This is a genomic window from Hydrogenophaga sp., from assembly GCF_030656115.1.
In the GTDB taxonomy this organism is placed as follows: Bacteria; Pseudomonadota; Gammaproteobacteria; order Burkholderiales; family Burkholderiaceae_C; genus Hydrogenophaga.
Genome location: NZ_JAUSOO010000037.1, coordinates 112,119 through 166,981 on the forward strand (window position 1 = coordinate 112,119; position 54,863 = coordinate 166,981).

Annotated in this window: 57 protein-coding genes (2 of these 57 cut by a window edge); 26 read left to right on the forward strand and 31 right to left on the reverse strand. The window is 64.4% G+C overall.

The window, feature by feature from the left end:
* The 3 genes in view from Q7J58_RS04940 to Q7J58_RS04950 are tightly spaced (at most 8 nt apart) and all read right to left on the reverse strand, a layout consistent with a single transcriptional unit that may run on beyond the window.
* Positions 1-953, reverse strand: partial view of an FtsX-like permease family protein gene (locus Q7J58_RS04940; protein WP_304824255.1) — the beginning only. 1,564 nt of this gene lie to the left of the window's left edge; 953 of the gene's 2,517 nt are visible here — the first part of the coding sequence; its start codon is at positions 951-953; its stop codon lies beyond the left edge, outside the window.
* On the reverse strand, positions 937-1,662 hold the full coding sequence (locus Q7J58_RS04945; RefSeq protein WP_304824258.1) for an ABC transporter ATP-binding protein: 726 nt from the start codon (positions 1,660-1,662) through the stop codon (positions 937-939). The genes Q7J58_RS04940 and Q7J58_RS04945 overlap by 17 nt, the downstream gene beginning before the upstream one ends.
* A gap of 8 nt (positions 1,663-1,670) precedes the next feature.
* Complete coding sequence (locus Q7J58_RS04950; protein WP_304824261.1) at positions 1,671-1,901, reverse strand: hypothetical protein; 231 nt, start codon at positions 1,899-1,901, stop codon at positions 1,671-1,673.
* A gap of 415 nt (positions 1,902-2,316) precedes the next feature.
* Here Q7J58_RS04950 and Q7J58_RS04955 point away from each other — a divergent pair, with 415 nt between their 5' ends.
* Positions 2,317-4,368: a cation:proton antiporter gene (locus Q7J58_RS04955; RefSeq protein WP_304824264.1), complete on the forward strand. Its 2,052-nt coding sequence runs from the start codon at positions 2,317-2,319 to the stop codon at positions 4,366-4,368.
* A 326-nt stretch (positions 4,369-4,694) separates the two neighbouring features.
* On the opposite strand, the gene Q7J58_RS04960 is transcribed toward Q7J58_RS04955, so the two are convergent.
* On the reverse strand, positions 4,695-5,009 hold the full coding sequence (locus tag Q7J58_RS04960) for a DNA-binding transcriptional regulator (protein WP_304824267.1): 315 nt from the start codon (positions 5,007-5,009) through the stop codon (positions 4,695-4,697).
* A gap of 176 nt (positions 5,010-5,185) precedes the next feature.
* Positions 5,186-5,809 carry a glutathione S-transferase gene (locus Q7J58_RS04965; protein WP_304824270.1) on the reverse strand — a complete coding sequence of 208 codons (624 nt, stop codon included), beginning with the start codon at positions 5,807-5,809 and terminating at the stop codon, positions 5,186-5,188.
* A 203-nt stretch (positions 5,810-6,012) separates the two neighbouring features.
* Here Q7J58_RS04965 and Q7J58_RS04970 point away from each other — a divergent pair, with 203 nt between their 5' ends.
* Positions 6,013-6,777 (forward strand): sulfite exporter TauE/SafE family protein, encoded by a 765-nt coding sequence (locus Q7J58_RS04970; protein ID WP_304824273.1) that lies wholly within the window; start codon positions 6,013-6,015, stop codon positions 6,775-6,777.
* A gap of 207 nt (positions 6,778-6,984) precedes the next feature.
* Positions 6,985-9,462, forward strand: coding sequence for an ATPase, T2SS/T4P/T4SS family (locus Q7J58_RS04975; protein ID WP_304824276.1), 2,478 nt, complete (start codon positions 6,985-6,987; stop codon positions 9,460-9,462).
* 165 nt (positions 9,463-9,627) lie between these two features.
* On the opposite strand, the gene Q7J58_RS04980 is transcribed toward Q7J58_RS04975, so the two are convergent.
* Genes Q7J58_RS04980 through Q7J58_RS04990 form a run of 3 tightly spaced genes read right to left on the reverse strand, consistent with a single transcriptional unit; the run spans position 9,628 to position 13,444 of the window.
* The gene (locus tag Q7J58_RS04980) at positions 9,628-12,690 is read right to left on the reverse strand and encodes a GGDEF and EAL domain-containing protein (protein WP_304824279.1); all 3,063 of its coding nucleotides are present in this window, start codon (positions 12,688-12,690) and stop codon (positions 9,628-9,630) included.
* Between the two features lie 46 nt (positions 12,691-12,736).
* Positions 12,737-12,979 carry a hypothetical protein gene (locus Q7J58_RS04985; RefSeq protein WP_304824282.1) on the reverse strand — a complete coding sequence of 81 codons (243 nt, stop codon included), beginning with the start codon at positions 12,977-12,979 and terminating at the stop codon, positions 12,737-12,739.
* A gap of 48 nt (positions 12,980-13,027) precedes the next feature.
* Positions 13,028-13,444 carry a TerB family tellurite resistance protein gene (locus Q7J58_RS04990; protein WP_304824285.1) on the reverse strand — a complete coding sequence of 139 codons (417 nt, stop codon included), beginning with the start codon at positions 13,442-13,444 and terminating at the stop codon, positions 13,028-13,030.
* 153 nt (positions 13,445-13,597) lie between these two features.
* Between Q7J58_RS04990 and Q7J58_RS04995 the strand changes: the two genes are divergently transcribed.
* The 3 genes from Q7J58_RS04995 (at position 13,598) to Q7J58_RS05005 (ending at position 15,766) form a co-directional block, all read left to right on the forward strand.
* Positions 13,598-14,488, forward strand: coding sequence for a LysR family transcriptional regulator (locus tag Q7J58_RS04995; protein ID WP_304824288.1), 891 nt, complete (start codon positions 13,598-13,600; stop codon positions 14,486-14,488).
* An 85-nt stretch (positions 14,489-14,573) separates the two neighbouring features.
* The gene (locus Q7J58_RS05000; RefSeq protein ID WP_304824291.1) at positions 14,574-15,440 is read left to right on the forward strand and encodes a heme-dependent oxidative N-demethylase subunit alpha family protein; all 867 of its coding nucleotides are present in this window, start codon (positions 14,574-14,576) and stop codon (positions 15,438-15,440) included.
* Positions 15,441-15,451: 11 nt separating this feature from the next.
* Entirely contained in the window at positions 15,452-15,766 is a 315-nt protein-coding gene (locus Q7J58_RS05005; RefSeq protein ID WP_304824293.1) for a hypothetical protein, read from the forward strand.
* Positions 15,767-15,963: 197 nt separating this feature from the next.
* Here the strand turns inward: Q7J58_RS05005 and Q7J58_RS05010 are convergent, their stop codons facing one another.
* Positions 15,964-17,370, reverse strand: coding sequence for an esterase-like activity of phytase family protein (locus Q7J58_RS05010; RefSeq protein WP_304824296.1), 1,407 nt, complete (start codon positions 17,368-17,370; stop codon positions 15,964-15,966).
* A gap of 412 nt (positions 17,371-17,782) precedes the next feature.
* Between Q7J58_RS05010 and Q7J58_RS05015 the strand changes: the two genes are divergently transcribed.
* The 4 genes from Q7J58_RS05015 to Q7J58_RS05030 all read left to right on the forward strand — a co-directional run bounded on the left by Q7J58_RS05015 (position 17,783) and on the right by Q7J58_RS05030 (position 21,382).
* The gene (locus Q7J58_RS05015) at positions 17,783-18,202 is read left to right on the forward strand and encodes a CopG family transcriptional regulator (protein ID WP_304824298.1); all 420 of its coding nucleotides are present in this window, start codon (positions 17,783-17,785) and stop codon (positions 18,200-18,202) included.
* Between the two features lie 104 nt (positions 18,203-18,306).
* Entirely contained in the window at positions 18,307-19,470 is a 1,164-nt protein-coding gene (locus Q7J58_RS05020; RefSeq protein WP_304824301.1) for a PHB depolymerase family esterase, read from the forward strand.
* Between the two features lie 102 nt (positions 19,471-19,572).
* Positions 19,573-20,046, forward strand: a complete 474-nt coding sequence (locus tag Q7J58_RS05025) for an acyl-CoA thioesterase (protein ID WP_304824304.1) — start codon at positions 19,573-19,575, stop codon at positions 20,044-20,046.
* A 118-nt stretch (positions 20,047-20,164) separates the two neighbouring features.
* Positions 20,165-21,382 carry a multidrug effflux MFS transporter gene (locus Q7J58_RS05030; protein ID WP_304824306.1) on the forward strand — a complete coding sequence of 406 codons (1,218 nt, stop codon included), beginning with the start codon at positions 20,165-20,167 and terminating at the stop codon, positions 21,380-21,382.
* Between the two features lie 85 nt (positions 21,383-21,467).
* Here the strand turns inward: Q7J58_RS05030 and Q7J58_RS05035 are convergent, their stop codons facing one another.
* The 5 genes from Q7J58_RS05035 to Q7J58_RS05055 all read right to left on the reverse strand — a co-directional run bounded on the left by Q7J58_RS05035 (position 21,468) and on the right by Q7J58_RS05055 (position 24,926).
* Positions 21,468-22,388 (reverse strand): HipA domain-containing protein, encoded by a 921-nt coding sequence (locus Q7J58_RS05035; protein ID WP_304824308.1) that lies wholly within the window; start codon positions 22,386-22,388, stop codon positions 21,468-21,470.
* Positions 22,389-22,463: 75 nt separating this feature from the next.
* Positions 22,464-22,775 carry a helix-turn-helix transcriptional regulator gene (locus Q7J58_RS05040; protein WP_304824310.1) on the reverse strand — a complete coding sequence of 104 codons (312 nt, stop codon included), beginning with the start codon at positions 22,773-22,775 and terminating at the stop codon, positions 22,464-22,466.
* A gap of 310 nt (positions 22,776-23,085) precedes the next feature.
* Positions 23,086-23,436 (reverse strand): hypothetical protein, encoded by a 351-nt coding sequence (locus Q7J58_RS05045; protein WP_304824313.1) that lies wholly within the window; start codon positions 23,434-23,436, stop codon positions 23,086-23,088.
* Positions 23,400-23,852, reverse strand: a complete 453-nt coding sequence (locus Q7J58_RS05050; protein WP_304824316.1) for a DNA methyltransferase — start codon at positions 23,850-23,852, stop codon at positions 23,400-23,402. The genes Q7J58_RS05045 and Q7J58_RS05050 overlap by 37 nt, the downstream gene beginning before the upstream one ends.
* A gap of 9 nt (positions 23,853-23,861) precedes the next feature.
* Positions 23,862-24,926 carry a metallophosphoesterase gene (locus tag Q7J58_RS05055; RefSeq protein ID WP_304824319.1) on the reverse strand — a complete coding sequence of 355 codons (1,065 nt, stop codon included), beginning with the start codon at positions 24,924-24,926 and terminating at the stop codon, positions 23,862-23,864.
* Between the two features lie 190 nt (positions 24,927-25,116).
* Between Q7J58_RS05055 and Q7J58_RS05060 the strand changes: the two genes are divergently transcribed.
* Positions 25,117-25,323, forward strand: coding sequence for a hypothetical protein (locus Q7J58_RS05060; protein WP_304824322.1), 207 nt, complete (start codon positions 25,117-25,119; stop codon positions 25,321-25,323).
* A 48-nt stretch (positions 25,324-25,371) separates the two neighbouring features.
* Here the strand turns inward: Q7J58_RS05060 and Q7J58_RS05065 are convergent, their stop codons facing one another.
* Positions 25,372-25,809, reverse strand: a complete 438-nt coding sequence (locus Q7J58_RS05065; RefSeq protein WP_304824325.1) for a thioesterase family protein — start codon at positions 25,807-25,809, stop codon at positions 25,372-25,374.
* A 118-nt stretch (positions 25,810-25,927) separates the two neighbouring features.
* Here Q7J58_RS05065 and Q7J58_RS05070 point away from each other — a divergent pair, with 118 nt between their 5' ends.
* Positions 25,928-26,752, forward strand: coding sequence for a plasmid replication/partition related protein (locus tag Q7J58_RS05070; RefSeq protein ID WP_304824326.1), 825 nt, complete (start codon positions 25,928-25,930; stop codon positions 26,750-26,752).
* A 37-nt stretch (positions 26,753-26,789) separates the two neighbouring features.
* On the opposite strand, the gene Q7J58_RS05075 is transcribed toward Q7J58_RS05070, so the two are convergent.
* A complete protein-coding gene (locus Q7J58_RS05075) occupies positions 26,790-28,367 on the reverse strand; it encodes an alanine/glycine:cation symporter family protein (RefSeq protein WP_304824329.1) in 1,578 nt (525 codons plus the stop codon).
* Positions 28,368-28,501: 134 nt separating this feature from the next.
* On the reverse strand, positions 28,502-29,860 hold the full coding sequence (locus Q7J58_RS05080) for a D-amino acid dehydrogenase (protein WP_304824332.1): 1,359 nt from the start codon (positions 29,858-29,860) through the stop codon (positions 28,502-28,504).
* 197 nt (positions 29,861-30,057) lie between these two features.
* Between Q7J58_RS05080 and Q7J58_RS05085 the strand changes: the two genes are divergently transcribed.
* Entirely contained in the window at positions 30,058-30,975 is a 918-nt protein-coding gene (locus tag Q7J58_RS05085; protein ID WP_304824335.1) for a LysR family transcriptional regulator ArgP, read from the forward strand.
* A 195-nt stretch (positions 30,976-31,170) separates the two neighbouring features.
* Positions 31,171-31,818, forward strand: coding sequence for a TetR/AcrR family transcriptional regulator (locus Q7J58_RS05090; protein WP_304824338.1), 648 nt, complete (start codon positions 31,171-31,173; stop codon positions 31,816-31,818).
* A gap of 35 nt (positions 31,819-31,853) precedes the next feature.
* On the opposite strand, the gene Q7J58_RS05095 is transcribed toward Q7J58_RS05090, so the two are convergent.
* The 3 genes from Q7J58_RS05095 to Q7J58_RS05105 form a co-directional block, all read right to left on the reverse strand.
* Positions 31,854-32,276: a universal stress protein gene (locus Q7J58_RS05095; RefSeq protein ID WP_304824341.1), complete on the reverse strand. Its 423-nt coding sequence runs from the start codon at positions 32,274-32,276 to the stop codon at positions 31,854-31,856.
* A 207-nt stretch (positions 32,277-32,483) separates the two neighbouring features.
* A complete protein-coding gene (locus tag Q7J58_RS05100; RefSeq protein ID WP_304824343.1) occupies positions 32,484-32,819 on the reverse strand; it encodes a hypothetical protein in 336 nt (111 codons plus the stop codon).
* Positions 32,816-33,376: a cob(I)yrinic acid a,c-diamide adenosyltransferase gene (locus tag Q7J58_RS05105; protein ID WP_304824346.1), complete on the reverse strand. Its 561-nt coding sequence runs from the start codon at positions 33,374-33,376 to the stop codon at positions 32,816-32,818. The genes Q7J58_RS05100 and Q7J58_RS05105 overlap by 4 nt, the downstream gene beginning before the upstream one ends.
* Positions 33,377-33,565: 189 nt before the next feature.
* Here Q7J58_RS05105 and Q7J58_RS05110 point away from each other — a divergent pair, with 189 nt between their 5' ends.
* Positions 33,566-35,002, forward strand: a complete 1,437-nt coding sequence (locus tag Q7J58_RS05110) for an FAD-linked oxidase C-terminal domain-containing protein (protein WP_304824349.1) — start codon at positions 33,566-33,568, stop codon at positions 35,000-35,002.
* Positions 35,003-35,014: 12 nt separating this feature from the next.
* Positions 35,015-36,868, forward strand: coding sequence for an ATP-binding protein (locus tag Q7J58_RS05115; RefSeq protein WP_304824352.1), 1,854 nt, complete (start codon positions 35,015-35,017; stop codon positions 36,866-36,868).
* 16 nt (positions 36,869-36,884) lie between these two features.
* Here Q7J58_RS05115 and Q7J58_RS05120 read toward each other — a convergent pair whose 3' ends face one another.
* Positions 36,885-37,559 carry a response regulator transcription factor gene (locus Q7J58_RS05120; protein WP_304824354.1) on the reverse strand — a complete coding sequence of 225 codons (675 nt, stop codon included), beginning with the start codon at positions 37,557-37,559 and terminating at the stop codon, positions 36,885-36,887.
* A gap of 161 nt (positions 37,560-37,720) precedes the next feature.
* Here Q7J58_RS05120 and Q7J58_RS05125 point away from each other — a divergent pair, with 161 nt between their 5' ends.
* Positions 37,721-38,707, forward strand: a complete 987-nt coding sequence (locus Q7J58_RS05125; protein ID WP_304824357.1) for a hypothetical protein — start codon at positions 37,721-37,723, stop codon at positions 38,705-38,707.
* A 7-nt stretch (positions 38,708-38,714) separates the two neighbouring features.
* Positions 38,715-39,836, forward strand: coding sequence for a hypothetical protein (locus Q7J58_RS05130; RefSeq protein ID WP_304824360.1), 1,122 nt, complete (start codon positions 38,715-38,717; stop codon positions 39,834-39,836).
* Positions 39,837-39,889: 53 nt separating this feature from the next.
* Here the strand turns inward: Q7J58_RS05130 and Q7J58_RS05135 are convergent, their stop codons facing one another.
* The 6 genes from Q7J58_RS05135 to mnmG all read right to left on the reverse strand — a co-directional run bounded on the left by Q7J58_RS05135 (position 39,890) and on the right by mnmG (position 45,512).
* Positions 39,890-40,819, reverse strand: coding sequence for a ParB/RepB/Spo0J family partition protein (locus Q7J58_RS05135; RefSeq protein WP_304824363.1), 930 nt, complete (start codon positions 40,817-40,819; stop codon positions 39,890-39,892).
* A gap of 11 nt (positions 40,820-40,830) precedes the next feature.
* Positions 40,831-41,370 carry an alpha/beta hydrolase gene (locus tag Q7J58_RS05140; RefSeq protein WP_304824366.1) on the reverse strand — a complete coding sequence of 180 codons (540 nt, stop codon included), beginning with the start codon at positions 41,368-41,370 and terminating at the stop codon, positions 40,831-40,833.
* Positions 41,367-42,167 (reverse strand): AAA family ATPase, encoded by an 801-nt coding sequence (locus Q7J58_RS05145; protein WP_304824369.1) that lies wholly within the window; start codon positions 42,165-42,167, stop codon positions 41,367-41,369. Before Q7J58_RS05145 ends, Q7J58_RS05140 begins: the two co-directional genes overlap by 4 nt.
* A 21-nt stretch (positions 42,168-42,188) precedes the next feature.
* On the reverse strand, positions 42,189-42,803 hold the full coding sequence (locus Q7J58_RS05150) for a LysE family transporter (RefSeq protein ID WP_304824372.1): 615 nt from the start codon (positions 42,801-42,803) through the stop codon (positions 42,189-42,191).
* A 79-nt stretch (positions 42,804-42,882) separates the two neighbouring features.
* A complete protein-coding gene (gene rsmG / locus Q7J58_RS05155; RefSeq protein ID WP_304824374.1) occupies positions 42,883-43,542 on the reverse strand; it encodes a 16S rRNA (guanine(527)-N(7))-methyltransferase RsmG in 660 nt (219 codons plus the stop codon).
* Entirely contained in the window at positions 43,539-45,512 is a 1,974-nt protein-coding gene (gene mnmG / locus Q7J58_RS05160; protein WP_304824377.1) for a tRNA uridine-5-carboxymethylaminomethyl(34) synthesis enzyme MnmG, read from the reverse strand. Before mnmG ends, rsmG begins: the two co-directional genes overlap by 4 nt.
* Before the next feature lie 274 nt (positions 45,513-45,786).
* Here mnmG and Q7J58_RS05165 point away from each other — a divergent pair, with 274 nt between their 5' ends.
* The gene (locus Q7J58_RS05165; RefSeq protein ID WP_304824379.1) at positions 45,787-46,377 is read left to right on the forward strand and encodes an NAD(P)H-dependent oxidoreductase; all 591 of its coding nucleotides are present in this window, start codon (positions 45,787-45,789) and stop codon (positions 46,375-46,377) included.
* Between the two features lie 6 nt (positions 46,378-46,383).
* Positions 46,384-46,638, forward strand: coding sequence for a YkgJ family cysteine cluster protein (locus Q7J58_RS05170; protein WP_304824382.1), 255 nt, complete (start codon positions 46,384-46,386; stop codon positions 46,636-46,638).
* Positions 46,639-46,715: 77 nt separating this feature from the next.
* Here Q7J58_RS05170 and Q7J58_RS05175 read toward each other — a convergent pair whose 3' ends face one another.
* The 3 genes from Q7J58_RS05175 to Q7J58_RS05185 are packed head-to-tail and all read right to left on the reverse strand — an operon-like array spanning position 46,716 to position 48,479.
* Positions 46,716-47,282 carry a YceI family protein gene (locus tag Q7J58_RS05175; protein ID WP_304824384.1) on the reverse strand — a complete coding sequence of 189 codons (567 nt, stop codon included), beginning with the start codon at positions 47,280-47,282 and terminating at the stop codon, positions 46,716-46,718.
* A 51-nt stretch (positions 47,283-47,333) separates the two neighbouring features.
* Positions 47,334-47,897 (reverse strand): YceI family protein, encoded by a 564-nt coding sequence (locus Q7J58_RS05180; RefSeq protein WP_304824387.1) that lies wholly within the window; start codon positions 47,895-47,897, stop codon positions 47,334-47,336.
* A 24-nt stretch (positions 47,898-47,921) separates the two neighbouring features.
* Positions 47,922-48,479, reverse strand: a complete 558-nt coding sequence (locus tag Q7J58_RS05185; RefSeq protein WP_304824390.1) for a cytochrome b — start codon at positions 48,477-48,479, stop codon at positions 47,922-47,924.
* A 127-nt stretch (positions 48,480-48,606) separates the two neighbouring features.
* On the opposite strand from Q7J58_RS05185, the gene Q7J58_RS05190 reads away from it, so the two are divergent.
* The 6 genes from Q7J58_RS05190 (at position 48,607) to Q7J58_RS05215 (ending at position 54,012) form a co-directional block, all read left to right on the forward strand.
* Positions 48,607-49,260: a Crp/Fnr family transcriptional regulator gene (locus Q7J58_RS05190; RefSeq protein ID WP_304824393.1), complete on the forward strand. Its 654-nt coding sequence runs from the start codon at positions 48,607-48,609 to the stop codon at positions 49,258-49,260.
* Positions 49,261-49,386: 126 nt separating this feature from the next.
* Complete coding sequence (locus tag Q7J58_RS05195; protein ID WP_304824396.1) at positions 49,387-49,578, forward strand: DUF2892 domain-containing protein; 192 nt, start codon at positions 49,387-49,389, stop codon at positions 49,576-49,578.
* 143 nt (positions 49,579-49,721) lie between these two features.
* Positions 49,722-50,495: a class II aldolase/adducin family protein gene (locus tag Q7J58_RS05200; RefSeq protein ID WP_304824399.1), complete on the forward strand. Its 774-nt coding sequence runs from the start codon at positions 49,722-49,724 to the stop codon at positions 50,493-50,495.
* Between the two features lie 633 nt (positions 50,496-51,128).
* Positions 51,129-53,162 (forward strand): ATP-binding protein, encoded by a 2,034-nt coding sequence (locus Q7J58_RS05205; protein ID WP_304824402.1) that lies wholly within the window; start codon positions 51,129-51,131, stop codon positions 53,160-53,162.
* A 12-nt stretch (positions 53,163-53,174) separates the two neighbouring features.
* On the forward strand, positions 53,175-53,546 hold the full coding sequence (locus tag Q7J58_RS05210; RefSeq protein WP_304824405.1) for a response regulator: 372 nt from the start codon (positions 53,175-53,177) through the stop codon (positions 53,544-53,546).
* 10 nt (positions 53,547-53,556) lie between these two features.
* Positions 53,557-54,012 (forward strand): chemotaxis protein CheX, encoded by a 456-nt coding sequence (locus Q7J58_RS05215; RefSeq protein ID WP_304824408.1) that lies wholly within the window; start codon positions 53,557-53,559, stop codon positions 54,010-54,012.
* 141 nt (positions 54,013-54,153) lie between these two features.
* On the opposite strand, the gene recQ is transcribed toward Q7J58_RS05215, so the two are convergent.
* Positions 54,154-54,863, reverse strand: the 3' end of a protein-coding gene (recQ, locus tag Q7J58_RS05220; protein WP_304824411.1) for a DNA helicase RecQ. 1,189 nt of this gene lie beyond the right edge of the window; the window shows 710 of its 1,899 coding nt (coding positions 1,190-1,899); the start codon falls outside the window, past its right edge; its stop codon occupies positions 54,154-54,156.

A 54,863-nucleotide genomic window follows, 5' to 3' on the forward strand; every position in this document is an offset into this window, starting at 1 on the left:
CTGGCCAGCAGCGCCAGCATCAAAATTTGCAGCAGCACCATGGCAGCCAAGCGCCCGTCGCGCAGGCCCAGCGCACGCAGCGTGGCCAGGCTGGTGAGCTTGCCTTGCAGGTAGGCCTGTACGCTGTTGAACACGCCCAGCCCACCAATGAACAGGGCCGAAAAACCGATCAGCATCAGCCCCGAAGCGATCTGGCCCAGCACCTCGGCCACGCGGTCGCTGCGTTCGTCAAAGCTGCGCACCTCGGCATCCAGCGTGGGAAAGGCGGCCATGAAGCCATCGCGCCAGGCGGTGGCGGCCTGGGTGCTGGGCGCGTCCACGCGAACGCGGTAGCGGTAGTCCACCCGGCTCAGCGGCTGCACCAGGCCGGTGGCCAGCAGCGCACCCTCGGCCACCAGCACCGGGGCAGCGCCCCAGTCGGCGCGCAGGCTGCGGTCGGGCTGGCGCACCGTGATGGCGCGCACCACCAAGTCCAAGTCGCCAATGGCGATGCGGCTGCCGGGTTGCAGGCCGAGCCGTGTGGCCAAAGCGCCGTCAATGGCCGCGCCCCATTGGCCGTCGCGTTGGGCCAGCGCGTCGGCCAGTGGCGCGGCCGGGTTCAGCTCCACCCGGCCCACCAGCGGGTAAGCCGCGTCGGCGCTCTGCAGCTCAATCAGCTGGGCGCGGCCGTCTTCGGTGCGCAGCATGGTGCGCAGCTCGACCACGCGCGACACGGTGGCGCGCGCCTGCATCCAGGCCAGCGTGTCAGCCGGCAGGGGCTGGGGCGACTCCACTTCCACATCGCCGCCGAAGAGGGCGCGGGCGTCGGTGCGCATCGCGTCGGCCACCTGGCGGTACAGGCCACCGCCCGCCGCCACCAGCGACACGCCCAGCACCAGGCAGGCCACAAAAATCCACAGGCGCCGTCCACTGGCGCGCAGGTCGCGCCAGGCCAGGTCAAGCAGAAACCGCACGGGGGTGCTCCGACTGGCGTTCGTTGGGCGTTTCTTGCAAGCGGCCTTCGTGCAGGCGCAGCACGCGGTCGCAGCGGGCGGCAAACGCCAGGTCGTGCGTCACCAGCACCAGGGTGGTGCCCAGTTCCCGGTTCAGGCCAAACAACAGCTCGCGCACCGCCTCGGCCGTGTGGTCGTCCAGGTTGCCGGTGGGCTCGACGGCCAGCAGCAGGCGCGGGCGGTGCACCAGCGCGCGGGCAATCGCCACGCGCTGCTGTTCTCCGCCCGAGAGCTGCGATGGCTTGTGGTGCATGCGCTCGGCCAGACCCACGCGGCGCAGCATGTCCGCCGCCACGTCGCGCGCGCCGCTGGCCCCGGCCATTTGCAGCGGCAGCGCGGCGTTGTCCAGCGCGCTCAGGCTGGGCAGCAGGTGAAAGCTCTGGAACACGATGCCGATGCGTTCGCGCCGCAGGTCGGCCAGGCCGTCGCTGTCGAGGCTGGCCAGGTCGGTGCCCGCGATGCGGATGCGACCGGCGGCCGGGCGCTCCAGGCCACTCAGCAGCAACAGCAGCGAGGTCTTGCCCGAGCCCGAAGGGCCGGCGATGGCCACGCGGGTGCCGGCGGCAATGCGCAGGTTCACATCGCGCAGCACCTGCACCTGCCGGGTGCCGATGGAATAGTGCATGGACAGGTCATCGACCTCGATCAGGTGTTGGGTGGTGTGTGGCATGGGCGGTGTCAATAAGCTCGTGGGCAGAGCTTGCCCCAGGTTCTCAAGTTCCCGCCAGCGGCGCACCGCATGCCCTTCAACCCGCCTGGAACGGCCAGAACGGCGCTGGCGGTGAACGGCTGCGTCAGCGTCTCGCGCGCGGGCAGCCAGCGGCGGACAAACAGTGGCATGAAGCCGCAGCCCAGCAGCGCGATCAGGCGACCCACGGACAGCGCGTGGGTGGATTCGGGCAACAGCATGGGCGCGGATCATGGGCCGCGCGGCGGTGGTGACCAACAATTTTTAGGTGATTTGCTTATGCGGGGGGACGGGATGGAAGGGCTGGTGGGGGACCCTCTACGTGGCTCCGTGCCGATCAGACCAAGGGCCGCTGAGCAGCAATTGCTGCCGGTGGGTGCTGCCGGGCTTATGCACGCTGACTGTCGTGAATCGGCAATTTGACAAGGGGACCAGCGCTGGCGTGAGCTGCGGCTGTAGGGGGCACTGCTGTCATGAGGCTGCGCCAACGTCGCGGGCGACTTCGCTGTTGGGACCCGGGAGAACCCAGCGCATGTGTAGAGGGGCGCTCCGTCATGAATGCCTGCAGACGCGTTCCTTGTTTGGAGCCATCATGCTCGTCACCGAGGTTGCGATGCTTTCGTGGTGCAATGCAGCATGTTTGATGTTCTGCGAGTTTCAGATCCTGTTGCCGTTTTTGCGGTCGTTGCATTTCTGATCCTATTGGCGCCTATCGTCATGGGTCGCTGGCAGCTGCCTGGAACCATTGGGCTGCTGTTGGCAGGCGCCGTCCTCGGGCCGAATGCATTGGGTGTACTGGCCAGAGATCAATCCTTCATCCTTTTCGGCACTGTGGGACTGCTCTACATCATGTTCACCGCAGCCCTCGAGATCGACATGGTGGTTCTTAAGCGGTCCAAGCTTCACAGCATGGTATTTGGACTGCTGACCTTTGCCATACCCCAGAGCCTGGGCACGTTGGTGGGGCACTTCTTACTCGGGTTCTCATGGCCGGCGGCCATATTGCTGGGATCGCTATTCGCTTCCCACACCTTGCTGGCCTACCCCATCGCCAGCCGACTGGGGATTGCGCACGATACCGCCGTGACTACGGCCGTTGGAGGCACCATCATCACCGACACGCTGGCCCTGCTGGTGTTGGCCGTGATTGCCGGCTCTGTTCGGGGTGAGGTCGACGAGTTCTTCTGGTATCGGCTGGCTGCCAGTCTTGGGCTCTATGTGCTGGCCATCCTGTACGGCCTGCCCAAGCTTGCGCGGTGGTTTTTCCGCAACGTGGGACGCGACGGTGTGACGGAGTTCGTCTTCGTGCTCGCAGTGGTTTTTGGCTGCGCCAGCCTGGCCCATACAGCGGGTTCTGAACCCATTGTTGGGGCTTTTTTGGCGGGCCTGGCGTTAAACCGGCTCATCCCGCACAACAGCCCGCTGATGAACAGAATCCAGTTTACCGGGGAGGCCATTTTTGTGCCTTTCTTCTTGCTCTCGGTCGGAATGCTGCTGGACCTCCGGGTGTTCTTGTCCGGATGGCGAGCCTGGCTGGTCGCGGCGGCGATGTTGGCCACCGTGATTGTTGCCAAATGGTTGGCCGCTCAAATCAGCAGCAAGATACTGGGCTACAACACTGCCCAAGCCCGCGTGGTTTTCGGGCTCAGTTTGGCGCAGGCAGCAGCGACCCTGGCCGCTACGGTGGTGGGCTACGAGATCGGGCTATTTGATGATGCCGTGGTCAACGGCGCCATCGTGATGATTTTGGTCACCTGTGTCATCGCCCCGTGGCAGGTTGACCGCTACGGCCGCAGGATGGTCCAGACCATGGAGCAAGACTCAGAGCCCATGGCGGTAGAACAGCAACGCATTCTCACGGCGCTGACGGAGGCCTCGCCCAGCCGGCATTTGTTGGATCTGGCCATGCTGCTGCGCAAGCCTGAGCACGAACAACCCATCTACCCCATTTCTGTGATCCAAGACAACGGGGACACCTCTGCACTGGTGTCCAGTGCGGAGCGGGTACTTGGGAATGCGGTCAACTATCTGTCTCAGGCCGAAGTGCCATCAACACCCCTCACGCGCATTGACCTCAACCTGGCATCCGGCATCCTGAAGGCCCGGCGTGAGCTCAATGCGTCTGAGGTGTTGATGGGCTGGAGTGAGCAGAGTCGTGCCCCGGAGTTCTTCTTCGGCTCGCTCATGGAGAACTTGTTGCGCGACCGCGATTTTTCGCTGGTGGTGCTTCGGCCGCGGGAGCCCCTCAACACCACGCGCAGAGTGCTGCTGGCAGTGCCCCCTGAGGCTGATCTTGAGCCAGGGTTCAACAACGGCATGATGCTGATCAAGCGGCTATCGCGTCAGCTCAGTGCCCCAGCGCTGTTGATAACGCCGGAAAAGGGCTCTGACAGGATGTTCAAGCGGATGCGTTCACTCAGGCCCGACTGCGATTTAACGTTGGGGCCAACAGACACATGGCCCGCACTGACGCGTGTGCTCAAGGAGCTGCACCGCGATGGTGATCTCATTGTTCTCATTGGCGCACGGCAAGGCGGCATGGCACGGCTTCATGCCATGACTCGACTGCCAGAAGAACTATCAGAATCCTTCCCTAACTCCAATCTGATCTTCCTCTACGCCGGTGAATCGCGCACTGGGAACCCCAGTTCCGTCGTGAACCCTGAGCCCGCAACGCGTATGACCTAGTCGACAGCTTCAGCGGTGACGACCTTGGGAGGTTGAGCACCAATTGCGGGTGAGGATCAGTTACGGTGGTGCTTTATTTCGTGACCAACCCTTTGGACTGCCCGGAGGGGTATTGCCACTGATTGTCGAGTAGCCGGTCTTGGAAGCACAGCGGTCATGCAAGCGCCTGCTATCTGTCGAATGTTCAATTTTGAAAGTCACAGGGTTTCTGGACGTAGACATCAATGACAACAACCAGCCTTCAACTGACCGTGACCGCGTACGTGTGAACTGACCCCATCCCGACGTGTCCGTGTCGCGGTACATGAGCCGGATGCCACCTGCGCTCACGCCACGATCTCGATGCCGCGCTTTGGCACCAGGTGCAGCAGCTTCAGCGCCGTGCCCGTCGGCTTTTTCTGTCCGATTTCCCACTTCTGCACCGTCGAGAGGCTGGTGTTCAGCAGGCGGGCAAACACCGCCTGGCTGACCCGCGTGGTTTCGCGGATGTGTGTGATTTGCTTCGGCTGCAGCGGCTCGACCGGCGGCAGGCACAGCGGGTCGAATTCACGCAGCGTGAGCTGATCCATCACGCCCGCCTTGTGCAGCCCTTTGGCCGTGTCGTGCACAGCGGCCAGGATCGGGGATTCAGTTTTTCGCATGGCACTCCACCTCTATCAGTTCACCAGCAACCTTTGCCGAGTCGATCGCCTTGGACCAGGCCTTGCATCATGTCGTCGACCGCTTCACACAGGATGGCGGCGGTCAAACCCGCTTTGCGCGCCCACCTTGATGCCGGCCTCGGGCGGCGACCCGCGCAGCGGTGGAGCGTGGGGGCTCAGGCATAGGCGTATTCGCCGCCCTTTTTCAAAGCGGCCTGATACGCCGGGCGGGCGTGGATCTTCTTGAGCCAGGCCATGGTGGCGGGGCGCGAGGGGCCGAGGCCTGCGCGTGAGACAGCCGCTTCGAGCGGGAAGCTCATCATGATGTCGGCGGCGGTCATCGCCTTGCCAGCGAACCAGGGGCGCGAGGCCAGCACCTGTTCCACGTAGTCCAGGTGCACGTCCACCATGGGTTGCACCTTCTTCACGGCGACCTTGCCGATCAGCGGCACCTTGCTCATGGCCAGCATGAGCAGCAGGTTGGGCATGACCGAGCCTTCGGCGTAGTGCATGAACTGGCGGTAGTTGCGCAGGCCTTCACCGGGGTCGGTGGGGCCCAGGCGGCCGGTCTTGTCGACCAGGTATTCGCAGATGGCGCCGGTTTCCACCAGCTTGAGCGGGCCGTCTTCCAGCACCGGCGATTTGCCCAGCGGGTGCACTTTTTTCAGCTCGGGCGGGGCGAGCATGGTGGCCTTGTTGCGCTCGTAGAAGCGGATTTCGCAGGGCAGTTCCAGTTCTTCGAGCAGCCACAGCAGGCGTTGCGAACGGGAGTGGTTGAGGTGGTGGACGATGAGGTTCATGGTGGGAGGGGTCCGGTGCTGGTGGACATGGTGGACATGGTGGACATGGTGGGCAGGCGCGGGAGGCGGTGGGGGTGTGGCACAAGCGCTGGCTGTCGGAGCCGCCTGGGTGGGCCGAGGTTCCCAGTGTGCCGTGGCTTCGGGCCGCTGACCATAATCGATGGTTTTGACCCCGCGCGTGCGCGCCCAACCCCAAAATCCCCATGGATGCCTGGACCACTTCCCTGTTGCTGGCCACGGCCGCGTTTGCCGCGGGTGTGCTCAACGCCATCGCCGGCGGCGGCAGCTTTCTCACCTTTCCGGCGCTGGTGTTTGCTGGCGTACCGCCCATCATGGCCAACGCCACCAGCGCGCTGGCGGTGAGCCCGGGCTACCTGGGCAGCACGCTGGGCTTTCGGGCCGAGCTGGGTGCGCTGCCCACGCGGCGCCTGCGGCGCGAAATGGCCTTGTCGGCGGTGGGCGGCGTGGCCGGGGCGCTGTTGCTGCTGGTCACGCCCGCGAAGGTGTTTGCCGGCATCGTGCCCTGGCTGCTGCTGTTTGCCACCGCGCTGTTTGCCGCCGGGCCGGCGCTGGCGCGGCGTGCGCAGGCGGCCTCCAAAGAGGGGCAGGGGCTGGCCGCCTGGCGCGAGCCCGGCCTGCTGCTGGTGGCCATTTACGGCGGCTACTTCAACGGCGGTCTGGGCATTTTGCTCATGGCGCTCTACACCGTCACCGGCGAGGGCCGCATCCACACCGTGAACGCGCTGAAGAACCTCAACTCGCTGGTGCTCTCGTGGCTGGCGGTGGGCGCGTTTGTGCTGGCCGGCGCCATTGCCTGGAAGGAAGGTCTGTTGATGATGGTGGCCGCCACAGCGGGCGGCTTCCTGGGCGCGCGCTGGTCCAAGCGCCTGCCTGCGTCGTGGGTGCGCTGGGGCGTGATCGTGACGGGGCTGGTCATGAGCGCGCTGTTTTTTGCGCGCAGCGCCTGAATCGGGTCTGTTTTGTTCTGTTCTTGCCGCCGCCTCTGGCGTCAACAACCGAACCGCGCGTGCCATACTTAATCCTATTGGACGGGTTTGTTTTTATCCACCGCTTGCACCCCTGTTGCCCCCGCGGGTCCCGTGCCGTTGCGGACCGGGATTCCACGCAACGCCCGGACACAGGGTACCCCCACGGCCCTCACTTCAACGACCACCATGTCTTTTTACGAAACCCAGCCCATGGACGTGGTCCCCGGGCACCCTTACGCGTTTGGCTGGCCCACCCCACCGTTTGCGGCCTACCCCCGCGTGCAGCCCACCGAAGGGCCGCTGCCCTGCGAAATTGAGGGATTGGGTGGTAAACACAACCGCGTCCAGCTGCTGAACTTTGACCTGCAACGCGAAGAGGTGCTGGTGCAGGTCCTTGGCGTCAAGCGCCCGATCACGCTGAAGTTCTCGCAACTCCGGCGCCTGACCCTCGAAGAACCGATACGGCCCGAGCAGACCGCTGGTGGCGACCCCCATGCAGCGCTGCTGGCCCACCGGCCCGACAGCAGCTACCAAGTGCAGATGAGCGCGGGTGAAGACCTGGGGGGGCAGACGGTGGGTCAGGTCGAGCTCAAGCAGGGCCTCTTTCTGTTTCCTCCGCTGGACAACGCCGGCGTGACGTCCAGGGTGTTCATCCCCAACCACGCCTACGAGAGCTTCACCGTGGGTGGGCGTGTGGGCGAAATTCTGGTCCAGCAAGAACACGTGACCGAAGGTCAGGTGCAGCAGGTGGTGCAGGAGCAGACGCAATTGCGCCAACAGCGGCTCGGGGAGGTTCTGGTCAGCGGCCAGATCATCACGCCTGAGCAGTTGCTCGAAGCCATTGACATGCAACGCCACCTGCCGGTGATGCGCCTGGGCGCGGCGCTGGTGGCGCTGGACATGATCACCGAGACCGACCTCGAAGAGGCGTTGCGCCTGCAGGTCGAAGGCAAAGGCCTGCCTTTGGGCGAGCTGTTGGTGCGCAAAGGCCTGGTCACACGCGAAAACCTGCGCACCGCCTTGGCCCACAAAATGGGTTACCCCTCCGTCGATGTGCGGAACTTTCCGCTCGACCTGGATGCCCTCAAGGCGGTGCCCTACGCGGTGGCCGATCGGCTGCAGGTGCTGCCGCTGTTGCTGCGGCAGGGCCGCCTGATCGTGGCCATGGACGACCCGACCCGGCGCAACCTCATCACCGAGCTGGAATTCCTCACACAGTACCGTGTGGTGCCGGTGCTGCCGCAGGTGGGCACCTTGGTCACCGGCTTGAAGCAGGCCTACCAAAAACACGGTCTGGACGTCGAACCCGTCCAGACACCGCGCGACAGCGGTGGCGAGGTGCTCACCAGCGGCGCGCTGCTGCAAAGCCTGGAGCGCTCGGCCAAGGAGGAAGAGGGCGACGAGCGGCCCCTGGAGCAGTCCGACAACTCGCTGGTGCGCTTGATCAACACACTCATCATCGACGCCGCGCAGCAAGGTGCCTCTGACATCCACATCGAATGCCCACCCGGACGCGAGAAGATACGCATCCGCTTCCGGCGCGATGGCCACCTGCTCCTTCACATGGAGTTGCCCCACACCTACCGCGCGGCCGTCGTCTCGCGCATCAAGGTCATGTGCGACCTCGACATTTCCGAACGCCGCCGCCCGCAAGACGGCAAGATCATCTTTACCCGTTTCTCGCCCCAGCACCGGCTGGAGCTTCGCGTGGCCACCATCCCCACCACCCAGGGGCTTGAAGACGTGGTGATGCGGCTGTTGGCCTCCTCGCGGCCGCTGCCGCTGGAAGCCATCGGCTTGGCGCCCGTCAACTACAGCCGCCTGCGCGACGCCATCCAGCGTCCCTACGGCATGGTGTTGTGCGTAGGTCCGACCGGCTCCGGCAAAACCACCACCCTGCATTCGGCGCTGGGCCACATCAACCGGCCCGAAACCAAGATCTGGACCGCCGAAGATCCGGTCGAAATCACCCAGCCGGGGTTGCGCCAGGTGCAGGTCAACCCCAAGATCGACTGGACCTTTGCCAAGGCCTTGCGCGCCTTCCTGCGCGCCGACCCCGACGTGATCATGGTGGGCGAGATCCGCGACGCCGAAACGGCCCATATGGCGATCGAAGCCTCGCTGACCGGCCACCTGGTGCTCTCAACGCTGCACACCAACAGCGCGCCCGAAACCATCACCCGCCTGCTCGACATGGGCATGGACCCGTTCAACTTCGCCGACTCGCTCCTGGCGGTGCTGGCGCAGCGGCTGGGGCGGCGGCTGTGCACCCAGTGCCGCACGGCCGCGCCGGCATCGGCCGAGTTGGTGGACGAATGGCTGGCGGATTATCTGCACGTCATGCCCGAAGACCTGCGCGGAGAACCGGCCAGCTTGCGCGCCGACTGGGCGCAGCGCTTCGGCACCGACGGCCGCCTGACCCGCTACCGCAGCCCCGGCTGCAAGGCCTGCGACGGCACAGGACACAAGGGCCGGCTGGGTTTTCATGAGTTGCTGACCGTCTCGCGCGAGATGCGTCGCCTGGTGCAGCGCGGCGCCCGCGCCGAAGAACTGCAGGAGCAAGCCATGCGCGAAGGCATGCGCACGCTGCGGCAAGACGGTATTGAAAAGGTGCTGCAGGGCCTGACCAGTTTCGAGGAAGTTCGGGTGATCTCCAACGCCTGAAGGGCATGGTGACGCTGGCCGGCCCCGACGTGCTCCGCCCGGCGCTTTCCCGGCCCGACGCGTGGCATGCGCCCGTGTGCGATCGTATTCGGAGCATGACGGCATTGCCCACCAGATTGGCCAACATCTGGCTGAAACGCACCGGGGGCGGGAGCGGCGCAGGGTTCAAGCCGTGGGCTCGGCGGGGTGGGCGGGCAACGCCAACGTTTGCAAGTGCAGCAGCGTGTTCGCATCCAGCACCATCCGCTGGGCAAATTCATCGGCCGGCATGGGCTTGCCAAACAGATAACCCTGGAAACGGTGGCAACCCAATTGCTGCAGCATGGCCAGCTGGGCGGTGGTTTCCACGCCCTCGGCCAGCAGGCTCAGGCCCAGCACATCGGCCAGTGCAATCACGGTTTTGACGATGGCCGCATCGCTGTCGTCGTCCATCAGACCCCGCACAAACGACTGGTCAATCTTGAGCTTTTGCACCGGAAACCGCTTCAGATAGGCCAGGCTGGAGTAGCCCGTGCCAAAGTCGTCAATAGCCAGATGCACACCCAGGCGCACCAAGGCATCCATGCGCTGGATCACGTCGTCTACGTTGTGCATCAGGCTCGACTCGGTGATCTCCAGCTCCAACAGGTGCGGGGGCAGGCCCGTTTCGGCCAGCACCTCGGCCACCAACGCCACCAGGTCGTGGCGTCGGAACTGGCGGGCCGAGACGTTGACCGCCACCAGCCAGTCGCGCCCCAGCTCCCGCTGCCACTGTGCCCCTTGCTGGCAGGCTTGTCGCAGCACCCAGCTGTCGAGCTTGGCGATGAGATGGGTTTCTTCGGCCACGCTGATGAACTGGTTGGGCAGCACCATGCCCAGCAACCGCGACTGCCAGCGCACCAGCGCCTCGGCCCCAAAGATCTGCCCTGAACGCATGTCCACCAGCGGCTGGTAATACAACATCAGCTCGCCGTCGTTGATGCCTTCGTGCAGGGCCGATTCGATGCGGTAACGCTGTTCTGCCTCAGCGTTCATGCTCTCGGTGTAGAAGCGAAAGGTGTTGCGCCCACCTGCTTTGGCCTGGTACATGGCCGTGTCGGCGTTGCGCAACAGGGTGGCTGTGTGGGTGCCATCGTCAGGGCACAGGCAAATGCCAATGCTGGTGCTGATGTGCAAGGTGTGGCCATCCACCACGAACGGCTCCTGCAAGGTTTCCACCAGCTTTTCCGCGACGGTTTGCGCCTGCATCGGATGGCTCAACCGCGGCAACAGCACCACAAACTCATCGCCACCCAGGCGGGCCAGGGTGTCGCTGGCGCGCAGCAACAGCGACAGGCGCAGCCCCACCTGACGCAACAACCTATCGCCCACGGTGTGGCCCAGGCTGTCGTTGATGTTCTTGAAACGATCCAGATCGAGAAACATGATCGCCATCTGTTCGCGGTTGCGGCTGGTTTGCAGCAGCACCTGCTCCAGGCGGTCGTGCAGCAGATTGCGGTTGGGCAAGCCGGTGAGGGCATCGTAGTGCGCCATGTTGCGCATGACGGCCTCGATTCTGGTGCGTTCGGCGATCTCGGCCTCCAGGCGGGTGTGGCTTTGCGCCAGTTCGTGGGTGCGCTGCTGCACCCGCCGCTCCAGCTCTTCCTGCGATCCGCGCAGCACCTCCCGTGCCTTGTGCTGTTCGGTCATATCGGTGGCCACACACAGGTAGCCGCTGACCTGCCCGGCTTCGTCGCGCAGCGACGTGACCGACAGCAACACCGGCACCTGGCTTCCGTCTTTGCGCTGGTACGTCCATTCGCGCTCGTCCTTGCCCCACCGGTCCACGCGCCAGCGAAAGACCTGGAATCCGGGGGAAACGTGCGCTTTGAATTCGGCGCTCAGCTCTTGGGCGTAGGTCTGCACCTCTTCAGCCAGATGAAATTGGCCCGGCGTGTGCCGGCCCACCAGCTCATGGGCCGCATAACCCAGCAAGCGCTCGGCCGCTGCGTTGAACAGGCTGATCACACCCTGGGGATCGGTGGCAATGATGGCCATGCTGGCACTGGCCAGCACCGCCCGGTTCAGGCTCGTGGCGGCGTGCAGCGCCTGTTCGTTGCTGCGGCGTTCGGAAATGTCTTCCACCAACCACAGGGTGGTGCTCTCGGGGCTCCAGTCTCCCGCCTCCAGACGGCGGCCCGACAGGCGCGCCCAGAACACCGTGCCGTCAACCCGCCGCAATTGGGTCTCGTGCGATACCGCCATGCCCCCTTTGAGCGGTTTGTAGATCTGCGAGCCAAAACGGCAGTAGCTCGCCATATCGGGGTGCATGGCACTGGACAGCACCCCTGCCAGGCTGCCTCTGGATGCCCCCATCATCGATTCAAACCGCTGGTTGCAGCGCAGCATCTCGTGTTGCCGGACCACCACCATGCCCAACGGGGCCTCGTTGAACAGCGTGGTGTTTTCGTGCACAGCTTGCAGCAAGGAATCGGCCAGCGCATGCGACTCGGAGCGGTCCACCACGATCCAGAACGTGCCCTGATCAGGGTCTTCCGGGTTGACCACATAGCCCACCACCTGCGTCCAGAACACCTGCCCATCGCTGCGGCGCATGCGGATTTCCACATCCACAGACTGGGCGCTGCTCAGCAGCGGCGCGGCCAATCGGCCAAACTGGTCGTAGTCGGCCTGAGACGGAAACAGCTCCACGGCGGGCATACTCGGGATGTCCTGAAGCCCGTAGCCAAACATCTGGCAGAACCGGGCGTTGGCCTGCACCACGCGGCGGTTGCTGGTCATGAGGATGCCCATGGGCGCATTGCTCATCAGCGACTCAAACCGCTGCAAAGCGTCGCGCAACGCCTGGAGCTGGGCGCGCTCTGCCGTCACGTCGTCAAGCACCCAAACGGTGCCCAGCTGGGGTTGGACCGGGTCGATCGCAGACGCCGAGACCACACAGCACAACTGCGCGCCCAGGGCCGTCACAAACACATGCTCGCACCGAAAAACCTGCCCTTGGCCCAGAATGGGGCTGGCCTGTTGGCCAAACGCCTCGTAGCTTTGCACACTGTCAAACAAGGTGCTGGCCGGCTGACCGATCAGTTGCTCTGCGGGAACACCCATCAGCTGCGCGAACGCCCGGTTGCAGCGCACGATGGTGCGGTTGCGCGTCAACACCATGCCCAGCGAAGCGTGCTCGAACACCGCATTGACCTCCTCGGAGGACGGCAACATGTTCAGGCCGGCGGGTGGCAGCGTGTTGGGCATACAAAACTTTGTTTCATCGGGCGTGAACTTTTCACGCCTCATGCTCCTATTCTGCATACAAATCACACAATGTAATCGTGTAATTTCCTGTATAGAGCACCATCTTGCCTGGCGGCAGCGGCAAGAAAATTACCAGCCCCATCCACGCGCCCCACCAGACCCGGGTGCGGGCCTGCGACCACAGCAGCGCCGCCAGGTTCAGGCGCCGGTCGGCGCCGCTGGCCGTGGCGGTGCTGGCGCGGTGCCCGTCGGCGGCCTCGCGCAGCCGCTGGGCCAGTTGCAGACCCATGGTGTGGCGTTCATGCGAACCCCATCAGGCCTGTGAACGTGTGCGGCTTCACACCGCTGTGGCCGATGCCATTGCGGCGGGCACCGTGCGCCAGGCCTTCACCATGGCGTCCAGCATGTCGGCTTCGCCTTCGGCCAGGTGCCCGTCGGCCAGGGCCACGGCTTCGCAGAGTTCCATGATCTGCACCCGCAGCGCGGGGTCCTGCACCTCGCGCATCAGCGCCTGCCGGGTCGCGTCATCGATCTGCGCCGAACCGGTCCACTCGCCGTGTGCGACGCTCAGCAGGTCCTGGCAAAACTGGTCGATCACCGCCTTGATCTCTTCCGCTGGCAGCCCCAGGCGGCGCGGTGCTTCCAGCCGGTCCAGTGCGCGGATCTCGGTCATCGAATAGTTGCCGTCGGCCACCAGGGCCATGGCCAGCAGGCGGGTGGCGGCTTGGGGGCTGTTGGTGGGGTACGTTCTCATGGGTCACTGCTTTCGTTGAGTGCAAAAAAGAACCAGGTCGGTTGATCGCTGTAGGGGGCGCCTGGCGTGCCCCGAACCGGGACCCAAGATAGGTCCACGCAGACGCATTAAAAAGCAGACAATCCGTGAAAAACACTCTCTCAAATACGAACCATGCACCAGGAACTCAATTACAAGCACCTGTACTACTTCTGGGTCACGGCCAAAGAAGGCGGCATGTCGCACGCGGCCGACCGGCTGGGTCTGGCGGTGCAAACCGTGAGCGCGCAGGTGCGCTTGCTGGAACAGTCGCTCGGGCATGCACTGTTCAAACCCGCGGGCCGGGGTCTGGCGCTGACCGACGCCGGGCAGGCCGCGCTGCAGGTGGCCGAACAGATCTTTCACCTGGGCGAGCACCTGCACACCGCCGTGCGCGAGGCCGGCAGCCACACCGGTGTGCGCCTGGTGGTGGGCATCTCCGACGGCCTGCCCAAGCTCGCTGTGCGCGACCTGCTGACGCCCGCCATGGAAGAGCCCAACCTGCGCCTGCTGTGCCACGAAGACAAGTTTGACGACTTGCTGGCCGACCTGGCCTTGCACCGGCTCGACGTGGTGCTGTCCGACCGGCCCGCACCCGCCAACCCCAACCTGCGGCTCTACAGCCATGCGCTGGGTTCGTCGGCCATGGGCTGGTACGCGCCGCCGCAATGGCTCGCGCAAGCCCGCCACGATTTCCCGCACAACCTGGCCCACATGCCGGTGCTGCTGCCCACCGCGCACGCCTCGGTGCGCCTGCGGCTGGACCAGTGGTTTGAGCGCCAGGGCGTCACGCCCCATGTGGTGGGCGAGTTTGAAGACAGTGCCCTGCTGGCCACCTTCGGCTCGTCGGGCATGGGCGTGTTCCCGGCCTCGGAGCGCATGCGCGAAAAGCTCTCCAACGGCTACGGCCTGCGCTGGTTCGCCCCCTGCGACGGCGTGCAGGAACACTTCTACGCCATCGGCACCGCGCGCAAGGTGCAGCACCCGCTGGTGCAAAAACTGCTGGTGCAAAAACTGAGCGACTGATCGCGTGGCCACCGCCTTGGGTGGCTCCCTGCGGGCCGGTTGGGCTGGCGCCACCCCGGCGCCCGTGCCGCCACACAATGCCGCCATGCACACGCTCACCCCAGCCCACCTGATGCCCTGGACCGTGTCCAGCCCGTTTCGTATGCGGCCCGGCCTGTCGCGCCTGGCCAGCCCCGCTGCGCCCACGGCAGCGCCCCCGCCACCGCTGTTTCTGCGCGACGCGCAAGCCCCTGCCTACGCCGCGCACAAGCAGGCCGTGCTGCACGCGCACCGCGAGCGCGCCTGGCTCGGCCACACCGAGCCCGCCGTGCTGCAGGCCATTGCCACCGCCTACGCCGCCCAGACCGGTGTGGCCCTGGCGCCCACGGCCGAGGCCCTGACGCTGGGCCTGCAAGAAGACCTGGTGGTGCTGCACGGCGAGCCGGACGCGATGCGCACGCGCTGGCTCTCGGTGTGCTTCCCGTCCAACTGGAGCCCGGCTGACAAACTCGGTCTGGACTTTGCCGCCATCCACGCCCCGGTGGCCGACAACGCACTGTTGCAGGCCGGCGGCAAAGGCATTGTGGACATGGCGTTTCGCCAGGCCAGCATGCTGCGCCATGTGTGGCTGCTCACGCCCAGCGGCGACCTGGCGCAACACCCCGAAACCCGCCGCACCCGCTGGGAAGACGCCGTGGCGCAGGCCGACGCCACCGGGCAGTGCCTGCTGGACCAGGTGTTTTTTCGCGTCGAACGCCAGACCACGCTGCCCCTGCCCGCCCTGCAGCGTGGCGTGTTTTTCATCCGTGTCATGGTGTGCCCGCTGCGGGCTGCGCTGCAGGTCGCGCCCGCGCGCGCAGGCGAACTGCACGCCGCGCTCGCCTCCATGAGCGACGCCGTGGTGGCCTACCGCGGCATGGCCGGCGTGCGCCCGCGCTTGCTGGCCGAACTGGCTGCGCTCAGCGGCCCCTGAAGCCCCGCCCGTTGACCGCGCGCAAGGTGGCGCTGCAACGGCCCGCCAATGTGGTGGGCCTGCGGCTGCAGGCTGCGCCCGGCCACATCATGGAATACCACGGGCTACCCTACGAAACCGACTTCAGCATCCAGCGGCAGCCCCCCCGCACGCCCACTGAACACGCCCGCCGCGCCCAAGAGCCACCATATTCAAAGACCGCGAAGACGCAGCCCCCAACTGGCCACCCGGCTGGCCGCCTACCGGGCCCGCACCCGCTGATTTTGGCCATTCCCCGGGGCGCCGTACCCATGGCCAAGGTGCTGGCTGAGCTGCTGAGGGGCTGAACGCGCCACGCCTTGGTGTGGCTGTGTCCCATGACACCATCCGTCCTGCGGCTGCGAAGGTCGCTTGCTGACCGTCCGGTCAACCAAGGTCAATGGCAGGTGGGCAGCGACAACCGCCAGTCATGACGACAGCCAAACTTCAACGTCCGGCGGACGGGCGGTGATCCGCCAGCGCAAGATCTGTTCGAGAAAACACCTCAAAACAGTGGCTTGGCCGTCTTGATCACGTACAGCGTGTTTGCATCCGCCTTGCCGGTATGCAGCAGCTTCTGACGGACACCCCCCTGGCCATCAGGTTCGATCGCGAAGTCATCGTCGTTGATGATGCCGATCGTGTTGGCATCGATGACCCAAAGGCCTTCCATCTTGTCATGTGGATACTTCTGTCCGGCCACCGCGTCATAGACCATTGTTTTGGTAACGGGTTTAATCCCCTGTGCAGCCAGTGCGGCCCATCCCGGCGAGAAGTCAGTTCCCACAGCCTCATCCTTGATCACCTGTTCCAGTGTCTTGCTGTTGAGCAACAGTCCTGTGGATGCGTCGCGCACAAGTTGCCCACCCGACGCGCTGACCAATGCCGTGTTGCTGCCATCCACATTCGTTGCGCCAGCCAGATCGATGCTGTAGATATTTTTCCGGATCGTACCCGTGTCGCGGCCAAAAAATTTGGTGTCTCGTTCGATCACCAAAAACTTCGTGGCAGAAAGTGCAACGATTTCAGAGTTCGCCAAACCTGCCGCGTCTTGTCGATAGAGGTACTGCGCCACAGCGCCGCTGTCTACATTGATCGTGACGATGCGGGTGATGTCTGTCGTGCCAGCTGCAGTGCGGTTTGGGTTGTAGAGGTTTGACTGCATGATGCCGACCAACGTCTTGCCGTCGGGCATAACGGCCAAGCCCTCCATGCCGCGATTCGGCCAGCGACGTGAAAGCTCAGCGGGCAAAACACGGCCCGCTTTGTTTCGCGTATCCGCCACGAACGGATTGATGCGCGCAATTTCACGGCCATCTGCATTGAAATGCACCATGTGTGGTCCGTACTCGTCGCTGACCCAGAACGTGCCATCTGGCATCGCCACCAAACCTTCGGCATCCAACCCACTCTCGTCAAAGCCGGTCTGACCATCGCTGTCGGGGTCAAGTGCAACGACACCACCGCCCAAGAGGTAAGGCGTTTCGCCGGTGGAGCCGAAGCTCTTGTTGGGCAACCCGGAAAGGGCCCGACCGTTGCGGTCTTTCAGCAACGTGGCCTTCACAAGTTCGACCTGCCCTTGCGCATTGAGTTTGAAGAGACCAAGGCGCGGTGTGTAGTCGGGGCTGACAAATATGATTCCCGATGGCGTGACGCCTGCGGCGGTTGCAGCGTTCGGACCGCGGTCGGTGAGTGCATAAAAATGGCCGGGCAGGGTTGGGTGCTTGGCCATGGCCGAGCCGAAACCACCATTGCGCACTTCTGTTCCGTTGGACAGCTTCGCCAACTGGGTATAAGCCAAGGTCGCCCCTTCCGCGCCCGGGTAGGCAAAGTCCACACCGTCTGATCCACCGCAGGCGGAAAGGACAACAGTTGCGGCGATTGCGATGGAAGTCAGGAAAAACGAGCGCATGTGTACTACCAATTTTGTGGATGAAGGTGAACGGTAGCTTGCGAGAGTTTCAATGACGTGACATGAGTTTGCTGCGCCTGCTGCTTCCTGGAACAAGCGAGATGACTCGGTGTATTGGGGGCCACACTTTCCAGCTGCGCTTCGGGGTGGTGGCGCGGCACCACCGTCTCAATCTCTTCCACGCGCAGGCGCGGCACGTCCACCATCATCAACAATTCGCCCGCTGCAATGGCTTGTTCATAGGCCTCGATGCGGCTGCTGGGCAGGTCAACACCCCCATGCTCGACATCCAGGCACCAAAACCGCCACCAAACGCGGTGATGGCCAGCAGGGCGCCAGCGCTGGATCGCCCAATGTGCTTAAATACCATCCACATGGAATCCAATGGGAATCCAAACAGATGGTTTTACACATGGCCAACACACCGACCGAACCCAAAGCCCGGGTGGGCGACACCGAAAAACTCACCATCAACCTCGGCGTTGTCGACCTGGGGCAGGTGGACCTGCTGGTGCAGGAAGGGTTTTATTCCAACCGCTCCGACCTGATTCGCACGGCGGTGCGCAACCAGCTGGCGCTGCATGCCGACGCGGTGCGCCAAACCGTGGCGCGGCGCACGCTGATGCTGGGCCTGCAACACCTGGGCCGAGCCGACCTGGAGCGCGCCGTGGCGGCCGGCGAGCGGCTGCGGGTGCAGGTGGTGGGCCTGGCCCGCATTGCCGAAGACGTGTCGCCCGAACTCGCACTGGCCGCCATTGAATCGGTGTCGGTGCTGGGCGCGTTTCATGCATCCCCCGAGGTGCGCCGCGCGCTGGCTTCGCGCATGGTGTGAACCCGTCACCCCATTCCCCCCGATCCCATGCCCCACGAAAGCCATTTTTGATCCGTCCACGGCCCCCAGGCCCCTCTGCTTTTTCCAACCCGAGCGCCCTTGCCATGAACATCCAGGAAACCATTGAACGCGCGCTGAAGTCGGCCGGGCTCAACACCCAGAGCGGCCCCCTGCGCGGGGTAACCGACACCATTCGCAACGCGCTGGCCTCGGCCGGGCTGGTGGTGGGTGCTGCGGCCACGCCGGCGCAAGCGGCGGCGCCTGGCGACGACACCATCGACGTGGTGGCCCGCGAAGTGCCGACGCCGGGCTCCGACACCGCCGACGCGGCCCCCGCCGGGGGGCAATTCGTGCTGCGCAGCTTCACCGCACCTGCGGGCACCCGGGCCTACAAGCTGTACGTTCCGGCGCAGGCCACCGGTGCCCAGATGCCCAAAACGGCCAAAACGGCCACGGCGGGAGCCTTGCCGCTGGTGGTCATGCTGCACGGCTGTACCCAGTCGGCCGACGACTTTGCTGCCGGCACCCAGATGAACCGGCTGGCCGACGAACACGGCTTTTTGGTGGTGTACCCCGAACAGGCCTCGGGCGCCAACGCCTCGCGCTGCTGGAACTGGTTTCGCGCCGAAGACCAACAGCGCGGCGCTGGCGAGCCCGCGCTGCTGGCCGCTCTGGTGCAGTCCGTGGTGGCCGAGCACCCAGTGGACCCGGGCCGTGTGTACGTGGCCGGGCTCTCGGCCGGCGCGGCCATGGCCGTGATCCTGGGCGAAACCTACCCCGAGCTGTTTGCCGCCGTGGGTGCCCATTCGGGCCTGCCGTATGCCGCCGCGCACGACATTCCCTCGGCCATGGCCGCCATGAAAGGCCGCGGTGTGATGGGCATGGGCCACCTGCCCGGCACACCCGACGACCCACGCCGTCCGGCCCGACAAGCGGTGCCGGTGATCGTGTTCCACGGCGACCGCGACCACACCGTGCAGCACAGCAACGGTGAACACATCGTGCAGCAAGCCGCCAGCGCCCACGCGGCCCGCCCGGCAGGCCTGCGCGCCAGCACCGAGCAGGGTCAGACGCCCAGCGGCCGCAGCTACACCCGCACCCGGCACACCAACGCCCAAGGCCGGTGTCTGGTGGAGCTGTGGACGCTGCACGGCGCGGGCCACGCCTGGTCGGGCGGCGACGCCCGTGGCTCGTTCACCGACGGCAACGGCCCCGACGCTTCGGCCGAGATGCTGCGGTTTTTTCTGGCGCAGCCGAAGAACAACTGAAACGAATACACGTTCTGAGACGCTGAGACGCCCGGACGCAGTGCCTGGGCGTGGCACGATCGGTGCTTTCCCACCCCTGCCCTCCGCCTTCCATCCAACCCCATGCAACTCCCCGCACACCAGCTCAGCATGTCGGTGCTGATGACGCCCGACACCGCCAATTTCTCGGGCAACGTTCACGGCGGCACCATTCTGAAACTGCTTGACCAGGTGGCCTACGCCTGCGCCAGCCGCTACGCCGGCACCTACGTGGTCACGCTCAGCGTGGACCAGGTCATGTTCCGCCAGCCCATCCACGTGGGCGAACTCGTCACCTTCCTGGCCTCGGTCAACCACACCGGCAGCTCGTCCATGGAAATCGGCATCAAGGTGATTGCCGAAAACATCCGCACGCAGGAAAACCGCCACGTCAACAGCTGCTTCTTCACCATGGTGGCGGTGGACGACGCGGGCAAGCCCACCGCCGTGTCGCCGCTGCGCCCCTTCAGCCCCGACGAGCGCCGCCGCCACGCCGCCGCCGAGGTGCGCAAGGCCATGCGCCGCGAAATGGAGCAGCGTTTTCTGGCGATCCGCTGAAGCACTGTCGGGCCGGGCCACGCCACGCGACAGGCCTTTCGCCCGGTGGCGGTTACAGTGGCACGCGGCCATCTGGGCCGCTGAATGTTTGGGCCCATTGCAGGGCCCGCACCGCTGAATGACCGCTACCCCACCCCCACCCCCCACCCACGCCCTGCTGGTGACCAACCTGCTGGCCCAACTCGCGTTTGGCCTGCTCGCCATGACCATCTGCCTGCCCTCCATGCAGGAATGGGCCGCCGTGTTCGACGCCAGCCAGGCCCGCGTGCAGCTCACCTTCAGCGGTTATGTGGTGGCCTACGGCGGCCTGCAACTGCTCTACGGCCCGCTGTCCGACCGCCTGGGGCGCAAACACATCTTGCTGTTCGGGCTCTTCGTGGGCGGTGTGGGCGCGGTCATGGCCGCGCTGGCGAACGACCTGAACACGCTCATCGTGGCGCGCGTGCTGCAAGGCGCGGGCAGCGCGGCGGGCATGGTGGTGGGGCGCGCCATGGTGCAAGACCTGTTTCAAGGCCCGGCGCGCACCCGCGTCATGGCCTACATCGGCATGACCATGGGCCTGTGCCCGCCGCTGGCCACCATCATCGGCGGGCAGTTGCACGTGCGCCTGGGCTGGCAGTCCAACTTTGTGCTCATGGCCGTGCTGGCGGCGGTGCTGTTTGTGGCCGCCTGGCGCGGCCTGCCCGACCACCAGAAAGCCACCACCGTGCAGCCGCACTGGCTGCGCGCCATGGGGGCTTCTTATGCGCGCCTGGCCCGCGAGCCCGCGTTCATTCTGTATGTGGCGCTGTTGTCCATGATCACGGCCACCTTCTACACCTTCCTCAGCGGCGCCCCCATCGTGCTGGGCAGCTACGGCGTGGGCCCCGAGGGCCTTGGCTACTACATCATGAGCATTCCGCTGGCCTACATCGTGGGCAACTACCTCACCTCGCACCTGGTGCACCGCACCGGTGACCGCCCCATGATGCTGCTGGGCCAGGCGCTCACCCTCAGCGGCGTGGCCCTCATGCTCGGTCTGGCGCTGGCCGGCTGGCATTCACCGCTGGCCTTTGCCTTGCCGCTCATTTTGCTGGGCATCGGGCACGGTTTTCTGGTGCCACCGGCGCTGGCGGGCACCGTCAGCCTGGTGCCCGCGCTGGCCGGTTCGGCCGCCGCCGTGGCCGGCCTCATGCAGCAAATGATGGGCGCCGTGGGCGGCTTCACCGTGGGCCTGTTCAGCCACGAAGGCGCGGTGAACCTGGGGCTGCTGATGCTGGGCTTTGCCTTGTGCGCGGCGGTGGCGCAGGGGCTGCTGCACCGGCTTGTTGCGCGGTCAGCGCGCCAGGGGCGTTGACCGGGCAAGCGAGATCGGGTGTCGGGTCTGGGTTTCGGTCGCACGGTGCTTGCCCGGCAGCCTCTTTTGCTCAAGCAGGTCTTGCTCAGGACGCGGGCTGAACAGGGCGACTTCTCTTGCGAGGAGCCAACAGAGGGGACTCCCCCAGTCGAATCGATGCGAACTTTTGCGCGGGTGCGGGCTTGGACAGGCCCTCGGTCGAGGCACTCTCGACCCAGTCGGGCATGGCAAAGGTCCTGCGGGTTTGAAGCCGCTTCATTCCCTCGTTCCACTCCCAGAGCATGCGCAGCCCCACCGGCTCAAAGCCCTTGGTGTATCTGATGTGGTGTTTGAGTTCTGGAACGACGGAGTCGACCGCCGAGCAGACACGGTCCACAAGCTGGCGCTGCGCACTGGGGTCGAAGCCGAGGTGCTGCTGCAGGTAGCGCCAAAGAGCCTTGGGCATGTCCCAGCTCTTGCGGCCGTCCACGTACATGCCGGGTGGGTTGTTCGCATACCGGTCATAGGCAAGAATGGTCAGCATGTCGTAGATGGGAGCCACTTCGACATCATTCTGGTGGGTGTACACGAAGCCCAGGTTCTTGGTGTGACAGTCCGCATTGCCCAGCGCGAAGGTGAACAGCAATGTGACGGCCAGTCGCTCGTTGGATGAGCGCAGGCGCTCGGGCTCAACGTAGTCACGAACCAGACGCGCCGCTCGCTCCCAAGTCGACTCGTATTTTTGCTCAGGCACCAGGCCCAGAAGGCTGCAGAAGTCTTCAAAGCCTTTGCGCTGCCCGGCGGTATCGATGTCAAAGCGCTCGACAACCAGCACTTGACCGTCTTCGGAGACCACGGTGTTGGCCGCAGGCACCTTTGTGCGACGCGCTACCTCCATGCAAAGATGCTCGTTCAGGGCCACAAAGGGCTGGTGCTCCGAGCTGCCTTTGACGATGTGCCGTTCTGTGGCAACGGTTCCCTTGCGAAACAGGGCCTGGGTTTCAGGCGTCAGGAACTTGGGAACCACGCCGGAAACGCCAGACGCCGCATACTGGCGTTTCCAGACGCGCTACGCGATGCCCCTGAACGAAAACATGCAGGCTCATCGTGCACTCGGACCGGTATTGGTGCCGCTCTTGACCTCACTGAGCACCTCGTCAAGGGTGGGTCGGCGAACCAGCGGGGTGAACTGCACCTCGTGACCGAGCACCCGGAGCAATCGCAACAGTTTGGCCGCCGAGAAATCGTTGCCTGCCCCGGACTCGAATCGGGACAGGGCCTCCTGGCGCATGCCCACAGCCGAAGCCACCTCTACCTGTGTTTTGCCTGCTGCTTTGCGCAAGGCACGGAACTGCCGCCCTACGGCCGGTAGGTTGTCCAGGGGTTCCTTGCGAAAATATGCGTCTGTGGTCATAAAAAAACATTTACGGTTTAAATAATAACAACAAACGCATATTTTGGGATGCGCCTTTGCTGTCGCAATAAGCGGCAATCGGCTGCTGTATGAATTTATGCGTTTTTTCGCATATAAAAGCTGCTGCATGGGCATTTTATGCATCTTGGCGCATATCAATGACGGTGCGCGGTACAACTCGCGGCCTTTGCCTTGTGCGCGGCGGTGGCGCAGGGGCTGCTGCACCGGCTTATTGCGCGGTCAGCGCGCCAGGGGCGTTGACCGCGCTGGTGCAGGGTCTGGGTTTCGGCTGGATTCGTTCAAACCAAGCCTACGACCCCATGACTTGGTATTCATCGGACGTCATCGGCTCGAAAGCCGCAGGCACACCACCGCGCAACTCCACCAAGACACGCCGGGCAAATGGCGCACCCAACCGGTTGATGCGTTGGACTTTTGATCTGTAGCCTTCCGTTCCCGGGTTATGCACGCAACGACTGCCGGTGTAAATGCCACCTGCATCAATGAATTTGTAGTCCTGAAAAGGCCAAATCTCTGACTTGTGTTCCCGGTACCACTTGGAATAAGCTGCTTGCAGCTTTTTCTTGTCGGTGTACTCGGAGGCCAATTGCCAGCCAAGGTCAATCAGCCTTTTTTTGCATCCAGGTACGGGGATTTCCAAACTGGGCTCAGTGCTGACTTGCTCTTGGCGAAGCAAAGGACATATTCATGTTCGAGGCAGATGTTTGTCGGGTTGTTGTCGGTGACGTTTCGCCATGCAATTTCACCAACCCAATTGCCCGCGCCGAAAACTTCTTCAAGCAAGAGCTTGAAGGTCGCCATCTCGTTGCGGTCCATACTTGTAAACAGAACCCCCTCTGGCCGAAGTAGTCGGTGCAACAGCTTCAAGCGCGGGTACATCATGCACAGCCACTTGTCGTGGCGCGACAGGTCTTCCCCTTCCTTGCCCACCCCCTGGCCCAGCCATCGCTTCATCTTCGGGTCGTTCACCGCATCGGTGTCAACCCAACCCTCGTTGCCGGTGTTGTAGGGCGGGTCAATGTAGATGCATTTCACCTGGCCCTCGAACTCGGGCAACAGGCGGTTTCAGGTGCCAAACCCGTCGGTGGCCTGGCGGTGCCCATCGTCAAACTGCAAGGTTTTTTCAGGCCAGCGCAGGGCGGCCAGCTTGAAGTCGCGCCCCGGTGGGGTGCCGGCTTTTCGTTCGGCCCAGCGGCCACCGGCTGAATAGTCCACACAGAACACGTTGCCGCGCTGCCCATGCCAGCGCATGGCGTGGGTGCCGGCGAACAGGTCCGCGTCGCCCTTGCCCACCCGGGCGCGGTCCACCGGGTTCACCCGGCGCCAGTAGTGGCCCACCACCACCGGGGTGGCGTCGGTGTAGGCGTTCCACCACGCCACGCGCTCGGCAAAGCGCCACTTGCCGCCCGAATAAAACGGCACGCTCCCTTTGCGCTCAACGCCGGAGGTGAGCACCTTGAGCGGGTTGAGCATCTGTTTGTTGGCCTCGTGCTCCGCGTGGGCGTGCAGAAAAGGCGGCTGGCGCTGCGGGTCTTCCAGGCCAAACGCCCAGTCGCTCAGCTCGGCCAGCATGCGTTGCGCCAGGTCGGTTTCGCGGGCCTGGCGGCGGGCTTCGGCTTCCCAGCGCTCATAGGTGGTGTGAACGGTGCCCAGCGGCAGCTGCCTGGCCGCTTGAATGGGCGCGTGCTGCCAGGCCGCGTGCACCACCCGCAGGTCTTCGCGTTCGAGCGCGATGGGCAGGCCCGAGAGCCAGGCCGTGATGCGGGCGCGCTCGGCGTCGGTGGGCCGCTGAAACGGCGCGTATTTGGGGTGGTCACGCTGGGCGCGTTCGTCAAAGAACCAGCCCGAACCGTCTTTGGCATCGCCCCGCAGCAGGTTGATCTCGTGGTTGCCCAGCACGGCCACGGCGCGCCCTGACTGGATCAGCCGCTGAGCCAGGGCCAGCACGGCGGGGCTGTTCGGCCCCCGGTCGCAGAAATCGCCCACAAACACCAGGGTGCGGGCTTGTGGGTGGGTGCCATCGGCGGCGTAACCCAGATGCCCCAGCAACTGGCACAGCGCGTCGTATTCGCCGTGGATGTCGCCCACAATGTCCAGCGGGCCACCGGGCAGGGGTTGGATCAGGCTCATGAAAGTTCTCCTGAGGTGTGTGTGAGGGAACAGACTTCCCTGCTGTTGAAAAATGCAATCGTCAAGACTTTGCCTGTGAGTGGAACAGGTCCATACAGCGGGTAGCACCACCCAAGTCTTCCGTGGTTGATCCGTTCGTTTGACCGCGACTTGTGACCGTGCCATAAGGGGGGTCTTACCAGGAGAACCCATGACACACAATCTGAACCCGCACGACAAACAAGAGCCGCACACCCGCAAGGTGGAGAACGACACCAACAAGCTCGGTGAACAAGACCCGACCCAGCTCAACCAGGGCCAGCGCACGCCCGCCAGCCGCAGCGACCGCGAGTCGCATGTGGGCGGCAACAACCAGTCGCAATCGCGTCGCGCACCGCCCGGGCGCAACACGCGCTGAAAGCCGCTGTGAACGGCAGGCACGGGTCCAAGACCCTGCGCCTGCCGTTCACGCCTGCGTGGCTTCGCGCAGCCGCTCCCGGAAAGCCTCGGGCACGGGCGCCACTTTGCGGTCGGCTTTGCTGACGAACACCACGCCCACCTTGCCGCGCGCCACCTCGCGGCCCTGGCCGCTTTCGGACATGCGAAACACCAGGTCGAAGCCGTAGCGGTTGAAGTCGGCGGGCACCATGTCCACACGCAGGGTTTCGCCGTGAAACGCTTCGGACTTGTATTGCGCCACCAGGTCACCCACCACGATGGGGAAACCGGCCACGTTGCCCTCGGTGTAGCCGAGCCAGCGGAAAAACCGCACCCGCGCTTCCGACACCAGCGTGAGCAGTTGCGCGTTGTCCAGGTGGCCGCCCTGGTTCACGTGGCTGATGTAGACCTGCATCTCGGTGGCAAAGACAAAGTGCTCGGGGAGTTCAAACGTGATGCGGCTCATGGCGTGAAAAAGTGGGGGTGCAAGTGGGTATGCAAATGGGGAGCGGTCTGTTGGCGCAGGGGCATTGTCGCTGGCCCCTAGAATGTCCCCCCTTTCCCGCACCCTGAGCCACCCATCCATGCAGATTGTTGTCAACGAAGAACTCAAAGCTTATATCGACCCCCTGACCCCGGAGGAATACGAGGCGCTGGAGCGCAGCCTGCTGGCCGAGGGTTGCCGCGACGCGCTGGTGTTGTGGGGCGACACGCTGGTGGACGGCCACAACCGCTACCGCATTTGCCAGCAACACGGGCTGCCGTTTCAGACGGTGCAGAACACGCGCTTTCGCTCCATGGAGGACGTGCATTTGTGGATGATTGGCCAGCACCTGGGGCGGCGCAGCGTGTCGGACTTTCAGCGCGGGGTGCTGGCCTTGCGCCAACGCGAGATCATGGCCGAGCGGCGCGGGCGCGCCCAAACGGTGGCCAGCGCCGAGCGCCCCGACAGCACCGCCGGCACCGACACGGCGCCCACCGAAGCCGCGCCCAGCGTGTACGAACCCGACGCGCTCAAGAGCCGCGAGGCCATCGCCCGCGCCGCGCGCCTCAGCAGCAGCCAGGTGGTGGCGATTGAAAAGATCCAGAAGCAGGCCGCGCCCGAGCTGGTGGCGGCGGTGAAGTCGGGCACCATTTCGCTCAACACCGCCGCCGCTGAGGCCACCTTGCCCACGGAAGAACAGGTGGCCGCCGCCCACGCGGGCAAAGACGAGCTGAAGCTGGCCGCCAAGCGCGTGCGCGAGGCCAAGCGCAAACCGCGCGAAGAAGCCACGCCCGAAACCGCCGCCCCGGTGGATGCCGAAGCCACCGACGCGGTGCAGGCGCTGCAGCGCCAGGTGGCCGAGCTGCAGGCCGAAAACGCCGCGCTGCGCCAGCAGGTGCAGGCGCTGGAAGCGCAGCTGGTTTGATGGCGCGCTCAGCGCGCAGCGCTTGGGGAAACCCGGTTTACCGGGTCACCGCGATCTGGCCCGAGCGGATGCCGGCCCAGTAGCTGTTCAGCTCGCGCTTGACCACGGGCATCAGCAAATACAGGCCCACGATGTTGGCCAGCGCCATGGCGAAGATCATCGAGTCTGAAAAGTCGATCACCGGGCCCAGGCCCATGCTGGAGCCAATGACCACGAAGGCCAGGAACATGAACTTGAAGACCAGTTCGGACGCCATGCTGTCGCCCAGCAGGTAGGTCCAGGCTTTCAGGCCGTAGTAGCTCCAGGTGATCATGGTGGAAAAGGCAAACAGCACCACCGCCAGCGCCAGCACATAGGGGAACCAGCTCACGGCGCTGCCAAAGGCGGCCGAGGTCAGGCCCACGCCGCTGGCGCCGTTGGCCAGGGGCGTGAGGCCGCCGGCGCTCACATGGCCGGTGATGATGATCACCAGCGCCGTCATGGTGCAGATCACCACGGTGTCAATGAACGGCTCCAGCAGCGCGGCAAAGCCTTGCGACACCGGCTGGTCGGTTTGCACGGCCGAGTGCGCAATGGCTGCCGAGCCCACACCGGCTTCGTTGGAAAACGCCGCGCGTTTGAACCCTTGAATGAGCGCACCCACCACACCGCCGGCCACGCCTTCGGCCGAGAACGCGCCCACAAAAATCTGGCCAAACGCCCAGGGCAGTTTGTCGATGTAGATGAACAGCACCACCATGCCCGCCACCATGTACAGGCCGGCCATGAAGGGCACCACTTTTTCGGTCACGCGGGCGATCGACTTGATGCCACCGATGATGACCAGCCCCACCAGCACGGCCATGACCAGGCCGAACAGCCAGCCCTTGCCGGCCAGAAAGCTGTCGGCACCGCCGGTGACGCCCACCACCTGCTGGAAGCTCTGGTTGGCCTGGAACATGTTGCCCCCGCCAATGGCGCCGCCCACGCAGCAAATGGCAAAGAACACCGCCAGAAATTGGCCCAGCCGGGGCATGCCCAGCTCCGCCAGCCCTTTGGACAGGTAGCGCATGGGCCCGCCCGAGACGGTGCCGGCCGGGTGGTGCACGTTGCGGTATTTCACGCCCAGCGTCACCTCGGTGAATTTGGACGCCATGCCCAGCAAGCCGGCCAGGACCATCCAGAACGTGGCGCCCGCGCCGCCCATGCTCACGGCCACCGCCACACCGGCGATGTTGCCCAGCCCCACGGTGCCTGAAACGGCGGTGGTGAGCGCTTGAAACGGGGTCACTTCACCCGCCATGGACGGGTGCGAATAGCGCCCGCGCACCACCTGGATGGCATGGCCGAAACCCCGGAATTGAATGAAACCGAAGTAGAGCGTGAACACCAGAGCGGCGGCAATCAACCAGCCCACGATGAGCGGAAAGCTGGTGCCGCCCACGGGCACCGAATAAAAAATGGCGCCTGCCACCGCATCGGAATAGGGCTGCACCGCCGCGCTGATGCGCTCGTCCAGTGTGGGGGTGGCCACTGCCTGGGCCTGGGCTGTGCCGTGGGCCAGCACGCTGGCCGCCGCCAGCAGTGTGTTGCTCACCGCTCGTCCAGCGCCCAGGCTCAAAGGGGTTTGGGTCATGTTTGTCTCCTGTTGGTTTGTGGGAAAAGTCGGGCGCCCGCGGGGTCGCCCTGGCACGGTACACGTGTGGTGCGCCGCGATGCAAAAAGGCCGGAGACTGCGTGACGCAGTCTCCGGCCTTCATGGATTTTTTTTCAGGCCTGGCTGGGCGGCGGCGTGGGGCTCAGCCGTGCCGCCCGGGCAGCGGGTGCCTGGGTGCGGGGCGGCATGCCGTAAAAGTCAAAAGCCATGGCGGGTTGCTCGCCGCTGATGAGTTCGGCCAGCGCCTTGCCCGAGCCCGCGCCGTGCGTCCAGCCCAGCGTGCCGTGGCCGGCGTTCACCCACAGTTTGCCCATTTTCGTGCGGCCCATGAGCGGTATGTTGGTGGGGGTGGCCGGGCGCAGGCCGGTCCAGAACTGCGGGTCGCCGCCTTGTTCGGGCGTGCGGGTATCGGCCACGCCAGGGAACACCTCTTCAATGCGCTTGACCAGCATCTCGCAACGTTTTTTGGCCAGCGGTGTGTCCAGCGACAGGTCAAAACCGCCCAGCTCGATGGTGCCGGCCACGCGCAACTGGTTGCCCAGGCGCGACATGGCGATCTTCAACTGGTCATCGATCATGCTGACGTGGGGTGCCTTCTCGGGCTGCAGCAGCGGCAGGGTGGCGCTGTAGCCTTTGCCGGGGTAAATGGGCACCTGCACACCCACGCTTTTGAGCAGCGGTGTGGTGTACGAACCGCAGGCCACCACATAGGCGTCGGCCTTCAGGGCGCGCACGGCGCCGGTGGTGCGGTCGCGCACACGCACCTGCTGCACGCTGCCACCGGTGGCGTCCAGGGACTCCACATCGTGGTTGTAGAGCATCTGCGCGCCGCGTTGGGCGCACAGCGCGGCGAGCTGCTGGGTGAACACGCGCGCATCGCCCGACTCGTCGCTGGGGGTGTAGGTGCCGCCGACGATGCGGTCGGCAAAAGCGTTCAGCGCGGGTTCAATCTTCAGCAGCTCGTCGCGGCTGATCACTTTGCGCTTCACACCAAATTTCTGCATCACGGCGGCGGCCCCTGCAGCGCCGTCAAACGACTTCTGGTCGGTGTAGTAGTGGGCAATGCCGCGTTCCAGCCGGTGGTATTCGATGCCGGTCTCGGCCACCACGTCTTTCAGCGCCGCGTGGCTGTAAGAACCCAGCGCCACCAGTTGAGCCACGTTGCGTTCAAACGCCGCGTCGTTGCACTGGCCCAGAAACTGCAAGCCCCAGCGCCATTGGGCGGGGTCGATCTGTGGGCGAAACAGCAGCGGCGAGGTGGCCGAAAACATCCACTTCAGCGCCTTCAGCGGCGCTTCGCGGTTGGCCCACGGCTCGCAGTAGCTCACCGAAATTTGCGCCGCGTTGCCAAAGCTGGTTTCCAGTGCCGCGTCGGGTTGTCGGTCCACCAGCGTGACGCTGTGACCGCGCTGCAGCAAATGCCACGCCGTGCTGACCCCGATGATGCCCGCGCCCAATACCGTGACTTGCATGACCCGCTCCGAAAAAAGTGAAAGAAACAGGTTCGCAGTATGGGAAAAACCCGGCTTCAAGTGAAGTGGAATTAACTTAAAATTTCTTGCATCAGATTGGCTTATGCATATACCACCCCCTGTGCGCAGCCACAGCGCCCTTGCAGCCCGACCCCGGCGGCAGGGCACAACCCCTTCAACCCAGTGCCACCCACCCCATGAGCACCTTTGACCCCGACGCCCTCGAATGCCTCGCCGCCATCATTGAAGAAGGCGGTTTTGAGCGCGCTGCGCAGCGCCTGTCCATCACCCAGTCGGCGGTGTCGCAGCGCCTGCGCGCCCTGGAAGCGCAGGTGGGCACGGTGCTCATCGTGCGCAGCCGCCCGCTCAAGCCCACCTCGGCCGGGCAGCTCATGCTCAAGCACGCCAAGATGATGCGGCTGCTGCGCGCCGACCTGGAAAAAGACCTCAAGGAACTCGCGCCCAGCTCCACCGGCAGTGGCCGCGAAGAAGAGCGCATTTCGGTGGCCATCAACGCCGACAGCATCGCCACCTGGGCCCTGCCCGCGCTGAACACGCTGGCGCAGGGCGGCCTGCCCATTGAGATCATCACCGACGACCAGGAATTCACCCACGAGTGGCTGCGCGAAGGCCAGGTGCTGGGCTGCGTCACCTCGCTGGGGCAGGCGCTGCGCGGCTGCAAGATGGAGCCGCTGGGCACCATGGACTATGTGGCGGTGGCGCAGGCCGACTACGCCGCCACCCACTGCCCCAAAGGCCTGAGCGCGCACAACTTTCACAAGCTGCCGTTCGTGGCCTTCAACCGCAAGGACAACCTGCAGCACGGCTTTGTGTCGCAGGCGTTTGGCCTGCCGCGCATCATGCTCAAGCAGCTGTTTGTGCCCTCCAGCGAAGGCCAGGTGCGCGCGGTGCAGGCGGGCTGGGGCGTGAGCGTGTTGCCCGAGCTGCGGGTGCGCGATCTGCTGGCCAGCGGTGAGCTGGTGAACCTGACGCCCCGCCACCGCCTGGGTGTGGCCCTGCACTGGCACTGCTGGAACCTCAGTTCGGACGTGCTCGACGCACTCAGCAACGCCTTGCGCTGTGCCGCTGCCCAGAGTTTGCGCGCGGCCCGCTGAGAGGCGGCGATCGCACACGGTTTGTCACCCCCCAGCCCTGCGCCGTAGGCGGGCCCGGCAGCGCTGGGGAGGTTCAGACGGCGACGGGTTTCCAGGATCAAAAATACCCATCGGTATGCACGCATACCTTTCGGTGTGGTTTTCCACGTCACCGTCGAAATCGGGCAAAATCTCCCGACCACAACAAGGTTTCCCATGGTCAGTGCTGCCCTCAAATCTCCTCCACAAGCCACCCCGAAGCGCAGTTTTCGCGAGCAGATGCACATCGCCCGCGAAGACGCCATCATCTCGGCGGTGAACCGCCTGCTGGCCGAAAAAGGCTTTGAGGCCATGACGGTGGACGAGGTGGCGGCCGAGGTGGGCATTGCCAAGGCCAGCCTGTACAAGCACTTTCCCAGCAAGGAAGACCTGGCTGCGGCAGCCATGGTGCGGGTGATGCAGCGCGCGTGTGCGTTTCTGGACAGCCTGGAGCACCCAGCCAGCGAACTGCAGCCCATCGACCAACTGCGTGCAGTGGCCCGCTGGACCATGGAGGTTCAACTGGCGGGTGAAATGCCCTCGTTGCCGAGTGAGAACTCCAGCCTGCGGGCCGCGCTGACCACCAACAAGGCCTATGTTGATGGGCTCATGGACGTGAGCGAGCGCATGGGCGCCTGGATCACAGCGGCGCAAGCCAATGGCAGCCTGAACCCGGCGTTACCGCCCATTGCGGTGCTCTACACCTTGTACGCCCGCGCCTGCGACCCGGTGTTGGGGTTTCTGAAAGGCACCGGCCTTTACAGCACCGAGCAAATCATCGACATGGTGCTGAGCACCTGCTTTGACGGGTTGAGAATCCGTTGATCTCGCGCGCCGGCAAAGCGGCGCGGGTGGCACGCTCACCGCACCAGCAGCACGGGCACCTTGCAGTGCGCAATAACCTGGGTGGCCACCGAACCCATGACCAGGTTGCCCAGGGCACTGTGCCCGTGAGAGCCCATCATCACCAGATCGAACTTGCCGGCCTCGGCCGTTTTAGCGATCAGTTCACCCGGTGCACCCACCTTGCTGAGCACCTGGGCTTCGATGCTGTGGCGTTTCAGGAATTTGACCACCGGGGCGGTGACTTTTTCCACTTCGTCTGTGTAATAGCCATTGGCAATGTCGCTGCCCACCGCAGCGCGTGCACGCGGTGGCAGCGGTATTTGGGCGGTGAACAAGGTGAATTCGTTCTTGGCGCTGAACACTTCGTCGTGCGTGGCCAAATAAGCCAGCATTTTCTTGGTGTACTTGCTGCCATCGACCGCGAGCAAAATCTTCATTTGAAGTCTCCGTAAAAGGTTGATCAAACTTGAGTGTAAGACCTGAGACAGCGGTCTATTTGACCTTGCGCAACCGTGTCCCTGGAACGTGTTTGCGGTTTGGTCAGGGTGGTGCCCCAATGGCTATCGGGAGGGGTTGGCCGCTGACAAAGCTGACCGTCCGTTGCACCATGCCCGTGCCGCGCTGAGAGGCTGCGGGTCTTTCGCTCAACCCCGTTCGCAACGCCCTTGCGCCGTGGCCAGGCCGCGAAAGTCGCTGGTCCAGGTCTGGCTGGCGGTGTCGATCTGGATACGCTCGTTGTCCAGCGCGGTCAGGATCACCGTCTCGCGAACGGCGAAGGTGTAGACCGGTACACCGTCGATGTGCACCGAGCGCACGCGGCGCTGGTCGTAGCCCACGGTCACGGTGCGCGTCCAGGCGGTGCGCGCGGGCAGGTACACCGCTTCGCACACCAGGGTGGTGGTGCTCAGGGCCGGTTGTGCGGCGGCGGTCCCGCTGCTGACCAGCAGCACGGCCACCAGGGCGGCGGTGGGGCGTTTCACTGCGCTTGCGCCATGCGCTCGCTTTTCCAGTACACGTCGTCACCGCCGTTCATGCGGTTGAGCACGCGGGCCAGCACAAACATCAGGTCGCTCAGGCGGTTGAGGTACTGCCGTGGGGTTTCCTGGATGGCTTCTTCATTGCCCAGCGCCACCACAGCGCGCTCGGCGCGGCGGGCCACGGTGCGGCACACATGGGCCAGGGCGGCGGCGCGGGTGCCGGCGGGCAAGATGAATTCCTGCAGGCGCGGCAGTTGCTCGTTGTAGGTGGCCAGCGCGTCGTCCAGGGCCAGCACGGCCTCGGGCTTGAGCAGCTCAAAACCTGGAATGGACAGCTCGCCGCCCAGATTGAAGAGCTGGTGCTGAATCTCCACCAGCAGCGTGCGCACGTCGGGCGCCATGTCTTCGCACAACAGCACGCCGATGTGGGAATTGAGCTCGTCCACCTCGCCCATGGCATGCACGCGCAGGCTGTTTTTGGAGACGCGGGTGTTGTCTCCCAGCCCGGTGGTGCCAGCGTCGCCGGTGCGGGTGGCAATTTGTGTCAGTCGGTTGCCCATGAATGGTCCTTGGTAGCGGGTGTGCAGACAAAACCGCATTGTGCGGGAATGGTGGGCCTGCGCTGGGCTCAGGGGCTTCGCGCGCGCACATCCACAGCACGCCCGCCAGCGACAGAGACGGCACGCTGCGGCTGGGTACTGCGGCGTAAACTGGCGCCTTGTTGAGACCCGCCACGCAGGAGACACCCCATGAACGCCCCCACCGAACTGACCCACCTGGTTCCCCATATCCAGCCGCGCGAGGTACCCGCCGAGCTGATGAGCGCGTTGCAAGCCCGCTTCGGCGCGCAGTGTTCCACCGCGCTGGCGGTGCGCGAGCAGCACGGGCGCGACGAGTCGGTGTACGACGTGCCGCCGCCCGCCGCCGTGGTGTTTGCCCAGAGCACACAAGATGTGGCCGACGCGGTGAAACTCGCCGCGTTGTACAAGGTGCCGGTGATTCCGTTCGGCGTGGGTTCTTCGCTGGAAGGGCATTTGCTCGCGGTGCAAGGCGGCATCAGCATCGACGTGGGCCGCATGAACGCGGTGCTGTCCATCAACGCCGAAGACCTGACGGTGACGGTGCAGCCCGGCGTGACGCGCAAGGCGGTGAACGAAGCGGTGAAAAGCGAAGGGCTGTTCTTCCCGATCGACCCGGGCGCCGACGCCTCCATCGGCGGCATGGCCGCCACGCGCGCCAGCGGCACCAACGCCGTGCGCTACGGCACCATGCGCGAAAACGTGTTGGCGCTGGAGGTGGTCACCGCCAGCGGCGAAGTGATTCGCACCGGCACCCGCGCCAAAAAAAGCAGCGCGGGCTACGACCTGACGCGCCTGATGGTGGGCAGCGAAGGCACGCTGGGCATCATGACCGAGGTCACGCTCAAGCTCTACCCCCTGCCCGAGGCCATCTCAGCCGCCACCTGCTCGTTTCCCAGCATCGAAGCCGCCGTGCGCACCACCATCCAGGTGATCCAGATGGGCATTCCGATTGCGCGCTGCGAGCTGATCGACGCCGGCACGGTGCGCATGGTGAACGCGCACAGCAAGCTCGGCCTGCGCGAAGAACACATGCTGCTGATGGAATTCCACGGCTCACCGGCCAGCGTGAAAGAGCAGGCCGAAACGGTGCAGGAGATTGCCAGCGAGTTCGGCGCGAACAGTGAAAACGGGGCCTTCGAATGGGCCACCACGCCCGAAGAGCGCACCCGCCTGTGGACCGCCCGGCACAACGCCTACTTTGCCGCCATCCAGAGCAAGCCGGGCTGCCGCGCCGTGTCCACCGACACCTGCGTGCCCATCAGCCGCCTGGCCGACTGCCTGCTCGACTCCGTGGCCGAGGCCGACGCCAGCGGCATCCCGTACTTTTTGGTCGGCCACGTGGGCGACGGCAACTTCCACTTTGGCTACCTGATCGACCCGACCAAACCCGAAGAACGCGAGCAGGCCGAGGTGCTGAACCACCAGCTGGTGGCGCGCGCGCTGCGCCTGGAAGGCACCTGCACCGGCGAACACGGTGTGGGCCTGCACAAAATGGACTTTTTGCTCACCGAAGCCGGCAGCGGCGCGGTGGACATGATGCGCACCATCAAACGCGCGCTGGACCCGCACAACATTCTGAACCCGGGCAAGATCTTCGCGCTGTAAGGGTGCTGGGGCATGCGACCCTGGATCGTCTGGTGGTGCCTCCTGCTCAGCCTGGGCGCTCAAGCCAGTGTCGCAGAGCCCGCCTGCCAGCAGGCCACCGAAATCCGGCAAGCCGAGCGCACCGTGCTGCGTGCGGGCCAGGTGCTGAACCAGTCGACCGTTGCACCGGAAGATTCGCTGGCGTTGGCATGGCGCCGCCAGGGCACGCAAATCCGCTACCGCATGCAGCTGGATGCATGCCCTGCGGGTGCCGACTGGGGCTTGTGGGTGTTCCGCATGGGCGGCCCCTACCGGGCCTGGATTGACGGCAAGCCGGTTCAGCCCATCGACCCCGTGACCCTCGTGGGGTCGCAGGTTTACAACGGCCGCATACCCGCGCTGTTCCAGTTGCCGCAGGGTGCCCGTGAACTGGTGATCGAGATTGTCGACCTGGTCTACATGGGCAGCGGCCTGATCCGCGTCAGCGTGGGCCCCCAGGTGGCCATGCTGGAATCCCGAGCCTTGAGTCAGCTCGTGATCACGGACTTCAACAGCTTCTCCAGCACCATGATTGGTATGGCAGGTTTGCTCGCCATGCTGGTGTGGTTTTACAGGCGCCAGGACCGTGCAGCCCTGTGGTTTGCCGTTGCCTGCCTGGCCTGGGTGGTGCGCGGCGTTACTTACCAGTTTTTCGCATACCCCTTCGCACCACTGGTTGTTGAGCAACTCAACCCCTGGCTGGTGTTGCTCACCAGTTGCAGCCTGGCCGCCTCGTGGCTGCATGGGTTTCAGGGCACCACAGTGCGGCGCCTGCGCACGATTGCCGCGCTTTGCCTGGCCATCAGCCTGGCCTTTGTGGTGACGCTGGTGCTGGAGCAAGGCGCCCAACTGGTGCGTGCTTTGGCCTTCGCGAGTGGGTTCGCGGTGCTGTTTGCGGTGCTGGTGTTCCTGCTGCAGCGCTGGCGCCAGGGGAGTCTGAGCCCTGGGCTGTTGGCACTGGGTCTGGGTGCGTTGCTGGCCGGGTCTGTGCACGACATGGGCATGGTGATCGGCTACGCCTCACCCGCGAACTGGGCTTTTCTCAACGTCGGTTTCACCCTGCTGCTGCTGAGCCACGTGGTCGTGGTCTCGATTTTTCAGGTCAAACAGCTCAACCGCGCAGAACACACCAACGCGGAACTGGAGCGCAACATCCAGGCCAAAGCCCTGGAATTGGAGCAAAGCTACGCGATGCTGCGTGCCAGCGAACGCGCCAGCGCGCGGGCACAAGAACGGGCGTGGCTCAACCGAGAAATCCACGACGGCGTGGGTGCACAGCTGATCACGGCCCTGCGCGGCGTTGAGCGGGGTACGCTGAGCAAAGAGCGGGTGGCGCAAACGCTGCAAGAAGGTTTGGACGAGTTGCGCCTGCTGATGGATGCGGGCGATCTGGGCCAAAGCCTGCACCGCGCGCTGGCCACCTGGCGCAACCGCTGGGATTCCCGGCTGGAAGCCATCGGGCTGAACTTGCGCTGGGAGGTTGGGCACGATCTCGAACAGCTCGAATTGGGCAGCAACGCCACCCTGCAGGTCATGCGTGTGCTGCAGGAGGCGGTAACGAACACGGTCAAGCACGCCGAGGCGCAACACATCACCGTGCGGGCCTGGCTCGAAGGTTCTCCCCACCGGGCCCTGGTGCTGGAAGTCCGCGACGACGGCCGGGGTTTGGTGGCCGTGCGGCCTGCTTCGGGCGGTCGCGGCCTGCGCCACATGGTGCAGCGTGCAGAAACCCTGGGGGGTACGCTCTCGGTGGACAACGCAGCGAGCGGCGGCGTGCGGGTCCTGCTGAGTCTTCCTCTGTCGGGTTCGACATGCGAGGCGTCAAACACCACGCCTTTGATGCCTTGATCTCAACAGGTCGGCGTCAGCTCACCAAACCACGGCGGGCGGCTTCCAGCGTGGCCTCGGCGCGCGACGAAATACCCAGCTTGCGGTAAATGTCGCGCACGTAACCGGTCACCGTGTGGCTGCTCAGGCCCAGCAGCTGGGCCACTTCGGTGGCCTTGTAGCCCTTGGCAATCAAGCGCAACACGTCCACTTCTCGTTCAGACAAGCGCCTCGCAGACTCGGTGGCTGCCACGTCGGGTGGCTCGGGCGATGGATCGTTTCGGAAATGCTGCAGCACCCGGGCCGCGATGGAGGGCGAGAGCGCCGGTTCGCCTTGCTCGATGCGGTGCAACTGGGCCACCACCACCTGCGCTGGCTGCGACTTCAAAATATAGCCCGAAGCCCCCGCACGCAGGGCCGGAAACACATGGGCATCGTCGTCGTGGATGGTGGCCACGATCACCACCGCTCCCGGGCGGGCGGCGACCAGTTCCTCAATCAGCTGACCGCCGTGGCCATCGGGCAGCCCCCAGTCCACCAGCGCCAAGCCATAAGCGTAGGTCGCCATGCATTGGCGAGCACTCGCCACCGAGTCTGCGCAATCCACCGTTCGAACGCTGGACAACGCGCGCGGCAACAGCTCCGCGAGCCACTGCCTGGGCTCATCGAGGTCCTCAACGATCAAAGCACGCTCAAACAGGGTGGTCGGCATCAGCACAGTGTAGGCCAGTGACCCGCACCCCCAACGCATCCCCCGCACCACCCCCCTTGAACGGGGGGGGACCCTGGTTTTGGGGGTACCCGGGCGCGGTGCCCGTTTCCACAATAGCCCCAGGCCACCGTGGCCCCGATCTATTTTCTGGAGCAGACACCATGAGCACACCCGTTTTTCGCGCACCCTCTCGTTGGATGTGGGGCACCCTGACCATGGCCGCCTTTCTGGCCGGCTGTGGCGGTGGCGGCGACCCCATGCCTGCGGCATCGCTCTCCGGCGTGGCGGCTGTGGGTGCACCCATTGCCAACGGTGCCATTGCCGTCCAATGCGCCGGCGGCACTGCACTGAACACCACCACCAGCACCACCGGCGCATGGCAGGTGTCTTTTGCCGGGCAAACGCTGCCCTGCGCCGTCCAGGTGAGCGGTGGCAGCATCAGCGGCAGCGCCAACACCACGCCCTACCATTCCATTGCCGTGTCGTTGGGCACCGTCAACGTCACGCCACTGACCGACCTGATCGTCGCCCAACTGGCAGGCGCCGCTCCACAAACTTGGTTTGGCTCACCCGTGTTCACCAACATCAACGCCAGTGCCGTCGAAACCGCCTTGAGCAGCATCGCCACCGGGCTGGGCATCACCAGCACGCTGGGCTCGGTGAACCCCATCACCACCGCATTCAAAGCCGAACCAGGCGATGCCGTTGACCAGCTGCTGGAGGCCCTGAAAACCGCACTGGCCGACACCTCAAAAACCCACGCCGAACTGCTGAGCGCGGCACAAACCGGAAGCTACTCGGCGTTCACCGGCTTTGGAGCGGCCTTTTCAACGGCGGCTCAGGGAGGATCCACCACACCACCCCCCTCGGGCGGCAGCGGCTCCTTGACGGTGGAAGTCTCCATTGCGGGCGCCGCCGCAACGACAGTCACGGTCAATGGCGTTCCCGCCCCTGCCAACCAGGGTGAATTCTGCGGTGGACTGAGCAACGACGCGACGTTCAGCGGGTTCAGCAGCAACGGTGGTTCGATGACCATCAACAGTTGTTCGTTTGCCAACAATGTGGGGCAGGTGTCCGCCACCTTGACCACCACGGTGCCGGTGCAGCTGTCGCTGCCTTATTCGATCAAGTACACCTACAACCGGTAAGCCGGCCATGAAGCGCCGCCACCTTCTTGTCAGCACCGCGGCCCTGCCTTGGCTGGGTCTGCCCACCGCACCAACCTGGGCACAGACAGCGCCCGCGACCGCCTTCGATGCGGCCCTGGCCAACACGAACCCGGCACAAGCCGCCGAGGCTTGGCTCAACACCGAGCAGGTTGACGGCCTGCGCGAACTTCGCCAGGTGGGCATTGCGCAATTTCGCGTGATGTTCGCCACCCAGGGCGTGGGATCGGCGTCGGCCTCTGGGGGCATTGGTTCCGGATCGGGCAGCGCATCGATGCACGGCCGCTATGTGCTGGCGGGGGTGGACGAGGCCTTGATGCAGTCCATCACCGACAGCGCCTACGAGCGGTTCGGCCAGTCCTTGCAGGCACGGGGCCTCACCGTCGTGCCTTTTGAGGGCCTGCCGGCCGCCGCCCGCGAACGCATGGCGGGTGTGGCGGTTCCGGCCCCGGTCGAGCTCAAGCGGGGCCAAGGCAGAGGCCAGAGCAAGGAATACAAGCTGTTCAGTGCCAAGGGCCTGCCGTTGTACTTTGGCGTGTCAGACCCGCTGCGTCAGCACATGGGTTTTGGGGTGTCCCTCTCGGGCATCGGTTGGGATTCTGTCGAGTACGCAGAAGCTGGTGTGGCCGGACCCGAGCAGGTGGGCCTGCTCAAGGTCACGCTGGTGATGGATTTCGTTCAGATGGAAACTTCGGGCGGTTTTTTCTCCAGCACCGCCTCCGTGGGGGCCGAGCCCGGCATCATGCTCACCGAAGAATCCAGCCTGCGGGCCATGGTGCCCAAGGGTCTGGAGGAAAAGCCCAAACCGGGAGGCGGAACGGTTTGGACCACCCCCACCTTCAGTTTCGACAAAATGCCCGTGATGACCCTCAAGCACACGCTGCAGCCGGCGAACAGCGGGCTGATCGGCGTGACCGACACGACCCACACAGGTGTTGCCGCATTCCAAACCGCCATGCAGGTGGTTGGCCTGCTGGGTGGTCTGGGCGGTGGACGCAAGGACAAACGCTACGAAGTTGCAGTGGATCCGGTGCAATACCAAGCCGCTGCAAGCAGCACCATGGGTGCTGTGCTGGACACCTGGGCAGCGCAGATCGGAGCGGCCCGCTGAGCGGCTGAACCCAAGCACCGAGGCCCTGCCACAGGGCCTCGGTGCTCAGCCAATCAGTGCCCGCCGCGCAGCCTGTCAATCAGGCCGTTGAGCGCTTCCAGCGAGCCAAACTGGATGGCGATTTCGCCCATGTCTTCCAAGCGGCCATGGCGCTTGACACGCTTTTTCACCCGCACCTCCACGTCCGCCATCAGCAGGTCGGCCAGTTCCTCCTCCACCCTTTTCACATCGCGGGATTTCTCTTGTCTCGGCTTCTGGGGTGCCAGCGAAAATTCGGCTCCCAGTTTTTTCACCAGGCTCTCAGCCTCGCGCACCGACATTTTTTTGGCCGCAATCTGGTTGCCCGCCGTGATCTGGGTGGCTTTGTCCAGCACCAGCAGCGCGCGGGCATGGCCCATGTCCAGGTCGCCCGCCATCAGCATGGTCTGCACCGGATCGGCCAGTTGCAGCAGGCGCAGCAGGTTGCTGGCGGCGCTGCGTGAGCGGCCCACGGCCTGCGCGGCCTGTTCGTGGGTGTGTCCAAATTCTTTCACCAGGCGCTGCAAGCCTTGGGCTTCTTCCAGCGGGTTCAGGTCTTCGCGCTGGATGTTCTCGATCAGCGCCATGACGGCGGCGGACTCGTCGGGCACGTCGCGCACCAGCACCGGCACGCTGTCCAGCCCGGCCAGTTTGGAAGCCCGAAAACGGCGCTCCCCCGCGATGATCTCGAACTTGCCGGCGTTCGGGCCGTCGGCCAGCTTGCGCACCAGAATGGGCTGCATGATGCCCTGCGTCTTGATGCTTTCGGCCAGTTCGTACAACGCACCTTCGTCCATGCGGGTGCGCGGCTGGTACACGCCGGGCACCAGCTCGGTCAGCGCCAGTGTGGTGGGGGTTTGGTTGCGCTCGGTTTCCTGCGCCTCGGGCGAAGCGGCTTCGGCCACTTTGGGGCCCAGCAGGGCTTCGAGTCCACGGCCGAGACCTTTGGGTTTTTTGGTGACCATGGTGTCTTTCTTTATGGGTTCATCAGTTCAAGCAGCCAGGCATGGCCCTCGGGCCAGTCACCCAGGCCCGACTCGGCATTGATGTGGCCGCGCTCGCCCAGGTCGATGAAGCGCGAACCCCAGTCGTGGGCCAGGCCTTGTGCACGCTCGAAGCGGCAATACGGGTCGTTGCGGCTGCCCACCAGCACGCTGGGAAACGGCAGACGCTGGCGCACGATGGGCGACCAGCTGGGCAGCACCGGGCGCAGTTCGTCGCGCTCGGCATCGCCCGGCGCCACCAGCAGCGCGCCCTGCACGCGGTCGGTGCTGCGCGACACCTGCGCCCACGCCGCGGTGAGGATGCAGCCCAGGCTGTGCGCCACCAGCACCACCGGCCCTTCGGTGCTCAGAATCACGTCCTCCAGCCGCGCAATCCAGTCGCCCCGACGCGGCTGCATCCAGTCGTGCTGGTCCACTCGGCGGTAACCGTGCAGGGCCTCCCAGCGGCTTTGCCAGTGGTCTGGCCCGCTGTTCTGCCAGCCGGGCAAGATGAGTGTGTTGTCAGGATTCATGCCTGTGTTTCACGTGAAACAGGGCTTGCAGCGCCGCTGCTGCGCGCCACCATTTCTTGGGCAAAAGCCACAAAAGCCTGGCTGCCTTTGGCCAACGGATCGAACACCACGCCCGGTAGGCCGTAGCTGGGCGCCTCGGCCAGGCGCACGTTGCGCGGGATCACGCTGTCGAACACCTTGTCGCCAAAATGGGCCTTGAGCTGGTCGCTCACCTGGGACTGCAGGGTGATGCGTGGGTCGAACATGACACGCAACAAACCGATGATTTGCAGATCTTTGTTGAGGTTGGCGTGCACTTGCTTGATGGTGTTGACCAGATCGGTCAAACCCTCCAGGGCAAAGTACTCGCACTGCATGGGCACGATGACGCCGTTGGCCGAACACAGGCCGTTGAGCGTGAGCATGCTCAAGGACGGTGGGCAGTCGATGAGCACAAAGTCGTAGCGGGTCGCTACCGCCGCCAACGCCGTCTTGAGCCGCTGGTCGCGCCGCTCCAGGCCCACCAGCTCCACCTCGGCCCCCGCCAGTTCGCGGTTGGCGCCCAGCACGTCGTAACCGCACTTCTCCGAGCGAACAGCGGCCTGTGCCACCGATGCCGATTCAAGCAACACGTCGTAGACCGACAAAGCCAGGCTGCGCTTGTCCACGCCCGAGCCCATGGTGGCGTTGCCCTGCGGGTCCAGGTCCACCATCAGCACGCGCTGGCCCAGTTGGGCCAGACCGGCCGCCAGGTTGACGGTGGTGGTGGTCTTGCCGACGCCACCCTTCTGGTTGGCAACGCAGAAAATTTTGGCCATGACGGGTACCGGTGGTTGTAATTATTTGGAGATGGCCAGCTTGATGCCGAAGCCAATCAGGAACACGCCGGCGAGCTTTTCCAGCGTGCGCGCGATGTGGGGAGCGGCCCGCATGCGCTCGGCCAGAAAATGGGTCAGCAGCACAGCGGTCAAGCCATAGGCGAAGGTCAGCAGGGCCACGGTGGCGGCCATGGCACCGAAGGTCAGCAGGCCCTGGTGCTTGGCGGGGTCCACAAACAGCGGGAAGAACGCCATGTAAAACACGATGGCCTTGGGGTTGAGCAAGGTGATGGCAAGCGCTTGCTGAAAATACTGGCGCGGACGGATGTTGAGCACGGGCTTGCCACCCGGCTTGGCGCTCAGCATTTTCCAGCCGAGCCAGGCCAGGTAAGCAGCGCCCAGCCACTGCACCGCGTTGAAAGCGGTGGGATAGGCCGCCAGCAAGGTGGCCACGCCGGCCACAGCCATCCACATCAGCACCTGGTCACCGGCCATCACGCCGAAGGTGGCCGCCAGTCCGCCGCGAATGCCGCCTTTGCTGGTCGAGGTGATCAGCGCCAGGTTGCCGGGGCCGGGAATGGCCAGAAACAGAACGATGGCGACAACGAAGGCGCCGTAATCAGCAATGCCAAACATGGAAAACCCCCTAAGTAGAGGGGGTGAGTTTACGTGAGGCCGGTTGTGCCGTTGCGCGGCACGCCGCAGCGCCAACGGTTCAAGCGGTGCGCTCGCGCAACCAGACGATGCAGCGCTCTGCTTCCAGCCCGGGCACCTGCAGGTGTTCCACGTGAAACACCTCGGCCCAGGTTGCGGTGTGTTGCAAGGCCAGCAGCTCCTCCGTGGGGTGCTTGCCCTTCATCGCCATCCACACCGCGCCGGGTTTCAGGGCCGGGCGTGACCAGCTCACGAAGTCCACCAACGAGGCAAAGGCGCGCGAGCAGATCACATCAAAACCACCACCCTCTTCTGCCTTCAGGCTTTCCACCCGGGCGTGCACACCGCGCAGGTTGGGCAGCTTCAAGGTCGCCGCCGCCTGCTGAATGAAGGCGGCTTTTTTGCCGACCGTGTCCACGCAGCTCACGTGGATGTGCGGACAGGTGACGGCAATGACCACACCGGGCAGGCCACCGCCCGAACCCACATCCAGCAGCCGAAGGGGTTGCCCGCCGGTCTGGCGCAGCAGCGGCGGTATGGCCGAGAGGCTGTCCAGCAGGTGGTGCGTCATCATCTCGGCGGGGTCGCGCACGGCGGTGAGGTTGTAGACCTTGTTCCACTTTTGCAGCAAGGCCAGGTAGTCCAGCAGCAGCGCCACCTGCGCCTCGCTGAGCGACAAGCCCAGCGCCTGCACCCCTGAGAGCAACACCGCGCGGCTCATGCCGACACCCCGGCGTTTGCAGGCACGGTGGCAAAGCCCCGAAAGCCGCCTTTTTTCAGGTGGATCAGCAACAGCGAAATGCTGGCGGGTGTGATGCCCGAAATGCGCGATGCCTGGCCCAGCGTTTCAGGCCGGTGCTTGGCCAGTTTTTGACGGGCTTCAAACGACAAGGCCGCCACCTGCAAGTAGTCCAGATCGGCCGGCAGTCTCAAGTCTTCATAGTGCGAGGCCCGCTCCACCTCGGTCTTTTGCCGGTCAATGTAGCCCGAATACTTGGCGGCAATCTCCACCTGCTCGATCACGGCGTCGTGCAGATCACCCAGCGTTTCACGTGAAACATCCGGGTGGTGGTGCTGCCGGTCGTTCATCGCCATCAGCGCGGCATAGCCCACACCCGGCCGGCGCAACAGGTCAAACAGGTTGTGTTCGTGCTCAATCGCCTTGCCCAAGACCCGTTCGCTCTCGACCGGCGGCAGGTTGCGCGGGTTCACCCAGGTGGATTTCAGTCGCTCGGTTTCACGCACAACAGCGTCGCGCTTGCGGCTGAAGGCGTCCCAGCGCGCATCGTCCACCAGGCCCATGCGGCGCCCGGCTTCGGTCAGGCGCATGTCGGCGTTGTCTTCGCGCAGCTGCAGGCGGAACTCGGCCCGGCTGGTGAACATGCGGTAAGGCTCGGTCACGCCCTGCGTCACCAGGTCGTCCACCAGCACGCCCAGGTAGGCCTCGTCGCGCCGGGGCAGCCAGGGCGCTTCACCCTTGCACTGCAGTGCGGCGTTGAGCCCGGCGAACAGGCCTTGTGCGGCGGCCTCTTCGTAGCCGGTGGTGCCGTTGATCTGGCCCGCAAAGAACAGACCCTGAATCTGTTTGGTCTCAAAGCTGTTCTTGAGGGAACGTGGATCGAAGTAGTCGTATTCAATGGCGTAGCCGGGGCGCAAGATGTGCGCGTTTTCCAGCCCCGGCATGCTGCGCACCAGGGCGTACTGGATGTCAATCGGCAGGCTGGTGGAGATGCCATTGGGGTAGACCTCGTGCGTGGTCAAACCCTCGGGCTCCAGAAAAATCTGGTGGCTGTCTTTGTCGGCAAAGCGGTTGATCTTGTCTTCCACACTCGGGCAGTAGCGCGGGCCCACACCCTCGATCTTGCCGGTGAACATGGGGCTGCGGTCAAAGCCCGAGCGAATGATGTCGTGCGTGCGCGTGTTGGTGTGCGTGATCCAGCACGGCACCTGCTGCGGGTGCGCCACCGCCCCGCCCATGAAGCTGAACACCGGCACCGGCTTGTCGGGGTTCATGCCGCCGGCCACACCGTCGCCGGGCTGTTCGGTGCATTGGCTGTAGTCGATGCTGCGGCCATCCAGGCGCGGCGGTGTGCCGGTTTTCAAGCGCCCTTGGGGCAGCTTCAACTCTTTCAAACGCGCCGACAAAGACACCGCAGGCGGGTCACCGGCGCGGCCGGCGGCGTAGTTGTTCAGCCCCACATGGATCTTGCCGTCCAGAAAGGTGCCCGCCGTCAACACCACCGTGCGGCTGCGAAACTTGATGCCCACCTGCGTGACAGCACCCACCACGCGATCACCCTCCACCATCAAATCGTCCACCGCCTGCTGGAACAGCCACAGGTTGGGCTGGTTTTCCAGCATGCGGCGGATGGCGGCCTTGTACAAAATGCGGTCGGCCTGGGCGCGTGTGGCGCGCACCGCCGGGCCTTTGCTGCTGTTCAAAATGCGGAACTGGATGCCCCCTTCGTCGGTGGCCAGCGCCATGGCGCCGCCCAGCGCGTCCACCTCTTTCACCAAATGGCCCTTGCCAATGCCACCGATGCTGGGGTTGCAGCTCATCTGTCCCAGCGTTTCGATGTTGTGGGTCAGCAGCAGCGTGCGGCAGCCCATGCGCGCAGCGGCCAAGGCGGCCTCGGTACCGGCGTGGCCGCCGCCCACGACGATGACATCAAATTCTTGGGGGTACAACATGTGAAGACTCCGGAGCGCAGCCCAAAGACAGCGCCCAACAATACAAAAATGTGGTGTTTCACGTGAAACACCGGCTGCCCGCGCGGCGTTCACGCGGTTGGCGTCCAACGGCAACCGGATGGGCAGCCGCCGATTCTCCCATCTTTGCCTGGGTGACGCCTGCCAAAACCGTGCGGTACACCGGGTGGGCACAGCCCACGGTCGCGGATCAACCACGACCGCAGTGGCGGCCGACGCAGCGCATTCGAACAAGTGCTTGCGCCACAATGGAGGCATGAGCAACCCCATCCCCCTCCTCGTTTTTGCGGGCAGCACACGCGCCCAGTCTTACAACCGCCAGCTCGCCGCCACGGCCGCCGACATGGCCCAGGCCGAAGGCGCACAGGTCACCCGGCTGGACCTGGCCGACTTCGACGTGCCGCTGTACAACGCCGACCTGGAAGCCCAGGGCACACCGCGCGACGTGGTGCGGCTGAAGGAAATTTTCCACGCCCACCCGGCCTGGCTGGTGGCGGCACCCGAATACAACGGCAGCATGACGGCGCTGCTGAAAAACACCATCGACTGGGTGTCCAGCCCGATCAAGGGCGACCCCGACTGGGGCAACGGCAGCAAAGCCTTTGCCGGCAAGGTGGTGGGTTTGCTCAGCGCCTCGCCCGGCGCCCTGGGCGGTCTGCGCGGCCTGGCCCACCTGGCCCCGGTTCTGATGAACCTGCAGTGCTGGGTGGCACCCAGGCAGTTCGCCCTGCCCAAGGCGTTTGAGGCGTTCGACCCGAGCGGCCAGCTGTCGCTCGAATCGCAGCGCACCGCCTTGCACGGCGTGGTGGACCAGGTGCTCTGGGCGGCCCGCAAGTTCCAGGGCTGAGCGGCCTTGGACTGCCGCCCCGGCTGCGCCGCCTGCTGCACCGCACCGTCCATCAGCAGCCCCATGCCGGGCTGGCCCAGGGGCAAAGCGGCTGGCGTGCCCTGCCCTCACCTGGACGGCGCGCTGCGCTGCATGCTGTTTGGCCAGCCCGAGCGGCCGGCGGTGTGCTCGTCGCTGCGGCCCAGCGCGGACATGTGTGGCGACAACCGGGAGCACGCCATGCGGTTTTTACACCGGCTGGAGCAAGCCACACGCCCATGAAAAAGGCCCGAGCGATCGGGCCTTTTTCATGTGAAACAGCGCCGGGACGCAACCCCGCGCTGAAATTGTGCGGACGGTTACTGCTTGACGGCTTCCACCTGCAGCACCAGACGCACGTTTTTCGGGAAACCCCAGTCCACGCCGTAGTTCACGCCGAACGCGGTGCGGTCGATGGTGGCCTCAAAGTCGCCGCCGCACACTTCGCGCTTGAGCATCGGGCTCTGGAAACAGTTGAACTGGTTGGCCTTGAGCGTCACGGGCTGGGTTTTGTCCAGCAGCGTCAACTGACCTTCCACCGAGCTGACCTTGTCGCCATCAAACAGAAACTTGCTGGACACAAAACGGGCCTTGGGGTATTTGGCGGCGTCCAGAATGTCGGGGCTCTGCAGGTGCTTGTCAAAGCCGGCGGTGCCGGTGTTCACCGAAGCCACGTCGAAGCTGATGTCCACGCTGCCGGTCTTGGCGGCTTTGTCGAACGTGATCTTGCCGTCCTTCTTGTCAAAACGGCCGCGGTTCACGCTGGCGCCAAAGTGGCCAATCTCGAACGTGGCAAAGGTGTGCGTCGGGTCGATCGCGTAGTCGGCGGCGAAAGCGCCGGTGGACAGGGTGGCGGCTGCGGCCAGCAGGGTCAGGGTTTTGCGCATGGGTGAAATCCTCGGTTGGGGTGGGTTTGGGTGAAAAAAAGGAAAAACGGCTCAGAGCTTGGGCACACCGGTGAGCGCCATCTTGAATTTGACTTGCACCTCATCGGCCACCATGGAGGTGTCGGCCCACTCCTTCTCGCCAATGCGAAACGCCAGGCGCTTGATGGGGAAAGCGCCGGTGGCTGTGGTGAGGGTGCCGTTTTGGGTCAGCGTCACAGGCACCACCACATCGCTGCTCAACCCTTTGATGCTCAGCTTGCCGGTCACTTCAAACTGGTTGGCATTCACACGCTTGATGCTGCTGGACTGGAACGTGGCTTTGGGGAAGGCGGCCACGTTGAACCAGGTGGCCTTGGGCAGCTCGGCATTGGCTTCGCGGCTGATGTCGGCGCTGCCGGTGTCCACCGTGAAGGCGATTTTGCTGCTGGCCAGCTGGGCCGGGTCGAACGCCACCTGGGCACTGAAGGTCTTGAACTTGCCTTCCACCGGCACGCCCATCTGGCGGCTGACAAACACAATGTCGCTCTGCGCGGGCACCAGCGCTTGCTGGGCCTGAACAGCCAGCGGCAACAAAAACACAGCGGACAGGGTCAAAGACAAAAAACGTGCGTTCATAAGATAGATCCGGAAGATGAGAAATCAGTTGCGCCCAACGCCCATGCGTTGCAGCAAACCATCGCGGTCCACCAGTTGGTGCTTCAGCGCGCCCGCCACATGCAGCACAACCAACGCAGCCATGGCCAAGGCCGAATATTTGTGCAGTGGCTTGAGCACATCGGCCAGCGCCTCACTCACCGGCACAAAGTCGGGCAACGGCACCACACCGAACCAGACGAGGGGAAAACCCGCCGCCGAGCTGTAGGCCCAGCCCAGCAAAGGCACGGCAAAAAACAGCCCATACAAACCGTGGTGCGTGGCGTGGTGGGCCATGCGCTGCCAGGCGGGCATGGCCCGCTCAATGGCCACCGGCAAAGCCGGTGGGCGGTGTGTGAGGCGCCAGAACAGGCGCACGAACGACAGCACCAGCACTGTCACCCCGGCCCATTTGTGCCAGCTGTAGTACCGCAGGCGCTGGGGCGAAAACGGCAGATCGGCCATGTACAGGCCGAGCGAAAAAATGGCGATCAGCGCCACGCCGAGCAACCAGTGCAAGGCCACAGCCACGGGGTGGTAACGGGAAATGGGCGCTTCAAACATGCCTGCAGTGTAGGCAAGCACCCAGGGTCACGGTGTCAAACGGCTTGAAGCCTGAGTCCAAAAAATTTGAATGAACTAAGGCCAACGATTCGAATCTGGCGGCATTTCACGCTCCTACAATGCACCCATGCCCGACACCGATACCCAGAATGTGCTGGCGCTTTACCCGGCCATGGGTTCGCTGCCGGAACTGCTCGTGCGGCTGCACGCGGTGCGTGTGCCTGCGGGCACCCCCCTTTTTCGCGAACACGACACCTGCCAGGGTTTCCCCATGGTGCTCCAGGGTGAGGTGCGCGTGTCGCGCAGCGCCGCCAACGGCCGCGAACTGGAACTCTACCGGGTTCAGCCGGGCGAGATGTGCCTGGTGTCTTCCGCCGGACTGTTCGCCGGGCAACCCCTCACCGCCCACGGGGTGACCACCACCGACACCACCCTGACCCTGCTGTCGGCGCCCGACTTCCAGACCGCGATGGCCGACCCCACGTTTCGCAACTTCGTGCTGGGCTTGTTCGCCTTGCGCATGACCGACCTGACCACACTGATTGAGGCCGTGGCCTTCCAGCGGCTCGACAGCCGCCTGGCAGCCACCCTGCTCGGCCACGGCCAACAGGTGCGCGCCACCCACCAGGCACTGGCCGACGAACTGGGCACCGTGCGCGAAATCGTCACCCGGCTGCTGCACCGCTTTGAACGCGATGGCTGGGTGGAACTCTCGCGCGAATGCATCACCATTTGCGACAGCAGCGCCCTGCGCAACATCGCCGCCCTGCCCACGCGCTGAACCACCGCTTTGTGACGCAGGTCACAGACCCTGCGCCCACAAGCCAGTTCAATAGCGTCATGCCTTGAAGCGGCAACACCCCGCTGGGCTGGTTTCATTTTTCTTGGCTTTGACTGGAGCAATTGCATGACCAAAAACGTCGGCGGTATCGACCGCACCATCCGCATCGTCGTGGGCCTGGCCCTCATCGCCGCAGCCGCCACCGACAGCGTGGGCCTGTGGGGCTACGTGGGCGTGGTCCCGCTGCTCACCGGCATCATGGGCTGGTGCCCGCCTTACGCGCTGCTGGGTTTCAACACCTGCTCAATGAAGAAGTAACCCCGCTGCCCAGCAGCCGAGAACCCCGCACCGCTCACCCGAACCGTGCGGGGTGGTGTCTTCTGTCGTGCCTGGGACAGGCCGCAGCCGGGCCTCGCCGTCCAATGCGTGCCATCCATCAACGCGCATTCAGGAGACACGGCATGCTCAACATCCCTTCCCTCAAAAACGCGGTCCACCCCGACGAATGGGCGTTGCGCTGCGACCTCGCCGCCTGCTACCGGCTGGTGGCCGCCTACGGCTGGAGCGACCTGGTGTTCACCCACATCAGCGCCAAACTGCCCGACAGCGTGACGGGTGGCGCACACCAGTTCCTCATCAACCCCTACGGGCTGATGTTCGATGAGATCACCGCCAGCAGCCTGGTGAAGGTCGACATGGCCTGCAACAAGCTCATCGACAGCCCGTTCCCCGTGAACCCGGCCGGGTTTGTGATTCACAGCGCGGTGCACGAAGCCCGCCCCGAAGTGGGCTGTGTGCTGCACACCCACACGCGCGCGGGCGTGGGCGTGAGCGCCCAAAAAGGCGGTATTTTGCCCCTCAGCCAGCAAAGTACGTTTGTACTCGCTTCGCTGGCGTACCATGACTACGAAGGCGTGGCCTTTCGCCCCGAAGAAAAGCCCCGGCTGCAGGCCGACCTGGGCCAGGCCAGCTACCTGGTGCTGCGCAACCACGGCATGCTCACCGTCGGTCAAACCATTGCCGAGGCGTTTCTGGCCATGTACACGCTGGAGAACACCTGCCGCATCCAGATCGACGCGCAGGCCGGGGGCGGTGAACTGGTGCCGGTAAACCCCACCATCCTGGCCGGCATGGCGGACGTGATGCGCGTCGCCACCGCCGGCCAAGGCGCCCAACTGGCGTGGCCCGCGCTGCTGCGCAAGGTCGAGCGCCTGGACCCGGGCTACGCCAACTGAACCCCTGACGGGACACCAGAAACGGCCGCTGGAACGGCGCAGGAAACGGGGCAACGACCTGCAGGCGGTTTCTGGCGTTGGGATGGTCGTCGCTGAACGCCGCGCCCGGCCTTGCCTTCCGGCACGCCCAATGCAAAGGCACCCTTCCTCCGTCAAGACGGTCGTTGAAGTGGGCGACCAGGGCAAGCCGCTCGGGGGCCAACAACCAAGCCGATGCTTCGATCATTTATGGGTGTTTCCAGCCGGTCATGGGATGTGCGCGCCTTTGCGCGCTCAATACACGGCAAAAACCCGTATATGGTGCGCATCAAAGGTGCATGCACTGTCCTTGTGCATAAAGACGCATCAAGGTGAAGTTTCCGCCTGATACCCGGAATAGCGATGTGCTATTGCAATTTCTGTCGCCATAAAGCACCCCTGCGTCACCCATTTGACAGACGCAGTGCCACTTGGTGAATACACCTATGGCACGTTTTCTGCTTTGATGCTTGTCAAAAATGCAGCCATCTCGCGCTTCGTTTTACAAGGAGTGAGTCCATGGCAACCATGGCAATGCAATTACCTACCACTCAAGCTCACGCACCGAGCCCACCGGTATCGCGCGGTTTCTGGCAACGCTACCGAGTGATTATCTTGGCGGTTACGTTGTTCATCGTGATCGATCTTGGCGTGCTGGTGCTCAACTTTTACACATCATTCAAGATCAGCGAGGACGCCATCGGGGTGAATCTTTCGGGGCGCCAGCGCATGCTGTCGCAGCGGATGACCAAAGCGCTGCTGACGGTGGACATCGAACTTCGCGATGGGCGTGACACCACAGCAGCGCGCGAAGAGTTCAAGCTGGCCGTGGGCCTGTTTGAGCAGACTCTGAAAGGTTTTGAAGTCGGTGACACCGTACCTGGCGGCGACGGTAAAAGGGTGTACCTACAGCCCGCAACCGGCGACGCTGCGCGCCAAGCGGTTGATGCTGCGCTGACGCTGTGGAAGCCCTACCGACGCGCACTGGCCCCGGTGCTGGAAGGGCGCGAGACACTGAGAGAACTGGCCGAAGCCGTGGCCTATGCGCGCGCCAGCAACGTCAAGCTGCTGGGGTTAATGAACGACCTCACCACTGCGCTGGAAAAGAACGCCACCGAACGCGCCAACTTTCTGCGTACGGTGCAAGCCGCCGGCATCCTGCTGGCGCTCATCAATTTTGCCTACATCCTCTACAAATTCCTGAGCAGTCTGCGCCGCGCTGACGCGTCGATCCTGGCGGTCAACGAAGAAAATCGAGAGATTTTGGGCACCGTGCGCGAGGGTTTGTTTTTGCTGCAACCGGACTTCACGCTGGGCACACAGATTTCCCGCTCGGTGGGCACGTTGCTGGGCAAAGAACCCCGTTCAGGGGACCGGCTGCTTGACCTGCTGGGCCCTTTGCTGTTCGAGAAAGACCTGAACGATGCGCGCGACTACATGGAATTGCTGTTTTTGCCGCATGTGCGCGAAAACCTGGTTCAGGGTGTCAACCCGCTGACCTGCGTCGAAGTCAGGGCCACCAATGCACTGGGGCTTGAGGAGCGCAAGTTTTTGTCTTTCTCTTTCAGTCGCGTGATCGATGGTGGCCAGGTTCGCCACCTGCTGGTGACCATGCAGGACATTACCCCCCGCATTGCGCTCGAACGGCAACTGGATGCCGAGCGCTCCCGCGCTCGCCAGGAGTTCTCCTCCTTGGTTCAAGCGCTTCGGACCGACGCGGGTGCGCTGCGCAGCTTTGTCTCGCGCGCCGAGGCGCAGTTGCTGCAGGTCAATGATCTGCTGCGCTCGCTCTCGGAACAGCAAGACAGCGTGAAAACACGCAAAACGATGGACAGTGTTTTTCGCCTGATCCACACCTTCAAGGGCGATGCCGCCGCACTCGACATGGAACTGCTCGCCAGCATGGCACACAGCCTGGAAGACGAGTTGCAGCGGCTGCGCAACCTCGACAAGTTGAGCGGCGAAGCGCTGGTACACCTGCCACTGGCCCTGGAGGGGCTGCTGGAGAAAGTGGGTGCTTTCAAACTGGTTGCACAGGCACACCCCGCCACAACAGCGACCATGGAAACGTCTGTGGGCCCATCCTCACCAGAGATTCCAACCGCTCTGTCCCGGGTACTTGAACTGGCCCACCGCGCCGCGGCGGATCTGGGCAAGCAGGTGCGCACACGCCTGGTGCTGGAAGACGGGGGGCTGGCACACCCCCGTGCCCAGGATCCAGAGTTGGTGTCGCTGGCTATTCAACTGGTGCGCAACGCCGTGGCCCACGGCATAGAGACACCGGCCGAGCGGATCGCAGCCGGCAAAGCAGAGATTGGCTTGGTCACCCTCTCGCTGGTGCGGCGCGACACAGACGAATTGGAATTGCGTGTGCGCGACGATGGCAAGGGCCTGCAACCATCTGCAATCCGCCAGCGCCTGCTGGACTTGGGCTGGTACAAGCCCGAGCAACTTGACCAGTTCTCAGAACGGCAGATCATGGGTCACATCTTCAAACCCGGTTTTTCCACCGCTGCGCCCGGTGGATCCCACGCTGGGCGAGGGGTTGGCCTGGACGTGGTTCAACAAGCGGTCAGCCAATTGGGTGCGAGGCTGCGGCTGCATTCCACACCGGGACAGGGCACCGAGTTCGGCATCGTCCTGGCCTGAGCGAGCATTCACATGAAATTGCTCATCGTTGACGACTCCAACCTGATACGTACCCGCATCGCCAGCGTGGTCGAGGCCACACAGATGAAGGGCATTTCTATTGTTGGACTGGCCCGCAATGGGCGCGAGGCCGTGCGCATTGCCCGCGTCAGCCGACCTGATGTGGTCACCATGGACCTGACCATGCCTGAAATGGACGGTGTGGAAACCATCCGTGAACTGATGCGCATGCCCGATCCGCCCAACATTCTGGTGGTCAGCGCGCTCAACGACAAGTCCACGGCCATCACGGCGCTGCGCATGGGAGCACGCGGTTTCATCAACAAGCCATTTACCGACGACGAGCTGCGGCTGGCCCTGCTCGACGTGTGCAATCCCAACTGAGTGCCCCTATATGGCTACCCTGACCGAAGACGACTTGCGGCTGTTCGTGGACGCCGTCAAACATTACCTCAAAGCCACCTCCGGCCAGGAACCCGAGATCACCTCCGCCTTTCTGGGCGACGCCAACGTGACCGGCCACGAGTTCAACGGCATCGTGAGCTTCATGGGCGGCTACAGTGGTCAGATCCTGGTTTCCATGCCGCAGGGCATGCTGCGCGAGTTGTTGGTGCTGCAACATGAACGCAACTTCACCGAGAGCAACCTGCTGGACGCGGTGGGCGAGGTGGCCAACACACTGGCAGGTAACGCGCGCAAGGTCTTTGGCCCAGAGCTGGATATTTCCGTGCCCACCCGCCTGCGTGGGGCGCAAGGCATCACAGCCCGGGTGCGCGAGCGGCCTTACGTCATCACATTTCGCTGGAACCGCCATCCGGCACTGGTCTGCGTCGATCTGGAGCGCCGCTGAATCAAAGTCCGCACTGCCAGCTTCCGTGCCTCTTTGACGCAGTGCCCGATGCGCCGCCACAGCCGGTGTTTCAAGTTCCGCCTGTATATAAACACGCTTGATGGAGAGTTCCGGCCATCCCCGCGCGACTGCGCATGCCAACTACCCAAACGCCCGCACCACCCGCAGCACATCGGCCCCATACGCTTCGCGCTTTTTCTGCCCCAGCCCGGCAATGCCTTCCAGGTCGGCGTCGGTGTGGGGCATGCGGCTGGCGATGGCGCGCAGGGTGCTGTCGTGAAAAATCACGAAGGCGGGCAGGTTGTGTTCGCGGGCCACTTCGGCGCGCCAGGCTTTCAGGGCGGCCAGGCAGTCGCGCTCGTTCAGGCTCAGCGGCTGGCCGTCGGGCGCAGCGGCGGCAGCGCTGCTGCGGGCGGTTTTGCTGCGGCTGGTGCGGCCTGGGGTTTTTTCGGTGGCCAGCTTCAGCGCCACCGGACGCTGGCCTTTCAAAATCTCGCGTGCGGCGTTGGCCAGGTGCAGGGTGTTGTAGTGCGCGGCGTCCACCTGCACGGCTTCAATGGCGATGAGCTGGCGCAGCAGGGCGCGCCACTGGGTTTCGGACAGGTCGGCGCCAATGCCGAAGGTTGAGAGTTTGTCGTGCCCGTACTGCGCCATTTTGTCGGTCTGCTTGCCGCGCAAAATGTCCATGATGTGGCCGGCGCCAAAGGCCATGCCGCTGGTTTGCTGCACGCGGTAGATGCACGAGAGCAGTTTGCGGGCCGATTCGGTGGCATCAAACAGCGCGGGCGGGTGCAGGCAGTTGTCGCAGTTGCCGCAGGGCTGGCTTTTTTCGCCAAAGTAGGCCAGCAGGC

Excerpts from the sequence above, each read along its gene's own strand:
- Q7J58_RS04945 (WP_304824258.1), bottom strand. The coding sequence starts at position 1,662 with ATGCCACACACCACCCAACACCTGATCGAGGTCGATGACCTGTCCATG.
- Q7J58_RS04950 (WP_304824261.1), bottom strand. The coding sequence starts at position 1,901 with ATGCTGTTGCCCGAATCCACCCACGCGCTGTCCGTGGGTCGCCTGATC.
- Q7J58_RS04955 (WP_304824264.1), top strand. The coding sequence starts at position 2,317 with ATGTTTGATGTTCTGCGAGTTTCAGATCCTGTTGCCGTTTTTGCGGTC.
- Q7J58_RS04960 (WP_304824267.1), bottom strand. The coding sequence starts at position 5,009 with ATGCGAAAAACTGAATCCCCGATCCTGGCCGCTGTGCACGACACGGCC.
- Q7J58_RS04965 (WP_304824270.1), bottom strand. The coding sequence starts at position 5,809 with ATGAACCTCATCGTCCACCACCTCAACCACTCCCGTTCGCAACGCCTG.
- Q7J58_RS04970 (WP_304824273.1), top strand. The coding sequence starts at position 6,013 with ATGGATGCCTGGACCACTTCCCTGTTGCTGGCCACGGCCGCGTTTGCC.
- Q7J58_RS04975 (WP_304824276.1), top strand. The coding sequence starts at position 6,985 with ATGTCTTTTTACGAAACCCAGCCCATGGACGTGGTCCCCGGGCACCCT.
- Q7J58_RS04980 (WP_304824279.1), bottom strand. The coding sequence starts at position 12,690 with ATGCCCAACACGCTGCCACCCGCCGGCCTGAACATGTTGCCGTCCTCC.
- Q7J58_RS04985 (WP_304824282.1), bottom strand. The coding sequence starts at position 12,979 with ATGGGTCTGCAACTGGCCCAGCGGCTGCGCGAGGCCGCCGACGGGCAC.
- Q7J58_RS04990 (WP_304824285.1), bottom strand. The coding sequence starts at position 13,444 with ATGAGAACGTACCCCACCAACAGCCCCCAAGCCGCCACCCGCCTGCTG.
- Q7J58_RS04995 (WP_304824288.1), top strand. The coding sequence starts at position 13,598 with ATGCACCAGGAACTCAATTACAAGCACCTGTACTACTTCTGGGTCACG.
- Q7J58_RS05000 (WP_304824291.1), top strand. The coding sequence starts at position 14,574 with ATGCACACGCTCACCCCAGCCCACCTGATGCCCTGGACCGTGTCCAGC.
- Q7J58_RS05010 (WP_304824296.1), bottom strand. The coding sequence starts at position 17,370 with ATGCGCTCGTTTTTCCTGACTTCCATCGCAATCGCCGCAACTGTTGTC.
- Q7J58_RS05015 (WP_304824298.1), top strand. The coding sequence starts at position 17,783 with ATGGCCAACACACCGACCGAACCCAAAGCCCGGGTGGGCGACACCGAA.
- Q7J58_RS05020 (WP_304824301.1), top strand. The coding sequence starts at position 18,307 with ATGAACATCCAGGAAACCATTGAACGCGCGCTGAAGTCGGCCGGGCTC.
- Q7J58_RS05025 (WP_304824304.1), top strand. The coding sequence starts at position 19,573 with ATGCAACTCCCCGCACACCAGCTCAGCATGTCGGTGCTGATGACGCCC.
- Q7J58_RS05030 (WP_304824306.1), top strand. The coding sequence starts at position 20,165 with ATGACCGCTACCCCACCCCCACCCCCCACCCACGCCCTGCTGGTGACC.
- Q7J58_RS05040 (WP_304824310.1), bottom strand. The coding sequence starts at position 22,775 with ATGACCACAGACGCATATTTTCGCAAGGAACCCCTGGACAACCTACCG.
- Q7J58_RS05055 (WP_304824319.1), bottom strand. The coding sequence starts at position 24,926 with ATGAGCCTGATCCAACCCCTGCCCGGTGGCCCGCTGGACATTGTGGGC.
- Q7J58_RS05060 (WP_304824322.1), top strand. The coding sequence starts at position 25,117 with ATGACACACAATCTGAACCCGCACGACAAACAAGAGCCGCACACCCGC.
- Q7J58_RS05065 (WP_304824325.1), bottom strand. The coding sequence starts at position 25,809 with ATGAGCCGCATCACGTTTGAACTCCCCGAGCACTTTGTCTTTGCCACC.
- Q7J58_RS05070 (WP_304824326.1), top strand. The coding sequence starts at position 25,928 with ATGCAGATTGTTGTCAACGAAGAACTCAAAGCTTATATCGACCCCCTG.
- Q7J58_RS05075 (WP_304824329.1), bottom strand. The coding sequence starts at position 28,367 with ATGACCCAAACCCCTTTGAGCCTGGGCGCTGGACGAGCGGTGAGCAAC.
- Q7J58_RS05080 (WP_304824332.1), bottom strand. The coding sequence starts at position 29,860 with ATGCAAGTCACGGTATTGGGCGCGGGCATCATCGGGGTCAGCACGGCG.
- Q7J58_RS05085 (WP_304824335.1), top strand. The coding sequence starts at position 30,058 with ATGAGCACCTTTGACCCCGACGCCCTCGAATGCCTCGCCGCCATCATT.
- Q7J58_RS05090 (WP_304824338.1), top strand. The coding sequence starts at position 31,171 with ATGGTCAGTGCTGCCCTCAAATCTCCTCCACAAGCCACCCCGAAGCGC.
- Q7J58_RS05095 (WP_304824341.1), bottom strand. The coding sequence starts at position 32,276 with ATGAAGATTTTGCTCGCGGTCGATGGCAGCAAGTACACCAAGAAAATG.
- Q7J58_RS05105 (WP_304824346.1), bottom strand. The coding sequence starts at position 33,376 with ATGGGCAACCGACTGACACAAATTGCCACCCGCACCGGCGACGCTGGC.
- Q7J58_RS05110 (WP_304824349.1), top strand. The coding sequence starts at position 33,566 with ATGAACGCCCCCACCGAACTGACCCACCTGGTTCCCCATATCCAGCCG.
- Q7J58_RS05115 (WP_304824352.1), top strand. The coding sequence starts at position 35,015 with ATGCGACCCTGGATCGTCTGGTGGTGCCTCCTGCTCAGCCTGGGCGCT.
- Q7J58_RS05120 (WP_304824354.1), bottom strand. The coding sequence starts at position 37,559 with ATGCCGACCACCCTGTTTGAGCGTGCTTTGATCGTTGAGGACCTCGAT.
- Q7J58_RS05125 (WP_304824357.1), top strand. The coding sequence starts at position 37,721 with ATGAGCACACCCGTTTTTCGCGCACCCTCTCGTTGGATGTGGGGCACC.
- Q7J58_RS05130 (WP_304824360.1), top strand. The coding sequence starts at position 38,715 with ATGAAGCGCCGCCACCTTCTTGTCAGCACCGCGGCCCTGCCTTGGCTG.
- Q7J58_RS05135 (WP_304824363.1), bottom strand. The coding sequence starts at position 40,819 with ATGGTCACCAAAAAACCCAAAGGTCTCGGCCGTGGACTCGAAGCCCTG.
- Q7J58_RS05140 (WP_304824366.1), bottom strand. The coding sequence starts at position 41,370 with ATGAATCCTGACAACACACTCATCTTGCCCGGCTGGCAGAACAGCGGG.
- Q7J58_RS05145 (WP_304824369.1), bottom strand. The coding sequence starts at position 42,167 with ATGGCCAAAATTTTCTGCGTTGCCAACCAGAAGGGTGGCGTCGGCAAG.
- Q7J58_RS05150 (WP_304824372.1), bottom strand. The coding sequence starts at position 42,803 with ATGTTTGGCATTGCTGATTACGGCGCCTTCGTTGTCGCCATCGTTCTG.
- rsmG (WP_304824374.1), bottom strand. The coding sequence starts at position 43,542 with ATGAGCCGCGCGGTGTTGCTCTCAGGGGTGCAGGCGCTGGGCTTGTCG.
- mnmG (WP_304824377.1), bottom strand. The coding sequence starts at position 45,512 with ATGTTGTACCCCCAAGAATTTGATGTCATCGTCGTGGGCGGCGGCCAC.
- Q7J58_RS05165 (WP_304824379.1), top strand. The coding sequence starts at position 45,787 with ATGAGCAACCCCATCCCCCTCCTCGTTTTTGCGGGCAGCACACGCGCC.
- Q7J58_RS05175 (WP_304824384.1), bottom strand. The coding sequence starts at position 47,282 with ATGCGCAAAACCCTGACCCTGCTGGCCGCAGCCGCCACCCTGTCCACC.
- Q7J58_RS05180 (WP_304824387.1), bottom strand. The coding sequence starts at position 47,897 with ATGAACGCACGTTTTTTGTCTTTGACCCTGTCCGCTGTGTTTTTGTTG.
- Q7J58_RS05185 (WP_304824390.1), bottom strand. The coding sequence starts at position 48,479 with ATGTTTGAAGCGCCCATTTCCCGTTACCACCCCGTGGCTGTGGCCTTG.
- Q7J58_RS05190 (WP_304824393.1), top strand. The coding sequence starts at position 48,607 with ATGCCCGACACCGATACCCAGAATGTGCTGGCGCTTTACCCGGCCATG.
- Q7J58_RS05195 (WP_304824396.1), top strand. The coding sequence starts at position 49,387 with ATGACCAAAAACGTCGGCGGTATCGACCGCACCATCCGCATCGTCGTG.
- Q7J58_RS05200 (WP_304824399.1), top strand. The coding sequence starts at position 49,722 with ATGCTCAACATCCCTTCCCTCAAAAACGCGGTCCACCCCGACGAATGG.
- Q7J58_RS05210 (WP_304824405.1), top strand. The coding sequence starts at position 53,175 with ATGAAATTGCTCATCGTTGACGACTCCAACCTGATACGTACCCGCATC.
- Q7J58_RS05215 (WP_304824408.1), top strand. The coding sequence starts at position 53,557 with ATGGCTACCCTGACCGAAGACGACTTGCGGCTGTTCGTGGACGCCGTC.